49 protein-coding genes and 3 pseudogenes (1 of these 52 running past the window's edge) are annotated in these 57,671 nt (G+C 52.5%); 24 read left to right on the forward strand and 28 right to left on the reverse strand.

Translation table 11 applies throughout. The features are described 5' to 3' along the window. Positions 1-68: 68 nt before the first annotated feature. Positions 69-1,283, reverse strand: a complete 1,215-nt coding sequence (locus C8N30_RS12575; RefSeq protein ID WP_025062434.1) for a SulP family inorganic anion transporter — start codon at positions 1,281-1,283, stop codon at positions 69-71. A 98-nt stretch (positions 1,284-1,381) separates the two neighbouring features. Between C8N30_RS12575 and C8N30_RS12580 the strand changes: the two genes are divergently transcribed. Further along, positions 1,382-1,801: a hypothetical protein gene (locus tag C8N30_RS12580; protein ID WP_025062433.1), complete on the forward strand. Its 420-nt coding sequence runs from the start codon at positions 1,382-1,384 to the stop codon at positions 1,799-1,801. A 502-nt stretch (positions 1,802-2,303) separates the two neighbouring features. Here the strand turns inward: C8N30_RS12580 and C8N30_RS12590 are convergent. After that, entirely contained in the window at positions 2,304-3,266 is a 963-nt protein-coding gene (locus C8N30_RS12590; protein ID WP_025062431.1) for an IS1595 family transposase, read from the reverse strand. Between the two features lie 103 nt (positions 3,267-3,369). On the opposite strand from C8N30_RS12590, the gene C8N30_RS12595 reads away from it, so the two are divergent. Then, positions 3,370-3,579 (forward strand): DUF6471 domain-containing protein, encoded by a 210-nt coding sequence (locus C8N30_RS12595; RefSeq protein WP_025062430.1) that lies wholly within the window; start codon positions 3,370-3,372, stop codon positions 3,577-3,579. Here C8N30_RS12595 and C8N30_RS12600 read toward each other — a convergent pair. Beyond that, the gene (locus C8N30_RS12600) at positions 3,566-4,237 is read right to left on the reverse strand and encodes a hypothetical protein (protein ID WP_025062429.1); all 672 of its coding nucleotides are present in this window, start codon (positions 4,235-4,237) and stop codon (positions 3,566-3,568) included. The genes C8N30_RS12595 and C8N30_RS12600 overlap by 14 nt on opposite strands. 520 nt (positions 4,238-4,757) lie before the next feature. Continuing rightward, complete coding sequence (locus C8N30_RS12605; RefSeq protein ID WP_025062428.1) at positions 4,758-4,979, reverse strand: DUF2061 domain-containing protein; 222 nt, start codon at positions 4,977-4,979, stop codon at positions 4,758-4,760. A 122-nt stretch (positions 4,980-5,101) separates the two neighbouring features. Between C8N30_RS12605 and C8N30_RS12610 the strand changes: the two genes are divergently transcribed. The 4 genes from C8N30_RS12610 to C8N30_RS12625 all read left to right on the forward strand — a co-directional run bounded on the left by C8N30_RS12610 (position 5,102) and on the right by C8N30_RS12625 (position 7,881). Next, on the forward strand, positions 5,102-5,944 hold the full coding sequence (locus C8N30_RS12610; RefSeq protein ID WP_025062427.1) for a helix-turn-helix domain-containing protein: 843 nt from the start codon (positions 5,102-5,104) through the stop codon (positions 5,942-5,944). A 280-nt stretch (positions 5,945-6,224) separates the two neighbouring features. Next, positions 6,225-6,647: a hypothetical protein gene (locus tag C8N30_RS12615; RefSeq protein ID WP_025062426.1), complete on the forward strand. Its 423-nt coding sequence runs from the start codon at positions 6,225-6,227 to the stop codon at positions 6,645-6,647. A gap of 281 nt (positions 6,648-6,928) precedes the next feature. Beyond that, positions 6,929-7,081, forward strand: a complete 153-nt coding sequence (locus C8N30_RS19355) for a hypothetical protein (RefSeq protein ID WP_156949570.1) — start codon at positions 6,929-6,931, stop codon at positions 7,079-7,081. Positions 7,082-7,539: 458 nt separating this feature from the next. After that, positions 7,540-7,881: a hypothetical protein gene (locus C8N30_RS12625; RefSeq protein WP_025062424.1), complete on the forward strand. Its 342-nt coding sequence runs from the start codon at positions 7,540-7,542 to the stop codon at positions 7,879-7,881. A gap of 321 nt (positions 7,882-8,202) precedes the next feature. Here the strand turns inward: C8N30_RS12625 and C8N30_RS12630 are convergent, their stop codons facing one another. After that, positions 8,203-8,865, reverse strand: a complete 663-nt coding sequence (locus C8N30_RS12630) for an FMN-binding negative transcriptional regulator (protein ID WP_025062423.1) — start codon at positions 8,863-8,865, stop codon at positions 8,203-8,205. 1,282 nt (positions 8,866-10,147) lie between these two features. On the opposite strand from C8N30_RS12630, the gene C8N30_RS12635 reads away from it, so the two are divergent. Together C8N30_RS12635 and C8N30_RS12640 are read left to right on the forward strand one after the other, a co-directional pair. Continuing rightward, positions 10,148-10,825 carry an SDR family oxidoreductase gene (locus C8N30_RS12635; RefSeq protein ID WP_025062422.1) on the forward strand — a complete coding sequence of 226 codons (678 nt, stop codon included), beginning with the start codon at positions 10,148-10,150 and terminating at the stop codon, positions 10,823-10,825. A gap of 719 nt (positions 10,826-11,544) precedes the next feature. Continuing rightward, entirely contained in the window at positions 11,545-13,290 is a 1,746-nt protein-coding gene (locus C8N30_RS12640; protein ID WP_084273591.1) for a methyl-accepting chemotaxis protein, read from the forward strand. Positions 13,291-13,711: 421 nt separating this feature from the next. Here C8N30_RS12640 and C8N30_RS19515 read toward each other — a convergent pair. The 4 genes and pseudogenes from C8N30_RS19515 to istA all read right to left on the reverse strand — a co-directional run. After that, a pseudogene (locus C8N30_RS19515) lies at positions 13,712-14,173 on the reverse strand (integrase core domain-containing protein); the annotation flags it as partial. Positions 14,174-14,215: 42 nt separating this feature from the next. After that, the gene (locus C8N30_RS19820; protein ID WP_269667561.1) at positions 14,216-14,341 is read right to left on the reverse strand and encodes a hypothetical protein; all 126 of its coding nucleotides are present in this window, start codon (positions 14,339-14,341) and stop codon (positions 14,216-14,218) included. 36 nt (positions 14,342-14,377) lie between these two features. Then, a complete protein-coding gene (locus C8N30_RS19960) occupies positions 14,378-14,479 on the reverse strand; it encodes a transposase (RefSeq protein WP_084273590.1) in 102 nt (33 codons plus the stop codon). A gap of 55 nt (positions 14,480-14,534) precedes the next feature. Then, positions 14,535-15,512 carry an IS21 family transposase gene (istA, locus tag C8N30_RS12650; RefSeq protein ID WP_170151175.1) on the reverse strand — a complete coding sequence of 326 codons (978 nt, stop codon included), beginning with the start codon at positions 15,510-15,512 and terminating at the stop codon, positions 14,535-14,537. Positions 15,513-15,940: 428 nt separating this feature from the next. On the opposite strand from istA, the gene C8N30_RS19885 reads away from it, so the two are divergent. After that, complete coding sequence (locus C8N30_RS19885) at positions 15,941-17,761, forward strand: methyl-accepting chemotaxis protein (protein ID WP_025062418.1); 1,821 nt, start codon at positions 15,941-15,943, stop codon at positions 17,759-17,761. A 1,471-nt stretch (positions 17,762-19,232) separates the two neighbouring features. On the opposite strand, the gene C8N30_RS19365 is transcribed toward C8N30_RS19885, so the two are convergent. From C8N30_RS19365 to C8N30_RS12705, 12 genes are all read right to left on the reverse strand, one after another. Then, positions 19,233-19,382 (reverse strand): hypothetical protein, encoded by a 150-nt coding sequence (locus C8N30_RS19365; protein WP_156949568.1) that lies wholly within the window; start codon positions 19,380-19,382, stop codon positions 19,233-19,235. A 188-nt stretch (positions 19,383-19,570) separates the two neighbouring features. Then, positions 19,571-19,777, reverse strand: coding sequence for a hypothetical protein (locus C8N30_RS19205; RefSeq protein ID WP_147419701.1), 207 nt, complete (start codon positions 19,775-19,777; stop codon positions 19,571-19,573). Positions 19,778-19,919: 142 nt separating this feature from the next. Beyond that, the gene (locus C8N30_RS12660) at positions 19,920-20,261 is read right to left on the reverse strand and encodes a hypothetical protein (protein WP_025062417.1); all 342 of its coding nucleotides are present in this window, start codon (positions 20,259-20,261) and stop codon (positions 19,920-19,922) included. Further along, a complete protein-coding gene (locus C8N30_RS12665; RefSeq protein WP_025062416.1) occupies positions 20,261-20,647 on the reverse strand; it encodes a response regulator in 387 nt (128 codons plus the stop codon). Before C8N30_RS12665 ends, C8N30_RS12660 begins: the two co-directional genes overlap by 1 nt. Before the next feature lie 38 nt (positions 20,648-20,685). Then, positions 20,686-21,549: a CheR family methyltransferase gene (locus C8N30_RS12670; protein ID WP_025062415.1), complete on the reverse strand. Its 864-nt coding sequence runs from the start codon at positions 21,547-21,549 to the stop codon at positions 20,686-20,688. After that, positions 21,546-22,010, reverse strand: a complete 465-nt coding sequence (locus C8N30_RS12675) for a chemotaxis protein CheW (RefSeq protein WP_025062414.1) — start codon at positions 22,008-22,010, stop codon at positions 21,546-21,548. The genes C8N30_RS12670 and C8N30_RS12675 overlap by 4 nt, the downstream gene beginning before the upstream one ends. Continuing rightward, positions 22,003-24,051 carry a chemotaxis protein CheA gene (locus C8N30_RS12680; RefSeq protein WP_170151177.1) on the reverse strand — a complete coding sequence of 683 codons (2,049 nt, stop codon included), beginning with the start codon at positions 24,049-24,051 and terminating at the stop codon, positions 22,003-22,005. The genes C8N30_RS12675 and C8N30_RS12680 overlap by 8 nt, the downstream gene beginning before the upstream one ends. A 19-nt stretch (positions 24,052-24,070) precedes the next feature. Then, entirely contained in the window at positions 24,071-24,442 is a 372-nt protein-coding gene (locus C8N30_RS12685) for a response regulator (protein WP_025062412.1), read from the reverse strand. Position 24,443: 1 nt separating this feature from the next. Further along, positions 24,444-24,722 (reverse strand): hypothetical protein, encoded by a 279-nt coding sequence (locus C8N30_RS12690; protein ID WP_025062411.1) that lies wholly within the window; start codon positions 24,720-24,722, stop codon positions 24,444-24,446. Between the two features lie 143 nt (positions 24,723-24,865). Next, positions 24,866-25,285, reverse strand: a complete 420-nt coding sequence (locus C8N30_RS12695) for a hypothetical protein (protein WP_232222822.1) — start codon at positions 25,283-25,285, stop codon at positions 24,866-24,868. Between the two features lie 170 nt (positions 25,286-25,455). Beyond that, positions 25,456-26,454, reverse strand: coding sequence for a CheB methylesterase domain-containing protein (locus C8N30_RS12700; protein ID WP_025062410.1), 999 nt, complete (start codon positions 26,452-26,454; stop codon positions 25,456-25,458). Between the two features lie 42 nt (positions 26,455-26,496). Continuing rightward, the gene (locus tag C8N30_RS12705; protein ID WP_025062409.1) at positions 26,497-28,869 is read right to left on the reverse strand and encodes a methyl-accepting chemotaxis protein; all 2,373 of its coding nucleotides are present in this window, start codon (positions 28,867-28,869) and stop codon (positions 26,497-26,499) included. 667 nt (positions 28,870-29,536) lie between these two features. Between C8N30_RS12705 and C8N30_RS12710 the strand changes: the two genes are divergently transcribed. Next, positions 29,537-30,010, forward strand: a complete 474-nt coding sequence (locus tag C8N30_RS12710) for a tRNA (cytidine(34)-2'-O)-methyltransferase (RefSeq protein ID WP_025062408.1) — start codon at positions 29,537-29,539, stop codon at positions 30,008-30,010. A 576-nt stretch (positions 30,011-30,586) separates the two neighbouring features. Here C8N30_RS12710 and C8N30_RS12720 read toward each other — a convergent pair. Beyond that, a complete protein-coding gene (locus C8N30_RS12720) occupies positions 30,587-31,639 on the reverse strand; it encodes a zinc ABC transporter substrate-binding protein (RefSeq protein WP_025062406.1) in 1,053 nt (350 codons plus the stop codon). Between the two features lie 56 nt (positions 31,640-31,695). Between C8N30_RS12720 and C8N30_RS12725 the strand changes: the two genes are divergently transcribed. Genes C8N30_RS12725 through C8N30_RS12735 form a run of 3 tightly spaced genes read left to right on the forward strand, consistent with a single transcriptional unit; the run spans position 31,696 to position 33,763 of the window. Further along, complete coding sequence (locus C8N30_RS12725; protein WP_025062405.1) at positions 31,696-32,211, forward strand: Fur family transcriptional regulator; 516 nt, start codon at positions 31,696-31,698, stop codon at positions 32,209-32,211. Next, positions 32,208-32,969 (forward strand): ATP-binding cassette domain-containing protein, encoded by a 762-nt coding sequence (locus C8N30_RS12730; protein ID WP_025062404.1) that lies wholly within the window; start codon positions 32,208-32,210, stop codon positions 32,967-32,969. The genes C8N30_RS12725 and C8N30_RS12730 overlap by 4 nt, the downstream gene beginning before the upstream one ends. After that, positions 32,969-33,763, forward strand: a complete 795-nt coding sequence (locus C8N30_RS12735; protein ID WP_025062403.1) for a metal ABC transporter permease — start codon at positions 32,969-32,971, stop codon at positions 33,761-33,763. The genes C8N30_RS12730 and C8N30_RS12735 overlap by 1 nt, the downstream gene beginning before the upstream one ends. Before the next feature lie 276 nt (positions 33,764-34,039). On the opposite strand, the gene C8N30_RS12740 is transcribed toward C8N30_RS12735, so the two are convergent. Then, positions 34,040-34,834: an SDR family oxidoreductase gene (locus C8N30_RS12740; RefSeq protein ID WP_025062402.1), complete on the reverse strand. Its 795-nt coding sequence runs from the start codon at positions 34,832-34,834 to the stop codon at positions 34,040-34,042. A gap of 470 nt (positions 34,835-35,304) precedes the next feature. Between C8N30_RS12740 and C8N30_RS12745 the strand changes: the two genes are divergently transcribed. The 7 genes from C8N30_RS12745 (at position 35,305) to C8N30_RS12780 (ending at position 48,704) form a co-directional block, all read left to right on the forward strand. Continuing rightward, positions 35,305-38,190: a hybrid sensor histidine kinase/response regulator gene (locus tag C8N30_RS12745; protein ID WP_025062401.1), complete on the forward strand. Its 2,886-nt coding sequence runs from the start codon at positions 35,305-35,307 to the stop codon at positions 38,188-38,190. Between the two features lie 628 nt (positions 38,191-38,818). After that, entirely contained in the window at positions 38,819-39,070 is a 252-nt protein-coding gene (locus C8N30_RS12750; protein ID WP_147419703.1) for a hypothetical protein, read from the forward strand. A 92-nt stretch (positions 39,071-39,162) separates the two neighbouring features. Continuing rightward, positions 39,163-41,358, forward strand: a complete 2,196-nt coding sequence (locus C8N30_RS12755) for an efflux RND transporter periplasmic adaptor subunit (RefSeq protein WP_025062399.1) — start codon at positions 39,163-39,165, stop codon at positions 41,356-41,358. After that, positions 41,355-44,534: an efflux RND transporter permease subunit gene (locus C8N30_RS12760; RefSeq protein WP_025062398.1), complete on the forward strand. Its 3,180-nt coding sequence runs from the start codon at positions 41,355-41,357 to the stop codon at positions 44,532-44,534. The genes C8N30_RS12755 and C8N30_RS12760 overlap by 4 nt, the downstream gene beginning before the upstream one ends. Positions 44,535-44,560: 26 nt before the next feature. After that, the gene (locus tag C8N30_RS12765; protein WP_025062397.1) at positions 44,561-44,917 is read left to right on the forward strand and encodes a copper-binding protein; all 357 of its coding nucleotides are present in this window, start codon (positions 44,561-44,563) and stop codon (positions 44,915-44,917) included. A 2,192-nt stretch (positions 44,918-47,109) separates the two neighbouring features. Further along, the gene (locus C8N30_RS12775; RefSeq protein ID WP_025062395.1) at positions 47,110-47,928 is read left to right on the forward strand and encodes a sulfotransferase family 2 domain-containing protein; all 819 of its coding nucleotides are present in this window, start codon (positions 47,110-47,112) and stop codon (positions 47,926-47,928) included. Further along, a complete protein-coding gene (locus C8N30_RS12780; RefSeq protein ID WP_025062394.1) occupies positions 47,925-48,704 on the forward strand; it encodes a phytanoyl-CoA dioxygenase family protein in 780 nt (259 codons plus the stop codon). The genes C8N30_RS12775 and C8N30_RS12780 overlap by 4 nt, the downstream gene beginning before the upstream one ends. Before the next feature lie 4 nt (positions 48,705-48,708). On the opposite strand, the gene C8N30_RS12785 is transcribed toward C8N30_RS12780, so the two are convergent. The 5 genes and pseudogenes from C8N30_RS12785 to C8N30_RS12800 form a co-directional block, all read right to left on the reverse strand. Continuing rightward, positions 48,709-51,063, reverse strand: coding sequence for a radical SAM protein (locus tag C8N30_RS12785; RefSeq protein ID WP_269667574.1), 2,355 nt, complete (start codon positions 51,061-51,063; stop codon positions 48,709-48,711). 1,355 nt (positions 51,064-52,418) lie between these two features. Next, positions 52,419-53,578 (reverse strand): IS3 family transposase gene (locus C8N30_RS12790; protein WP_120222877.1). Its coding sequence is split into 2 segments (ribosomal slippage): positions 52,419-53,329 and positions 53,329-53,578, totalling 1,161 coding nucleotides; the frame shifts between segments, so codons are not numbered across the junction. A 366-nt stretch (positions 53,579-53,944) separates the two neighbouring features. Beyond that, positions 53,945-54,167: pseudogene (locus C8N30_RS19665) on the reverse strand (IS3 family transposase); the annotation flags it as partial. Further along, a pseudogene (locus C8N30_RS19825) lies at positions 54,153-54,965 on the reverse strand (MFS transporter); the annotation flags it as partial. The pseudogenes C8N30_RS19825 and C8N30_RS19665, both read right to left, overlap by 15 nt. Beyond that, complete coding sequence (locus C8N30_RS12800; RefSeq protein WP_025062388.1) at positions 54,946-55,254, reverse strand: metal-sensing transcriptional repressor; 309 nt, start codon at positions 55,252-55,254, stop codon at positions 54,946-54,948. The gene C8N30_RS12800 and the pseudogene C8N30_RS19825, both read right to left, overlap by 20 nt. An 85-nt stretch (positions 55,255-55,339) precedes the next feature. Between C8N30_RS12800 and C8N30_RS12805 the strand changes: the two genes are divergently transcribed. The 4 genes from C8N30_RS12805 to C8N30_RS12820 all read left to right on the forward strand — a co-directional run. After that, positions 55,340-55,678 (forward strand): hypothetical protein, encoded by a 339-nt coding sequence (locus tag C8N30_RS12805; protein WP_147419704.1) that lies wholly within the window; start codon positions 55,340-55,342, stop codon positions 55,676-55,678. 138 nt (positions 55,679-55,816) lie between these two features. Next, a complete protein-coding gene (locus tag C8N30_RS12810; protein ID WP_120222897.1) occupies positions 55,817-56,470 on the forward strand; it encodes a HupE/UreJ family protein in 654 nt (217 codons plus the stop codon). Positions 56,471-56,485: 15 nt separating this feature from the next. Next, positions 56,486-57,097, forward strand: coding sequence for a hypothetical protein (locus C8N30_RS12815; protein WP_025062385.1), 612 nt, complete (start codon positions 56,486-56,488; stop codon positions 57,095-57,097). Positions 57,098-57,285: 188 nt separating this feature from the next. Next, a protein-coding gene (locus C8N30_RS12820; protein WP_025062384.1) for a c-type cytochrome crosses the window boundary here: on the forward strand, positions 57,286-57,671 show its 5' portion. It continues 61 nt past the right edge of the window; the window shows 386 of its 447 coding nt (coding positions 1-386); it begins with the start codon at positions 57,286-57,288; its stop codon lies off the right edge, out of view.

The raw sequence follows: 57,671 nt of genomic DNA on the forward strand, positions 1-57,671 counted from the left end.
CCAATTTGTCAAATGCTGCGGAGCAGACCAAAGGAAGGTTTCCCAAGATGGTAAGAGTGCTTCGCAACCTATCGATCCGGTTCGGACCATTCGGACGGTGGGACATCGCGGCGCAGCATCCGCATAGCCAGACCCAATGCTACACCGACACCGATTGCGACGGTCAGATCAGCGAGAACCGTCAGAGTCAGAGTTAACAATAAAAGGAACACGTCGGATTTGCGCTCTGCTGCATAACTTCTCCACTTGTGCGGCTCGCTCATGTTCCAAGCGGTTAAGATCAACAGCCCCGCCAAGGCTGGCATGGCCATATATCCAACAAGCTTTGATGCCAAGAGCATAACGATCATAATTGTCAGCGCGTGGATCAATCCGGCCACCGGGGTCTTGCCACCAGCTCGGATGTTAGTCGCAGTTCGGGCAATCGCCCCCGTCGCGGGCATCCCGCCGAACAGGGACGATCCGATATTTGCCGCACCTTGCGCCAATAGCTCGGCGTTTGGGCGGTGCCTGCCGCTGATCATACGGTCGGCCACCATGGCAGACAGCAAAGATTCGACACCAGCAAGAAACGCGATTATCAGCGCGGAGGGCAGCAATTCAACGATCCTGTCGAAACCTATTTCAGGCATCGCGGGCCAAGGCAGGGTGTTGGGAAGATCGCCGAACCGCGATTGGATCGTATCCACCGGCAAATCGACCAATGAAACGATGGCTGACGTGGCGGCGACCGCAGCAATTAGTCCCGGAAGTTTTGGCGCCGCGCGGCGGAAAAACACGATCAAGATCATGGTCGCAAGTCCGATCAATGCAGAGGCTACCGATAGGGTAGGCCGTGCTGCCCAAAGCACTTCAATCTTTGCAAGAAACTCCGCCGGGACCGCGTCAACCGTCAGTCCAAAAAGGTCCTTGAGCTGACTTGTTGCGATGATGACGGCGATCCCGATTGTGAAGCCATTTATGACCGGTTCCGGTATCAGTCGGATAAGGTTTCCCGCACGGAAATAGCCCGCGACAAGCAGAATGAGACCGGCCATGAAAGTGGCCAGGACCAAGCCGTCGTATCCATGTTCCGCAACCACTCCGAACACGACCACAATGAAGGCTCCCGTCGGACCGCCAATCTGTACGCGACTCCCCCCCAGAAGCGAGATCAGGAAACCCGCAACAATTGCCGTTATCAGACCCTTTGAAGGGTCAGCTCCTGATGCGATGGCAATAGCAAGACTAAGCGGCAAGGCCACCATGGCCACGGTCACGCCCGCTATCGCGTCTTGAGCCAAGAGCGCCCGTGTGTAGCTGGGCAGGGTTGTGAGAATTTTACGGCCTTATGTATCAAACGCACCAAGATTTAACCAACAATATCAGCTAGATTCCTCGCATGGAACACACATTATCTGGACTAATCAAAAAACGCGGCGAGATAGCAGGCCAGCACAAGGTCGCGCAGAAGGCCGCTGACACGCTCAAGGCCGATCTGGACGCCATAGACCGCGCGCTGGTGCTATGCGGCTATGAGGACGACCCGAAGGCCATAGCGCCGCGCGGCAAGTACAAGCAGCTATTTGGGCGCAATGAATTGAAGCTGACCATCATCAAGATGCTGCGGGAAGCCCCTGCGGATGATGATGCGATTGCAGCCCAGATCATTGCGGATAAGGGCTGGGGCGATGATATGCACGCCGATGTGTTAAAGCGGGCGCGTGACGCCTTGCAGCGAGCGCAGAAGGATGGGCATGTGGTGCAGGACTTCGGGCCGGATGGGTGTTTGTGGACATTAGAAGAACATCCCAAATTCTAGCCTGTGTGGCCACACAGAAGCGAACATTGTATTGTTCGGCCTTACCTAGCCAAAAAGCAATGCGAGGCTGTACGGGCCTCTTTGGTGCGGACAATGGGGTATTGACATGGTTTTGGCTTTCCGAATCGCTCATGTAGTGCTACAAAAAGAATGAGCCACAAAACCGGCCAAGGTTTTGTGGCTCTTAACCCGCCGTCTGATGGCGTGATTAGCGTATTAAGCAAGTAAAGTTGTGACACTTTACGTGAATCTAGTCAAGCGATCAGGCGGCACTTTCAGAAGGAAAGTGCAATGCCACTTGATTTTAGACGACCATGCTACCGACTAACTTTTGACGATGCCGTAGAGGTTTGGAGGCGCTATTTGAAGGGCGAGTTTCAGAACCGAATTGCTGCGTTCTTTGATGTAAATCAAGGACGAGTAAACGAAGTTCTAAAAGGCAAGAGGCACGTTGGCAGTGAAGCAATCGCCCGCGCTTCATTCTAAGTAAGTTGGCGGGCGGTTACGCCGCCCGCTGCCAGTAGCCTTTCCAGTTACGCGACACAGGCGCGTCCATCGCACTAGACACAACGATGCGCGCCAGTGTGCCGTTGTCGGTGCGGCGGTTGTCTTCCAGCCATGCAGCGTGGTTCGCGTACTGGTGCAGGTACTTAGTCGATACGCCGTGGTGCTGGCCTTGGATCATGTTGCGCAGACGTGAGAAGAACGACTCCACCATGTTGGTGTGCTTGCCATGGTCGCTGTAAATCTCGGAGTGGTTCACGCGGTCTACGTTGAAGCCCATGTGCAGGATATCCCAGTGTGACGCTTCGTCTGCGGACATGGTTGCCATGCGGGATACGTTCTCGTTTGCCAGCGCTACGCCTTCGCCTTCGGTCATTGCAACGAAGGGCAGTGTACGGCCTGTACGCTCACGCAGGGCCACCACAACGCGACGTGTGCCTGTCTGGTGTTCCTTGAGGCGACGATCAACGCGCTTAGCCTTTTCGTTGTGCGGGCGGATGTGGCCACCAAAATATGCACCATCAATCTCAACATGGCCTTCCAGCACTTCGCCCGTCTGGACCTCACGCGAGATAGCCTCACGCAGTTTGTGTGCCAGCACGAAGGCCGTCTTATACTGACAGTCGATATCGCGGGAAAGCTGCACCATGCTCATACCCTTGGAAGCGTTCACGATCAGGCATATCGCGGCCAACAGATCAACGAAGTCCATCTTGCGCGATGCAAATATCGTGCCAGACGTGACGCTAAACTGGTGGTGGCAGTTCTTGCACTTAAACTTGCGGCGCGTAGTGATCTTGTACGTTTCACCGTGGCTGCACTGTGGGCAAATGGCTTCGCCGTCTGTCTCGGGCCAGCGCATCTTACAGAACGTATCATGCGCTGCCGCTTCGCCAGCTTTGTAGATGCTGCGAAGGCTGAGTGTGCGTGATGCCGCTGATAGAAGAAAGTGCTGTGCCATTGTGTATCTCTTTCATTACCTATGTAATGAATTTAATACGTAGACGTAGCGAATGCAATACCTTATGTAATGATTATGATACTTTTATTTATGTAGGTGACACATGGCAGAACAAAACGAATGGGAAACCAAGGCGGCTAACTTGCTCAAGGCTGAACTGAAGCGCAAAGGTGTGACGTATGCCCAGCTTTCAGAGTTGATTGGAGAAAAAGAGGTAAACATCCGTAACAAGCTTTCGCGAGGGAAGTTTAGCGCTGCGTTCTTGTTGCAAAGCCTGACCGCTATTAACGTTCAGGATGTCAGGTTATTTTAATGTTTGGGACGTGACCGATTTCATCAATGATCTCTCGGTCTAAAGCTTCCTGCAAAAAAGCCCTTAATGTATTGAGCTCAGTTTCGCTTGTCCCCTCTTTGCTCTGCCTGACGGCCTCGGGATTATTTCTATGAAACGCTCTCAATGTCGCTTCAATGTATATCTTAAACTTCCTTGCCGCCTTTCTCTCGGGCGACATGCCCGAGACAGTGTGCTTATGATTCAACGCTGCAAACAGCGCCCCTGTGTCTACGATTGATCGCGTTTCGTAAGTATAAGGCTCTCGCAATTCCCCCCATTCAGACTCCTGAATCTCCCGTATAGCTTCCTCATGTGACACCCACACATCTTCTGACATTTTAGATCTTCCCCAAATTTTCACTTTGTACCGCAGCCGCAAAAATCGCTGCATAGGCCAAGCAATCGCGATTAGACCTATAGCCCCCAATGCGATCCTTACTATTGGCTCATTTATAAGTTGTGCAGCGTCAGCCGCAAACTCAGCCCACTTCTGGATGGTTGGATTTTCTACCACGGCAGCAATCCAAACATACCACTGGTCGATATCGCCGGGGACACCTGAAAATCCAACGATAAGAAGCAAAAAACCAAGCACCCCGTAGAATCGTAAAACCCATTTTTTGCAAAATCCAACCATTGCGCCAATAATGAGTGACCAATTTTAATTTGTGGAGTCTTAATCATCGCTCACACCCGCTTGGTGCGTTTGATACATAAGGCCGGAATTTTAGGTTTCATGCCCCAACGGTAGGGCGATGTTGGTTCGTTGTCATCGCTAAAGCGGACAATCGAATTGGTGACGCGATTGACAGGAAAGTCCGCCACACTGCAGCATCCGATGTGATCGCTGGATGTCTCCTTCTTGCGGAAACCGGACCTTAGCTGCGTCTGCGAAGGTTCTGTGCCAGAATTGCAAAAGCGGCCATTCAAGTCGTAGCAGACCGAAACCCCATGCTGCGCTGCACGCCATGGTCGGCTGTGCGCAGATAGTAAGCCTTGCAAACTTTTGACCCGTTTCCCGACAGCGGACCTTCGTGCAGACTGCGGCGAACGACGGGAGAGAGCCCACCATTACCGCTTTGCTGTATTGCAGCTAACGGCCGCTTATTCTTGGTGGGCTAAACCTTGCTGAACCTGACCGAGGTTGTGGCAGGTGGTCATTTGCCTACAAAATAGACAAGGCCTCTCCCCCAAGAGATCCTCGACCAAAACAACTCGTGCACGAAATATGAAGCGAAGCCTACGACTGCTCCAAAAAAGGCGATGCCCCCGCTTGCTGTAACTGATCCCGTAAAAAGAAACCCAATCAGCATCATTGAGAAGAATCCAGCGACTTGCCAAGTTACAGCCTTGGCAAAGAGTCTGATTTTGCTGTCCATTTGGGGCTCCTCTAAGTGTATTGAACTTCCACTGAGCTATCGCGGATTTAGTTGTATGGACATTATGTGAATTTGCTGCGTTTGCTCCATATTGTAGTATTGGGGCTGCAAAAAGGATTTGAATGGACAAGCGACATCGCGCAAACATTTTCCGAAATCGCTTGGAGGAAGCGATGTTGTGCAAGGGTCTGACCAAAAGTGCCTTGTCCAGAGAAACGAAAGTGGATCGTTCAACCATCGGTCAGCTCCTCAAAAACGATCATCCGCGCCTGCCAAACGCACAATTGGCAGCGGATGCTGCAGATGCGTTGGGCGTGAGCACAGACTGGCTACTTGGTCTGACAAATAGGCCGGAAACCCCCGGCGACATAGTTGCCGCCGCGTTGTCTCTTAGCCCTGCCGAGCGTACGTCAGCAGATGAACAACTTCTTGAATGGCATCGTGAGGCAGCGGGTTACAAAGTTCGCCATGTCCCCGCAACTTTACCAGATATTCTAAAGACAAAAAGCATGTTGGAGTGGGAATATGCATCCGTGCAGGAACGACGTTTGCCCGAGGCATATGATGCGATGCAGGATCAACTCGAATGGCTGTCTTCAGGCGTTTCTGATTATGAAATAGCCCTTCCTATTCACGAAATCGAGGCTTGCGCAGCTGGAACGGCATACTACAGCGGTGTTGATGAGAGCATCAGACATGAACAATTGGACTTTATAGCCGATCAGTGCGATCAGATGTTTCCGAGGTTGCGGATTTTCTTATTCGACGCGCATAGGGTGTTCAGCTCACCTGTCACAGTTTTTGGTCCAAACTTGGCTGTCGTATATATTGGACAATGCTACCTCGCATTTCGTGAAGTTGAGCGCGTTAAGTCTCTCTCAAGTCATTTTGACTGGCTTGTCCGCGAAGCAACCGTGGACGCCCGAAATGTCCCAACCTTCATTCGGTCGCTTACAAAGCGGTGACGCCGCCTTACAATTTTTCCTGAAGCCGCCCTTCGCGCAGCCGCAGCCAAAGCTCACTGAGTCCGCAGACTGTGAATTCGTTATGCATCATATTCCGCAGTGGCAGCGAAAGTCCGCAATGTCGGGCCGCAGTTCGGCATGACCCAGAGAGGGCAACAGCAGCGATGGGTCAGAAGTTGAAGTACTTCGGCGGAAATGCTGCATGTCGTCGTTTTTGTTTCATGATCAGTTATGGCTGATGTAGTGTGTTCGCGACCACCAGATTGGATGAGTAGAAGCCATGCCTGTTGAGTTAATTATTTTACCGGAACGCGGCCTCGTTGTCGTCCGATACTCTGGCAAAGTTACTATCGAAGATACCTTATTCGCCACAAAATCCTATCTTTCGCATCCAGAATATTCTGCAGGGCAAAAGCAACTGGTTGATATGAGTGGGATCACTGGTTTCGAAAAAGACCATGTTCAGTTTATGAAGATGCAGGCCGAAAAAGCGGAACGACTTGCAAATTCTGGTTTGCAATCGCTTGTTGTTTACATTGCCCCGACAGCCATCAGTCAAGACTTGAGTGCTATGTTTGTTCGGTCCTGGATCGATGTTGACGCTGTTGTACCGCTGGTCCAACATTTTGAGGCCGAAGCACTTGGCTTGCTGGGCCAATCAGAAAAAACCATTGATATCCTGCTGGCAACATTTGCGAGATGATCCCGGTTTGGCCAAGACTCAATTCGAGTCCTTTTTCAGTCTAAGACGAATGACGGCGCACCAGATTTCGAGAATGCTGCGGCCGAACTATGAAGTGGTCCGGCAAAACTGGACAGCGTGCTAAGATGTGTCCAACCTTAAAGACAGGATACAGAAATGACGAAGAGGCGCAGTTTTTCAGACAAGTTCAAAGCTACTGTTGCGCTCTAAGCGCTGTGTGGAGACAAGACGGCGCAAGAGTTTGCAGCCAGGCACAAGGTTTATCCAACGCAGGTGACGACGTGGCAGCGGCAGGCGATGATGGGCTGACCTGGGTATTTTCCGATAAGGTCCGGCGGGCTGAGGACAACGAGGCTGAAGTCAACGATCTGCATGCCAAGATCGGGAAGCTGGCGGTCGAGAACGATTTTTTGTCACAAGGGCAGAAGCGATGAGCCCGACGGAACGCAAACAAATGATCAACCGAGACCGTACGGATTTAAGTCTGACCAAAAAGAGCAAGTTACTGAAGATCAGCCGATCGTCGCTGTACTACACGCCAGTTGGCGTGAATGCGGAGACGCAGAAACTGATGCATGAAATCGACCGTATGTTCAAACCCAACATGACCGATGTCGTAAGCACTCAGACAGACGAGAGCAGCCATTCGCTGCGGTTAGTGCCAAGGTTTCCTATGCGGACGAAGCGGGCTTTCGCTGCGGCTGGACCAATGGCCGCTCATAGTAAATTCGGACATGGGTGCTCCTTCCTTTTGTTATGGCTTTAACACCCACCGCCATGGCACATTGCGATGCCCTCGGGAGGGGTATCCGCGCCATCAATAAAGCCTGTTATTGCATAACAAGCACGCCTCATCGCATTATGGGCATGTTAAACAACAAAGGAAATTATAATGAAAACCTATCAGAAATTTATTTTTATCACCTCAACGCTGGGCATTTTGTTAGCTCCAGTAGTGGCCAGCGCAATGGCCTGTCGGAGTTGCAGCAGAGGTGAATGTCAGCAGTTGGCGGATAAGTATAACCTCGGCTATATGACGTTTAATGGCCCTGGAACTTGTACCTATGCACATGGCGGCTCCGGCTCTGACACCGGAGAAGTCGCTATCGATTTTGAGGATGCGCTCAAAAAAAGCGAAGCCATAAATAGGAAAGCTGGAAAAGCCGTTTCCAGCCAAAAGCTCATGAAGAAAGAGCCAAGCAGCGTATCAAAAGCGCTGCCTGTGACGAAATAGATATTGCGATAGATACTCGTTTATGGCCGTTGAAGACCATGCCTTTGATTGCCCCACACCCCAGAATAGAGGTCTAAAATACTATTCTGGGGTGGTTTTGCATATGATCTGAGAGATGCTCCCTAAATATTGGTTTTTGGAGCATACTCACCTCGCCTCATTTCCCGTTGCCTTAAATCTCGATCGAAACAGATAGGTTGTTGAGGGTGTTTGATACGCGCACGATAGCAGTCATCCGTGCGCTATGCAGCATCGGTCAAAATGGTCTCTAAGCCGCCTATCGCTGCAGATACCAACAGGTTTGGGTGCAAGGAGGTAGGCTTAAGGTCTGTTAAGCGGACACATGCGCACTGATTTACGATCATTTTCGCGCATCCTATCCAGGATGGGTTGTTCGTGCGGCACATTGCGTTCGGAAAGCCCCTTAATGACACCCAACCTATCTGTTTCATGAGAATTTTGGTTCATCTTCGCAATCCCTTCGAGCGTCTCGACTTGCATTGTAAGCCCAACGATGTGGGGCACCAATTTCTCTGTGAACCCAGCTGGGGAATCTTCTACCGCCCATGGGTTCGGTTCGTCCGCCTCAAGGAAATCTGTCAGTCGCACAAGATGAGAAACCAGTTCATCTTGTGCAGAGAAGGTGCTCATCACGCCAGCAGCATGAACAGCTTGATAGTTCCAAGTGGGAGCTACCTTGCCGTGCACCTTCTTGGATGGGTAAAAGCCCGCTGCCACATAGGCATCTGCACCATTGAAAATAGCGAGACCCTTCGCATCGTGTGCGGCAGCGCCAAGAGGGTTTGATCGAGCAACATGCCCTTCCAGCACCCAACCATTGTCACTCTCTAACAAAATCAATGGAATATGGGCAGCTAACAAACCTGTTGGTCCATTTATGATCAAGTTAGCAAAGCGGCGCTTATTGATGAAAGCATGCTTTTCCTCTGCTTCTTTCATCTCAAACAGCGAATAATTATGCATGACAGCCATCCTTAAACCTCCTGATTACCCCAGTAAGACACACACCTATACCGTTGTCACTATGGGCGAGCTCGGACTGGAATGGACCGGCCGCCCCAACGAATATCGGGATTTCCGGAAGCCATTTTTGAGAGTTCCTCCAAACCGAACATTCGCTATGGTGCAGAAAAATGTTAAAACGGGCTCTTAGCTGCCGTTCGCCGGCAGGTGCATGAAGGCCCCGTTAATGGCCGTTTTGGAAGACGGCCAAGTTTCTTAAAATTGAGTTTGCTCTGCAATCGCGTGAGCATCGCCAAGCTCGATGCTGAAGTACGCTCTGGAAAAAGGTGCTCGGAAATGGGATATCAAGTCACAAAAGCAGTGCTACCAAAACGCATAGGCAAATTTCTGTCCGACATCGATGAAGGATAGGTTTTTCGGACAAACATGCTCCGCAACAACAAGATGGGTGCCTTACGAGCGAGTAAGCGATGCCGCTATTTCCGTGGTCATAGGGCACTTCGATATTTCAGCTCTAACAAGGCGCTAGTTATTCGATGCTGGGAGCCCGACAGCAGACCTATATAAGACCAAGAAAATTAGCCCGGTGCCCGAAGTCGCAGATGTTTTGGAGCGCGAATGGTGTCCGTCTATTCAGCCGTTTACCAGTGTAAACCTTAGTTTAAACGTGATTCAACTGATGCGCACTGATGCAGTGGAATGAGATATGTTTATAAAAATATGGATTCAACAGTCAAAGGTGACGCACGTGCATGACGTGCAGATAACGCGGGAGTCGCCGAATTATCGGATTGGGTGAGCTCCTATTTATATGACTATATTGCTGCCGGGGTGAGAAATCATCTCGGCACTTTCTTTGGAAGGTTTGCAGAATTTGACGGAATATGCCCAGAAGTGGACATTGCGTCAGCCATCATACACTTCTTCATATTAAAACAAATCAGAAACAATATCTTATAGAGAGAGCGTATTTCTATAGAGCTTCGACAGAACAGGCTTTTAAGTACCAAGCTATCAGACAACTTCAGGTTTCTGAGCGTGTCGCACAGGGGATGGCCGAAGTAGAATTCGTCGATGATTTCGGAGAATGTCGTTCTGTTCCTCGACGCTTCCCGCTTCTGACAGCGGTTTTTTGGGGCGATCCTTAGGACGGGCCGAAATGCTGCTTATCGTGACGGTTGCTCAAGCGGCTCTGTGGTCGCTGAAGCGTGCTTAAGCCTCGTGGGGGTAGACTATCGGGCAAGCGGGCTTAGGTATAAGTTACACTGAAAAGGAGTACGCCATGACAGATCGCAAAACACTTTTTATAACCGGCGCATCAAGCGGTATCGGCGCTGCCACCGCGCGTGCGGCGGTGGCAGCGGGTTGGAATGTCGGATTGATGGCCCGGTCCGAAGACAAGCTCGCCGAGCTTCATGTCGAACTGGGTGACGCAAGCCTCGTTGTGTCAGGAGACGCCACCAACCTTGCTGCGCAGCAGGGCGCCATCGCTGCAACGGTTGAGCATTTTGGTGGGCTACACGGGTCTTTTGCTAACGCGGGCACAGGCCTTGACACGCCGGGGACCGAGAACGGAGATCCGGACGAATGGCGCAAGTTGATTGACCTTAACATCATGGCACTCCTTTATACTGCGAAGGCGAGCCTGCCGGAGCTGCGCAAGACACGCGGCCACCTCGTGCTGACCGGTTCTGTTGCGGGGAAGGTGCATATACCGGGCTCTATCTACGGCGCGTCAAAGTGGTTCGTACATGGCTACGGTGGGAATATGGCGCAGGAAATGCGCGAATGGGGTGGACGTTGTACCGTTATCGCGCCTGGCATGGTTGATACGGGGTTCTTTTCCGAACCTAAGCCGGACAAGCTCAAACCCGAAGATGTAGCAAACGCAGTGATGTTTGCGCTGTGTCAGCCAGAGCGGTCGAACATTCCTGAATTGACTGTCATGCCGACCGGCTAACGAGCCCAATCTTGCTGGGATCTGGTATGTCGGTCGGGGGCGGGACTATGCTTGGGCAGATTTTTGAAATTTGCTGCACCAGAAATATTATTAGATAATTTTAAAGAAACTGCCAATCAATAGCTGGCGGCGTCTCCGCCCATGCCGATCAAGTATGAGGGGCAGTTAGGCGCAGGAAGCAGCCATGGCGAAATTTGTCCCGGTAACCGACAGAGGCCGTTGCTATAGTTTGCGGCCGATGTCGGGTAAAAACCTATCTTTACCTAAATTCTACAATGTAGCGACTGCCTGCTACGACGTTAGAGGCAAATACGTTCAACGAACAAATGGTTTTTAAATGATCTTACGTTTGAGGTCCAATGCCCGAATAAGCTATCCAACGTTAGGCTGCCGTCGTTCAGCACATCTTAATGTTCGCGTCCTAGGTAAACGTGACAAATCCAAGTCAGTGAAAATTTATCCATGCCAATTCGAAACGTTACATTAATTTGTCTAGGATTGCTTGCATCAGCCTGCACACCAGTTTTGATGCTCGTTACTCAATTAGCGCCATCAGTTGGGAATGTCGGTCTGGTTATTTCAAAGCCTTGGGACCGATCTGCAAAAAATGTCGTGGCTACATCGAATCTTCACGAAGTTGGACCAATACAGGGATACTTTGGTGTCTTTGTAATGATTGAGACCGACGACAGCGTACGGATCCTTTACGATAACGGCGCATGGTTCGTTTTGGATGGGCAAATAATTATGGAGCTTTGTGTAAGTTGACCAGCATTACAAATATCAGTGAGCCACATTCAACGACTTTACAGCCAGGTTACGGGCTTCAGCTCTTATTGAGTGTTTTTTTAACAGGCGCGCCCGCCGCATCTGCATATTTTCTCAATGATGCCGTGAACTGGTTGCCGATCGCGGTTATGAGCCTCTTAACTGGCGCCTTAACACTTCTTGCGCCGCGTCTGACTACGCCCACGAGCGAATACTTACTTAGTTTCTGCTTTGTTGCGCATTGCGTTTTGTTGACTGTCGCATTTCAAGGACACCCGTGGCAGATTGATACCCACATGCTGTTCTTCGCGATACTCGCAATTATTTCTACGCTTGGGAGTCCTGGTGCATTATTATTTGGCGCGGCACTGATCGCTGTTCACCATCTCTCATTCAGTTTTCTGCTCCCAAGCTTGATTTATCCAACTGGAGCCGATTTTGGCAATCTTTCCCGTACGGTTTTTCATGCACTTATCGTGATTGTAGAAACTGGTATGTTACTTTTTACAATGAACAAGCGGTTGGCGGCTGATCGTGATGTGCAGTTTCAGAGGGAAACCGCTGAGGCAAACGCGCAGTCTGCTCAGGAAGCCCAACGTATAGCGTCGGAAAGCCAGATTTCGGTCGAAAGTGTTATGCGCGTTCTTGCGAAACATCTTAACGAGCTCGCAAATGGAGACCTTACAGCTGAAATTAACGAAGATCTGCCTGACGGCTATGAAAATATACGAACGGATTTCAATGAAACGCTTGGGAAACTAAGTAAAATTATGTCTGACGTCGTCCAAACGTCGGCAAGCATCCAGAACGGTGCAACCGAAATCAGCCAAGCGTCAGACGATTTGTCCAATCGCACTGAAAATCAGGCTGCTACGTTGGAGCAAACGGCAGCAGCGCTAGATGAGTTGACAGCAAGCGTAAAATCCGCAGCTGAAGGCGCAAAGTCAGTTGAGAAAATTGTACTCGAAGCACAGTCAGAAGCTGAAGCAAGTGGGGAAGTTGTAGGAGATGCCATCGCAGCGATGACGGAAATTGAAAAATCTTCCGAACACATTTCCCAAATTATCCGCGTCATCGAAGATATTGCCTTCCAGACCAATTTGCTCGCGTTGAATGCCGGTGTAGAGGCAGCGCGCGCTGGAGAAGCGGGCAAAGGCTTTGCAGTGGTAGCGTCCGAAGTGAGAGCCTTGGCGCAGCGGTCTTCCGAGTCATCAAAAGAGATCAAAGCGCTTATTGGAAGCAGTGCTAAACAAGTAGAACGTGGTGTAGACCTCGTAAGTGGTGCGGGAAGAGCTCTTGGTAGTATTGCTCAGCGCGTGACACAAATTACCGAACTAGTGCGCAACATAGCGAACGGAACAGCTGAGCAAGCCGTAGGCTTGGGTGAAATTAATATTGGGGTTAACCAACTCGATCAGGTTACGCAGCAAAATGTGGCCATGGTTGAAGAATCTACTGCGGCAAGCCATACATTGAAACATGATGCTTCGAGGCTTCACGATTTGGTGCAAGGGTTCAAGACCGGTTCGACCGCAGATGGTCGGTCGTCAGCTATCCACGCAAGAGACCATGAGAACGTACAACATGTTCAATTCAAGCGGGCTAGCGCTCCTCAGGCTGAGCCGGACTCTTTTCAAAAGCGGGTAAACCAAAAGCCTAGCCATACCTCTATAGACAGTGATTGGCTTGATTTCTGAACTTAAAAAAGTTGATGCTGAAAAATAGAGAAGTTTAAATTTCTTAATATCCAACATAGCATTGGACATCCCGAAAAAGACAGTTTGTTGATAGGTTCGTCAAAGTGGACCTTGGCATACATGAACTAAGGTCCGAAAAGTATGCATTGTGTGGGTTCGTAACTTGAGCGGGGTATGTCAACTATCGAAAATAGACAAAAGGTACAGGAGTCAGCTTTTGACTGAAACCGGACCTCAGGTTAGCTCTGAGGAGGCACTGATGATCGAGATCGAGTGCTGAACTGCGGCAATTCAGCTGTAAGCCTGAATGAGCGATATATTGCAACGTCATGAATATCCGCTACTGCGGGGCAGTAAAAAAACCTGAACAAGCATAACAGTCTTGGAAATCGTTTTTTCAGGGTTAATTGCGATATTTAGACGTATCAAACAACGTTTCGTTGAGGCATTCATCTCTGAGCTTGCTGTTGAAGCTTTCAATGAAGCTGTTCTGTTGGGGCTTTCCGGGCGCGATGTACTGCCAGTTGATGCCTGTATCCTTAACCCATTTGGGGATCGCCATGCTCGTGAGCTCGGTACAATTGTCCGGTACAATCGTCTTTGGCATGCAGCGTTCAGCGATGATCTGATCCAATTCTCGAACAGTACGATGCGCTGACAGCGAAGTGTCGGCCACCAGCACCAAGTTCTCGCGACTGTAGGCATCGACAACTGCCAGAATGCCAAACTGACGTTCATCCGTCAGCGTGTCAGACCCAAAACCCAACGACCAACGCTGGTTCGGGCCATCCACTTCCCTCTCAGGGGTTGCTTGCAAACCCTGAGAGGGAAGCAGCACCATTGGCTCTCCTGTGCCTAACGCACGCTTCCTGCCAACTCTGCGCGTCCCACAGGTTAACCACCGCTTGCTTCTTCCCAGCAGACGTCACCATTTTTTTGAATTGATGTCTCGCAACATAGCGCTGTCCAGCACCTGCTCGGCCAGCAGCTTATTCAGCTTGCCGTTCCAGTCTTCCAAAGCCCGCAACTGCTTCGCGTCAGATGGTTCCATCGCGCCAGACTTCGATTTGTATATGTAAAACTTCGCCTAACTGATCCCGTACCGCCGACATATATCAGCCGTCTTCTCGCTAGCTACCTGTTCCTTGATTATCGCGATGATCTGTTCGTCCGAAAATCGTGCCTTCATTCATCTGTCCTTTTGTCGGGCAGACTCTACACAAATCTGGAAGAGTTTTAGGGGTTCAGGTCACAAGCTCACATATATAGCCGCAGACCAGAACCTCTTGATGGCCGTAGGTGGTGGAAACCGAGTAATTGTTGCCGCGATAGCGCATGAGGGACAACGAGATGGCCCGCACGGATTGCTTGCCGCAGGCGTCATAGGGAACAACTGGCAAGTGTTGAAGTCGGTTCACGTCAACGTCAAACTGCTTCCCAATCGTGTCTTTGTGACCACGTAGCTTATCGTTCATGCGCTTGCAGCGGTGTTCGGCCAAATAGGCATTAAGATCATCAAAGCTGGCCAATTTAGGTTTTGGGACCATGAAGTTCCTGCGGGTGTATATCACCATCCCTTCGACTTTGCCTTTGTCGTTCCCGCTGCCCAAACAGATAACGGGATACCAGCCATGAGAACACGCAGGTACGTTTGCGCTGGCCGTCGCTCGACCGCGGGCAACCGCGATCCGTGTGTTGTCGTAAAGTATCGATTTAGGCACATCGCCGGAGAATGCGAACGCAGCGACATGCGCATCACAAAATGTTTCCGTTGTGTCAGCCAGATAAGCCTTCACAAAACACGCATCCGAATGCGGCAGGTCCATCCCGAAAAAGTGGGTCTTGCGCTCAATCCCGCCAATGATGGCAAGCGCATCATCGCAGTCCGCCTGAGCATGACCCGGCGGATGCGTCAGTGGCACAAACATCTCACGCTGATGCTGCTTGGCCACGTAGATATAATTCTTCACAATAGTGATGCTGCCTTCAAAGCCATGCTCATCACGCTGTCGTTCAAATATCCGCTTTGATGTGTGTCGCTGCTTTTTTGGAACCAGTCTGTCTGCCCCGAGGATTTGATCCATAATCCCCGTATACGCATCCAGCTTAGGTCGACGTAACACTTTATCGCGTCGATATCCTGGCGGGATCGAAAATCTCAGCATCTTCTCAACGGTGCGGCGGTTGATCCCGAAAATACGCGCCGCTTCCCGACGGCTCATGCCATCAACCAGATCAGCGTGACGAACGTTCCCTTGCAAATCCGCTTGCTTCGACCCCACCCTCCGCCAAAACAAAGGGCCGAACAGGACAGGCCAATCAGCCAATCTGCACCAAGACAACATCGCCGCTCAGATGGCGCCCTATTCAAATAGCATTCTTAGGCACACTACAATGCCGGTAGGCGTGGGGCATCCACGCCATCAGCAGAGCCGAGCCGACAGCTCGCTCATGCGCGTTTTACAATTTCTAAATTCTTCAGCCGTAATCTAGTCCCAGAAGTCAAATAAAGATTCTGGAGCTCCATATGCGTCGGTTAACGTCTAAACTATCTCTCCGAGCGAGCCTTGTCGCTAGCTCGATCCTTGTGACTTTTTTGCTTTTCGCGGCCATGACCGTCGTGATGGATATGAGAAGGTCCCAGGCGCAGATGCAAAACGCGCAAGCGCAGCAAGACACTGGGATGCGCATCCTGACAGCAGTATTTTCCGACCAGTTCGACGATATGGTTGTGTCGTATGATCGCTCTGGCAACGTCCCATCCGTATCTTGGGACAATATCCCTGCCTTCGAGAGCCACGAGCTGATTGACCGGGTGGGCGAAATATCGGGAGAGACTGCAACATTGTTTGTCTGGGACCCTGTGCAGGCCGACTTCATTCGAAGAAGCACCAATATCGTTAAACCTGATGGTGAGCGCGCGATCGGTACCCCGCTGGGGCAGACAAGTCCAGTGCGGACGGTAATGCTCAATAAACAGACATTCAGGGGAGAGGCGACGATCTTGGGCAAGCCCTACTTGACGATATATCAGCCGATTCTGAACAGCGGTGGAGATGTGGTCGGGATACTATATGTCGGGGTCGATAAAACGATGATACGTGAAAATATCGCAACAGATCTGCAACTCAACGTCATATTAGGCATAGCAATCATCTTAGTCGGTTCGCTCTTGTTGGCTTATCTGATTCCATTTTTGCTCAAACCATTGTCTGTGATCGCTAAACGGATCGAAGATGTCGCTAACGGAGACTTCACCGAAACAATACCCTACGTACAGCGAAGCGACCAGATTGGCACAATCGCACAAAAACTTGATATTTTTCAGAATTCATTGCAACAAAAGGCCGACTTGGAAATTGCGCAGAAGCAGCGCGATCTTGAACAGCAAGAAGTTGTCGAAACCATCAGCGACCACTTGTCCCGTCTGTCTCAAGGCGATTTGACTGCGACCATCGATGCGCAGTTTCCTTCAATGTATGAAAATCTGCGTAACGATTTCAATCAAACTGTAATTGGGCTGCATGCAGCCATGCAGGACGTTGTGACCGCGGCGGGAAATATCCGCAATGGGGCAGAGGATATCGGATCGGGGTCCGACGAACTCTCTAACCGGACGGAAAATCAAGCGGCCACACTTGAGCAAACAGCGGCAGCTTTGGACGAATTAACAGCAAGCGTAAAGTCAGCGGCTGAGGGTGCAAAATCAATTGAGGACATCGTACTCGAAGCGCAGTCCGAAGCAGAGGCGAGCTCAGAAGTTGTCGGTGACGCAATCGCAGCCATGACAGAAATTGAAAAGTCATCAGATCAGATCTCTCAAATTATTGGAGTAATCGATGATATTGCCTTCCAGACAAATTTACTGGCCTTGAATGCAGGGGTAGAGGCGGCGCGCGCCGGAGAAGCGGGTAAGGGCTTTGCTGTAGTCGCATCCGAGGTACGGGCATTGGCGCAACGCTCGACCGACGCAGCGAAAGAGATAAAAACCCTGATTAGCGGAAGCACAAAGCAGGTAGAGCGGGGGGTGAGTCTTGTGGGTGGGGCAGGGACAGCTCTGGACAGTATAGCCAAGCGTGTGACCCATATCACAGAGCTGGTTCGCAGCATGGCGGCGGGAACGTCCGAGCAGGCTACGGGACTCGGTGAGATCAACATCGGGGTAAATCAGCTTGATCAGGTAACCCAGCAGAATGCTGCAATGGTCGAGGAGTCGACTGCGGCGAGCCACGCACTTAAACTTGACGCTTCTCGGCTGCAGGAGCTCGTGCGCAGGTTCAAAACGTCATCGAACCCACAGGGCACTTCTGCGACCGAACCATCCGGCCGTTCGGCCAATGTTGCGCATGTCCAATTCAAGCGGACGGCCAGCACTAAGGTCGTGCCAAAACCTGAGCAAGAACGTATGAAACAGTCCGTTAACGGTGTACGTCACGCGGGTGCGGCAGCAAGCGATTGGTTGGACTTTTAGATAAGCTCATCCTCCTACGGTAGATTTCAGAGCTAAATCAATAGCTGATCGGACCGTAAACCAACCGATCAGCTTTCGGGCTTGTTGCCTTCGGAAGGGGAGATCTTCCGCCTATGAACGCCGCCGAAGGGACGAAACACGTAACATTGGACATCAATATCATCTTATGGTTTTGCGGCACATGGGCCCGGATCAGGAGTGGTCTACCGCGCAGTGCTTTGAAATGAGTGACATTAAATTCCGACCGCTCGCCTCTTAGAATTGAAAGATCTTTATTGGTCGGATTGGAGTTAAGTCCAATGATTCCAAGGTACCGGGCATGCCGGTCGGTTTGGCGAAGGTAGCGTAGGCAGCGCTTTGCGTATCAAATTCATCGTTCTGGGCCTGAAACCTTCGATCCAGGTTTTCTGGGGTGTGACCTCTAAAGCATCCACACCAGCGTCCTAATATATCTCAAGTGACCGGCTCCATAGCCGAAGGTGCATTCTACGCCAATCCGCTGCAAGTCTCCGAAGGACCGCATCCAAGTTAAGATCAGTCTGTAGCCTTGCCGCGCTGTGGCGAAGTTTTGCGTTCCGAGCACTTAGTTGTTGTCGTCAACAGTAGGTGCGTCATGAAGGTCTGAATACGTATCGACTCCGCCAAAGACTTGGGTGGTCTGTATGGATTTGGCCGTGAGATCATCCTATCCGTAAGTGTCAAACCTACTTCGTCTAAAAAAATCCACTGACAGGCCAGCCATAAGACCAAATGGTCAGGCCTTTGTTGGGTCACGCGGCATCTTCGAGACAAGGCCTCACCGCAAGGTGTTCCCGCGCGGTCGCAAGTCCAAGGAAACACACATGTCTGATCAGTCGGTGTTTGGGTGAGACCAAACCGAAAAGCCAAGCGGTATCAACTGAGCTAACGGTCGATCAGTGTTTGAGGCAATCCACCCGAGAACTGATGAACATCATATGACTGTCCATACTCATGGTATCCAGTCGGCCGAACTGGTGGATGGCTTGACTCAATGAATCGACACAGAATTCTGCTTCCAGCTGTTAGAGATGTGCCACGTCAAAACTTTGCGCGTGTGCCAGTCCACCCCTCGCGGGATCACGCTGCGCATAACCCTGTCGATCAAAAGACGGCCACCAGATAAAGAATTCTGCGCCGCATTGTCAGATGGGTGCAGATAGGTAACCTTGGCGCTCCAGACCTGATTGGGCCGATAGACCCGCAGCCCGCGCAAAAGGCAGGGGTGAATCCTTTGCCCCTTGGCGGCCTTAATGGTGTTGGGTTTCTAATAAATCGGTATAAGGCCCATCATTCCCATCAGACCGGGGTTCATCGCCGTCTCCAACTTCGGTCATAGTAAAACAACAGGTGGATCCACAGTAACGTAAATTGCTTGCTGCCAGACATGCTCGGTAAGTTCGGCTCGATCATCTTCCGCTTCACTTACCGGTCCATGGTTTGAGCTTTCTTGCTAAAAGTCGTTTGCGACGACCAACATCCCCGATTTGACATAAAGGTCTTTAATCTGCTCTTCATTGACTTCAGGCGCTTTCCAGCCGCCACGCTCGAACACGCCCTCAAGTAGCGTCCATTTATAGTGGTGGATCGTCGTCGGACGCACGCCAAACCGGCTTGCCAGCTAACTCAGTGTTTCGCCGCACTTTCAGGGCCTCCAACGTGAACGTGGCCTTGCTTTAGGGGTAATGTTGCTTCCGTTTCGACATCTCTGATCTCCTTCGTGTCGAAGATAGGCAAAGTACAAAATACAGCTTATGTCAGTGTCCAAATTTGGAGGGGTAGCTCAAATTATTAGCTACCGCCTTCAGCCATGTGGTTGGCTTTTTCGCGAATTCGTTGTTCTGGTTTGTTTAACTCCGGCTCGACCGTGCCCCCTTTCTGATACGTCTTGATGGCGTCGTGTGAAATGCCGGTTCGTTGCGCGATCTCATGGATCGGCGCCTTCTCTTGCAAAGCCGCTGTTGAAGATTCGGGGAGTATCTCTTCGGGTCTTACCAATGCCGCACCAATTTATAGGCGCATGCTCGTTCTTAGAATATGCGTATCTTAGCCGGCCTGCTGCAGCTTTCTCTTTTCGTGAAGGTCAGAGTCCGGAAACCCCGATGAATTTGTTCTTAGGTGCAGTACAGGGCGATAAAATTCAGATCTGGTTCCCCAAGCGGTTGCGCAGATCGGCAAGGTGTACAACCGTCAGCGCAGTCTGGATTGATGTCTTGCCCAAGCAAGGCTGACAAGCAACCGATCCTACGAACCGGCTCAGTGCTTCAAGGGATTGCTGTATAGGATCGATTGATTGCAGCAACTTTCGCCCACCGGTGTCCCGCATCACTGTCGGCGAAGTTATTAGCCAATCTTCTAATTGCCCGACCGCATCACGAATAGCGCCTATTTCATGAGATGTCCGTGCAAGCACTTCGTTCAGGGACATCTCTTTCGCCAATTCAACTGTATCATCAGGCATGCCTTCAGGGCCAATATACATCATAGCACACCCACAACCCGCTGAATTGCATCCTTCATTTGTGTCGAGCTGAACGGCTTTCTAAGCAGGTTGTTCATGCCGTATTTTTGACCGATCGAAACGACATCCCCAGTGGCATTGCCTGTGATCAATATAAATCCGATGCGCTGTGTAATGCGGTGCTCGCGCAGACCCTTGAGCAATCCGAGCCCATCGAGGTTCGGCATGTTGTAGTCTGAGATGACCAGATGGCAGGGCTGGGCCACAAGTTTAGCCAAAGCACTCTGACCGTCATTCTCTACCCGGTAGTTCAGTATTCCAATTTCCTCCAGAGCGTTGGTAATCAATGCCCTGCTCACCGACATATCGTCGACAACCATGACCTGTAGAGATTGTTTTATACCCATTTTGCTTTTATTCTCCGTTTGAACTTGTTGATCGTATTTCAGAGTTTTTTATAAACTGTGACGCCGCACGGTTCTAATTTTGGTTGATCCGCTCGCATGATCCGCTCGGAGTGGCCGATAAATAACTTACCGCCAGATGGTAACAACGATGAAAATCGGCTCCATACGCTCTGCTGTGTTTCACGGTTGAAGTAGATTGCGACGTTACGGCAGAAGATCACGTTAAACGCGCCGTTAAACGGCAGTTCTTCGATGAGGTTCAAAACGCCAAAGGTGACAAGGCTGCGCACATCTTTTGATACGGTAAAGCAGCCCTCTTTCACCTGCACGGACCGGACAATATCGGACACGCGAAAAATTTTTTTGTCCACTGCAGCAATCTCATCATCCCGGTAAGTTGCTTCGCGCGCCTTAACTATTATTGATGGATCGATATCTGTGGCGAGAATTTTGAAGTTTTTCGTTGCAATGTCAGGGTGGCATTTCAATGCGGTCAATGCGATCGAATAGGGCTCTTGCCCAGATGAACATCCTGCGCTCCATATGCGGACACGCTCTCCTTGGCACGCACGGGCGACAAGTTGAGGCATCACATCTCTCAAAAGATCCTCGAAATGATGGATCTCGCGGAAAAATTTGGTCACATTCGTGGTGAGTGACGATAATAATTCGTTCCGCTCTGCCTGACCGTTTGGCCCCTCAAGCAAACTCCGATATGCGGCAAAGTTGGGGAGATTGAGCGCTCGCAAACGACGCGCCAACCGCGATTTGACGAGCTGTGTTTTTGAAGCTGGCAAACTGAGCCCGAATTCGCGAAGGGCAAAATTTGCAATTGCTTCGAAATCTGCGGTACTCAGCTCTGGTGGCGTCTCGGATGCTCCAGCATGCGCTCGTATGTTCATAGATTCATGTCCGAGCCAGATAGCAGGTTTTTAAGATCGACGAGCTGCGCCATGTCATCGCCAACAGATATCAGCCCTTCGATCAGCGAGCCTTGCACCCCTTTGGCCCCGGCAGGTGTGGCTTGCACATCATTGCGCGAAACGGCCATGATCTCGGATACGGATTCGACCAACAACCCGAAAGTCTGGCCACTTACATCGGCGATGATCACCACATTGCGCTGGTTGGTTTGGGTTTTTCCAAGGCCGAAGTGGGCAGATAGATCGTACACTGGCACCACATTGCCGCGCAGATTCATCACACCCAGGACGTGGCTGTCCGCATGGGGCAGGGTGGTCACCTTCGCCCATCTTCGGATCTCGCGTATATTCATAATGTCAAAGCAGTAGAGTTGTCCCGATACCGAAAATGCTACACATTCCAGGATGTCGGCCTGTATAGTTGGACTAAGATCATTCATTTGACATGCTCGCTGTTTGAGATGGGGGGGGAGGCATGCTCGCCACGACATTCTCTTTGTTGGACAAGTGATCCACATCAAGAATTAAGGCAATTTGTCCGTTGCCCATTATTGTTGCGGCCGACACACCGGGAATGGTTCCGTAATCGCCGCTGACGGATTTGATAACCACTTGCCTTTGATCGTGAATGGAATCGACCTCTAACGCAAAACGGCTGTGATCCATATTTTCGACCAACACCAGAACAGCGGTCTGCGGATCCGCCATACCAGCCTCGAAGCCTAAGCATCCTGCTACGGAAACGATGGGGACATATTCCCCTCTGATCGACAGGACCCGCCCCCCTGATGCCAGTCGGAAAATCTCGCTCTTCTTGGGGCGAAAGGTTTCCAGCACTGCTGTGATCGGCACGATCATCGTTTCTCCTGCAACCGAGATGACGATGCCTTCGACTACTGCCAACGTCAGTGGCAGGACGATTGCAAATGTAGTGCCTTTACCTAGCGCCGAGCTGATCGCAATGCGCCCGCCTAGCGCTTGAACGGCAGTTTTAACAACATCCATCCCGACGCCACGTCCCGATAGCTCAGACACTTCTTTGTTGGTTGAAAACCCTGGCAGGAACAAAAGTTTGTCAATTTCGCCGTCTTGTAATTCAGCATTGCGCGGCACTAAGCCCTTGCTGATAGCGATGTCCAATATCCGATCACGGTTTAGGCCGCCGCCGTCATCAGCAACTTCAATCATCAGATTTCCGGACATATGACGGGCGGACAATGTGATTGTTCCCACTTCGGCCTTGCCCGCTGCCTTACGACCTTCACCATTTTCAAGTCCGTGATCAACGGCATTTCGTATCATGTGGGTTAGGGGATCAGCGAGCCGCTCAATCACTGTTTTATCGACTTCTGTGTTCTCGCCAACTTGCACGAGCCGAACCGACTTTTTACTAGTATCAGCAGCTTCGCGCGTTATGCGGGCCATACGTTGGAACAGAGGCTTCACAGGCTGGGCACGGATAGACATCACACCTTCTTGCAAGTCGCGTGCAAGCACTTTGTAGTCTGCCATATCGCTCCAAAGATCACTGTCATTGGCTAGATTCAGCTGCTCAATACGCTGGTTCACCATGGCTTGGTTTATTATCAGCTCGCCGACTGTATTTATCAGCCGATCTACCTTCTCCAATTCCACACGCAAGGTGGCATTTGCAGGTTCTCCGCGGCCCGAAAATCCGGACGTTTTCGGAGACGTATCCAGGGCTTTTGTGGGAGAAGGCTCAACAACCAAAGGGTCAGGTTGCGATTGGGCTGCAGCTGTTTCTACAACTGCTATTTCTGGCGTGAATTCAGTTATGGTAAGATCACAAATACCGTCAACAAACTCAAAGTTCTCTTTGATCAATCGCTTCGCTTCGGAAGCTAAAAAAGTCAATTTGAATTTAAGAGTTGGCGCGTCTGGATCATAATTTTCAAACCGGGTAATCGCATCCAGATCAATTGCCACAGAAAGTGCGCCTTGTTTGTGCAATGCGTCGATCAGCAGCAGCGGGTCATGCCCGTTGTGATATAGTTTAGCGTGGGGGCGAAATTCGATTTCTAGCGTTTCATTGGGTGTCGGCGGCATGAACATCGTGTCAAAGTCCATTGCCATCGGCGTAAATTCAGCTTCGGGCAAAACACTTGCATCAACGTAGGCATTAAGCTCGGCCAACAGTTCAGTGCCGCGTGAATGATTGATCTCACTCTCCGATTGGGCGACTTCCACCAGATGGGTCAAGTGATCTGCAGCGCGAAGCATCGTCGGGATCAGCTTATCGTCTTGTTCAAGCCGACCGCTGCGCAGTTCGTCCAGAACTGTCTCGAACTTATGCGCAAATAATACCAGATCGGCTAATTTGAAGGCACCAGCACCACCCTTTATCGAGTGTACCGCGCGGAATACGGCGTTCACCGTGTCTTCTTCAGGCACCCCTTCTTCGAGCCGGGTAAGACCCTCAAACAGTGATTCCATAAGATCGCTGCATTCGTCAAAAAACATCGCGCGGATGTCATCACTGTTAGACATGGCCGGTCACCCTGCGCAATACCTGCACAAGCGCTACGTCGTCAAAGGGCTTTACAATCCAACCCGTCGCACCCAAATCGCGCGCGCGGTTCTTTAATTCGGCCGAGCTTTCGGTGGTCAAAACAAGGATTGGCACTGTCGTCTTGTGCACAGAACCGCGCAGTTGAGAAATTACACCAAAGCCGTCAAGGTTCGGCATATTAATATCTGTAATGACGACATCCGGTTTGATTTCATCAAACTTTTTAATTCCATCGATACCGTCCTCCGCGACGTGCACCTCGAACCCATCCTGTTCCAAAGCTTGACGCAGCAGCGTTCTGATCGTCCGCGAGTCGTCGATTGCAAGCACACTGGTTTTCAAATTAGTTTCCTTCCGAGAAGAGGTTGGCAGGCATGCCAAAGGCGCATAGCCGCTCAATTAACGTCTTGTCCGCGCGCACCAGCACAAGCGGCAGCCCGGCTGCACGCCAGCTTTGTGAAGCCGACAACAACAGCTCAATATGACGACCAGACAGTGCTTTTACGCCACTCAAGTCGATCTCGACGCTGTGGTCTTTGTTGTCGTTCAAGAATGTAAATAGATCTTCTGGAAGGTCTTTTCTCGGCTCATGCTCGAGTACAAATGTCTGGGGTTTTGTCATAAAACGGTTTGCTTTCCATTAGCAAAATTTGCGCGTGGTCGGTCGAAGTTAGTCCAGAGTTTAGCAGCGGTTTCGTTAATATTTACTTTAGCGCAGTGGGCTAGATCGATAGGATTGCGCAATGTCTGACCAATAATCCCGCATTAGCGTCCGTGGGTAGGGGGACTTGTGCTGAGCATACCTACCGTTAAAACATTGTTATGTCGGGTGTGGCAGTTGCGCGAGGCGGTGTCGCCGGTGCGACGTCTACAGGCTGTACAAAAAGCATTTGCACTTTCCCGGTGGTCGGGCTGAATCTGATGCGGCGCGGCTGATCCCCCCCCGAGGCTTTCCGCAACGCAGGCGATCTCTTCATCAGCGAGAAATTTGCGTGCGAATGCTGCGTTTGCGCGACCAATTTCATTGCCAAAACCTGACAAAGTCGCCCCGCCGAAAACTTTGCATTGAAATGCGCTGCGTTGCGCGCCTGCACGCAACAGGCGGTTGATCAACATTTCCATGGCATAAGCACCATATTTGACGTCATTTCGTGCGCCTCCTTGGGCCAGCAGGAAATGGTTCATTCCACCGACTCCCGCGCGCTGATCCCACAAACAGACGGCCACGCAAGACCCCAAAATTGTTGACAGTATGACTTTCGGGTCGTTGGATATCTCGATCTCGCCCTGGATAACAGTTACAGTCTTTGCTTGGCCCGCTGAACCTGTTGGGGCAGGTCGCCCTGTTGCAAAACTCATAGGGTCGCCTCTCTCAGGATGGTTTCGCCCATCGCCGTTAACGGTACTTGTTGCATTGACGCCCCCGTCGACCATGCCGCACTCGGCATGCCGTAAACCACGGAGCTTTCGCGGTCTTGTGACAACGTTCGGGCGCCTGCTTTGCGCAACTCAAGCAAACCTCGCGCGCCGTCTTTGCCCATCCCCGTCAGGATGCAGCCAACAATGCGGTTGGCAAATGGGACGCAAGATAAAAAAAGTTTGTCAATTGATGGCATGTGACCATCCATCGGTGGATCCGAGCAAGTCTGCAAATAGGGGCGATTGCTTGGGTTCAGAACGATGTGCTGAGGTAGGCCGGCAATAACGTATACCGTGCCGCTTCGCAGTAGCGCGTTGGGTTCAAACGGCTTTATCCGCGCACCACTTGCGCGGCCTAAGACACGGGTCAGCCCGCCACCAAAACCTTGGCTGGTATGTTGTACAACGACGGTTGGTGGACAGTCTGCATCGAATTTCGAGAGGACATTCTTCAACGCGTCGACACCGCCCGTAGACGACCCAATGAGAACGATGCGTTTGAACCGCCTAGATGTCGCCGAGGCCATACGTTCAACGGGAGGTTCTGCACGTTGTCTGGAATACGCGGTCGACAGCACTTGACCGATCAATAAACGGTCATCTTGGGTAAGCGATATCGAAAATAGGCCGCCGTTTTTGAAAAGTTGTGAGGCATTGTCTCGCCCGTCATTTAGTTTGTCACCGTGCGTGAATTTCAACCATCGGACGTCTAGCGCGTCAAAAAGAGTCACGATTAATTCGAACTCATCCGTGGCGCAGAGACCGGACTCGATCAGGACGACATTTGGTGGACCATGTTCGACCTTGTCAAACAGCTCCATTAAGCTGGGTGCGTGCGCCTTGATGTGTACTTCTGGTGTGTCAGACAAAATGTTTTGCCACCTGTTTAGATCTGCTGAATAGGGGGTCGCGACGATGATGCTCTTGCTGCTCATACATACCTTCGTGATTAACGCGTTTAAGCTGGATCGATCTGATCAGAAGTCGGTCCAGTTATTTTGAGATGCAGCGGCATTTTTCATACCTGTTGCTTGGCGCGCGATTGGCATTTCGCTCCGTACTGCGGTGAACGTAACCTCGGCTGCGGGTTGGAATTGCACACGCTCGACATTGGTGCATGCCAAAGCTGTTTTGAAGATAGGGGTCTCAGCCTGGTTGGTCTTAAACCGCTGCACCATCTCTTGCAGACGCACAGCATCAGCTTTCAATGTATGACTAGCAGCAGTTGCTTGTTCTACCATTGCGGCGTTTTGCTGAGTTACCTGATCCAATTGGTTCACACCGATATTGATTTCAACCAATCCGACGGCTTGCTCGGACGTGCCGGTGGCCATGGTCCGCACCAGATCCGAGATGTGTGTGACGCGCTGAACGATACTTGTCAGGGCTTTACCCGCCCCTTCGACCAGTTGGACGCCACGTTCGACTTCCGTGACGCTGCCTTTGATGAGCGTCTTGATCTCTTTGGCAGCATCGGAGGAGCGTTGCGCCAGAGCCCGCACTTCGGACGCTACCACTGCAAAACCCTTGCCAGCATCGCCTGCGCGAGCCGCTTCGACGCCGGCATTCAGCGCAAGCAAGTTGGTTTGGAAAGCAATATCGTCGATGACGCCAATGATCTGGGAAATATGTTTGGATGATTGCTCAATTTGGTTCATCGCTGAAATCGCATCCGAGACGACCTGCCCACTTGCCTCGGCCTCTGATTGGGCTTCGACTACAATGGTCTCAACGGATTTGGCACTATCCGCTGCGGACTTCACGCTTGCTGTAAGTTGATCAAGTGCGGCGGCGGTCTGTTCCAGTGTCGCGGCTTGGTTTTCGGTGCGGTTCGATAGATCGTCAGAGGCTTGGCTGATCTCTTGCGCGCCGTGCTGGACGCTGCCCGAAGCCTCCATCACGCTTGTTATCGCCTCACTCAATGTGGTCAACGCGGTGTTGAAATCGGCGCGAAGGCTTTCATACTCTGCGTTAAATTTCTGGTTGATGGGTTTAGAAAGGTCACCCTCTGCAAGCTGCACCAAGCCTGCACGCAAGACCTCAAGGGTCTTTGTCTGCTCTTGGCGGGCCAGAACGCGTTCTTTGCTCTGCTCGGCTGCGGTGTGCAGCTTGGTTCGGAAATCAACCAATACTGCGCCAATCTCGCCGATTTCGTCTTTGCGTCTGGTGGCCAAGACGTCGACGTCGTAATTGCCATCGGCCACATCGCTCATGTCTTCGCCCAATTTTTTGAGCGCAGATGTCACGCGATTGATATAAAACCAGGCTAAAAGGCTCAGCAGTCCGGCAGAGAGGAGTGAAATTAAGATTAGATTGTTGCGCTGCACGTTGAGATCTTGAAAGATTTCCGCATTTGACAGCTCGGCGACCAAAGCATAGTTCGCACTGTCGAGGACTAGAGGAACAACTTTGGTGCTCACATCTTGATCTATTAAGCCACTTGCCGCCATCGAGGAAAAAGTCTGGCCTTTTAGACCGGCAGCAATTTGGGGTGATAAATCTACGATTTGCATTGCTTTTGGACCATCCCCAAAACGGCTATCGACCAACAACTGCCCAGATGGGTTGACGATATAGGTCTGTCCCGTTTCGCCTAAGCCCTGTGGATTGTTGATCAGTGCCGTAAAGCCGGAATGATTGATCTGCAGGATCAAGACACCCTTCAGCCCGCCATCGGCATCGAGCACAGGCGTTGAAGCAAAGGCCGCGATTGCACTTGCGCTGATTGAGTAGACCTGAAAATCGGAAAGGTGTGTTTGAGCGGCGCCATTCGAAATAGACTGGGCAAATGACTGACCTATACCCGATTGCGCAAGTTCGCCTGTAGTCACATTTTGGCCAAAATCCCCCTCTTTCGCGACAGAGTAAATAATATCGCCTTCCGGGTTTACTAAAAATAGATCGTAGAATGCGTTGGTAGTGCTGAAATATTTGAAAAACTCGTGATAGCGTTTGTGCAGGTGGTCGTATCCGCGGTTTTCGTCTGCGACGACCAGCTCGCTACGTTTTGCTAAATCAAACGGATTGAGTGTCGTAAAGGATGCTTGCAACTCGCGGCGGTCAGCTTCGTCCATGATCGACCAGATTGCGTTAATATTGGTTGCGGCTTCAACGGTGGACGGGTTGCGCGCAAGCGATGTAGCAAGCGCATTGAGTGAAAAGTACCATTTCTGAATCGCTTCTTGGCGGTTTGTGAGAATGAGCTGCAGCTTTGTGTCTGCCTGCTCTAGCGCAATGGCCCTTCCGGACACAAAGGTAAAAGTAGAAAGAATACCCGCAACCACGGCAATAATGATCGCAACGAAAGCCGGTAATTTAAACGACAGTTTGTTTCTTCGGGAAAGTTGCATTTTTGGACCTTTGCAGAGTGTTGGTGCCACGCCATTTTCACAAAGATAGGTTCCGAGTATTAATATAATCTTTTGCACAATAGGCCGAAGGTCTTTCCACAGATACAATTTTATTAAAATTGACTTTGGCTTTGATGCATTTCCAGAATTTCGCGGTCGCGACTCCAGTGGCGCCGGTCAGGTAAACTTCGGGTCTCCAATAATAGCGGGCAGCGATGCAGGACGAAACCTTCCGGGGGACCATGGTAATCTTGATCCGATTACAATTCTGACAGAGGCAGTTGGTCTCTTTGACAGTTTGTCATTCATTTTTAACGGTGGTCTCTCCGTGCTTTTGGTTTTGAATGCAGGGCATCAACACGATCCTAAAACTGCACCAATTGCCGGAGAGATTTGTCCACCTCAAGCGATGGCAAAGTCAGATAGGTGCAAATCGTTAAACCTCAACGTCCGATAAGCCGAGCTTTTTACCCAAATCAGACGATTTTCGAACAGCTTTCCTGAAGCGGCCACCTCCTCAATTGATAATCGATGCGGTTTCGCCGGCTCTGGCCATGAGCAGAATAGGTAGTCAAAGTTGACGGTGTTCAGGGGCGCCCAATTAGGTTACCCGCGTACTAACGAGGGGTTGCGACTGCGCCCTTAAAATTGAAAGCGCGTGCATCCTATGTCTGAACCCTGTCTGAAAATGGTACTGGTGACACCTGAAATTCCCTACAATACCGGTGCGATCGGGCGGACCTGTGTGGCCCTCAACTTGGAGTTGATCCTGATCAAACCTTACGGATTTTCCCTTGATGAAAAGGCCGTTCGGCGGGCTGGAACGGATTATTGGAAGCATGTTCATTTAACCGAATTTGACAGCTGGCAGCACTTTGTAAATGATCGAAAGCCACCGCGCGACAGCCTGTATTTTTTTGAGGAACACGGTGCGCAGAGCGTCTACGAACCAGAGTATCAAGAGAATGCTTATCTGGTTTTCGGGTGTGAATCCGCAGGTTTGCCTGCTGCGATTTTAGATGGCATGGACGACCGTGTATTTCATCTGCCCATGCGAAATCCACTTGTTCGGTCTCTCAACTTGGCAAATGTCGCTACGGCGGTGGTTTATCAGGCCATGCGCAATCAGCTCGGTGCTTGAAAGTTGCATGACAGGACCTTTGATGCGCGGTCAACATGCTTTAGGTCAAGTTTGGCACTAACAGGCGAACGCTGATGGCATGGTAAAGATGCCTCCAACCTTTGTTCTTCCCGCGTCCAGAACCCAGCCAACCGCCGTGCGGCGACTTTGGATTCCGCAACCTTCAAATTGAACTCGGCGGTCCCAAGCCCTATCGGGATCTCGGCGAGGCAACGGATGTCAAAAGCTTCCCAGCGGGTCGCGATAATAAATGCCAATAATGCACCAGCCATGGCCCCATCGCGGCGCTGGTGGTAAATGCGATCACGGCGCAGGTCGATGGGAGTATTCTTTCATCGTTAACACCAGGGCCATGCGCGTGGCCGCAACAGAGACACGGCGCTTCAAGCGACGGCGCCATTTACCGCGATGGACAGAGCGATGGCAATCAATCAAGACGCCCCTCATCGCCGAAGCTGATGTGCCTTGGCGCGCTCACCAAGGCACATCAGACCGAACGAAGGGCACTGAAATTATGTGCCACGGGCCCGTAATCACGCCAAATTTTGATCTGGCGGTTTTACAGGGCAAAGGCTTTCACATACAGCCCGCGAGTGCAGTAGACAGATTCCGGATCAGTTGAGGGTAGAGGGCCGGACCCGGTTCCAGATCAGAGCCAAGTGGATCTAGAATACCTGTCTTTGCTTCGGTCCCGTCCAGAACAGTTGCAACTAGGCTTGCATTGAATTGCGGCTCGGCGAGAACGCAATCGATGCCTTGCTCGGCGATCCTGTTCTGGATTTCCGCGATCCTTGCCGGGCTGGGATCAGAGGCATCACTAATCGAAATTGCCCCCGAGGCCGGAAAATCAAAATCTAACTCAAAGTACTGATAGGCATCATGGAAAACGATGAATTGCCCATCACGCACAGGATCAAGGGTTGCGGTGATCTCACCGATCAAGGCTTCGATCTCAGTTCGGCCTGCTGTTGCATTCGCAAAATAGGCACCCGCATTTTCCGGATCGGCGGCAGAGAGTTGACCTGCAATCACGTTCAACCATGTCATCGCATTTTTTGGTGATAGCCATGCGTGTGGATCATGCGCGCCATGGTCATGACCTTCGTGGCTGGCTTCATCTTCACGATGTTCATCATGCCCGGCCTCTTTCTTGGCGTGATCTTCATGCCCGTCCTTGGTATGGTTATCGTGATCTTCTGCTTTATGGCCTTCCTCGGCATGATCTTCTTGGTCATCTTCCGTACCATGATCATTGTGGTCATGGGCTCCGAACAATGCACCTTCGCGGAACTCCAGTTCAATCGTCCCATCTGTCTCAAGCAACGCAGTCACTGCGGCATCCGGTGCCAGTGTTTCAATCGTCTGGGTCAGCCAAGGTGTCAAATCTTGCCCAATCCAAAACACAAGATCCGCATTCTGCAAAGCCGCAGCTTCGGACGGGCGCAGGCTGTATTCATGGGGGCTTGCACCAGGTTGGACGATCAAATCGGGTTTGCCGACGCCGTCCATGACCCTTGCCACCAAAGAATGTACTGGGGCAATATCGACGGCGACCTGCGGCGTGTCCGCGTGCGCGGTTCCCCCCATCAAAGTTGTAGCCAACGATAGGGTGAGAAGCTTTCTGGACATCGGGGTCTCCATGTGATTATATAACATCACACACTGACTAGACGAAATGTAATAACATGACAAGTGACTTGAAAAGATCGGATGCTGCAGGCGGCCCCTTGGGGTTTGCGCAGCATGATCACCGGACCTGTATGAGCGAGGCTCTTGCCGCAGCCGAGGCCCATTGTGCTGGTGGAGGCCTCCGTTTTACTCCGGTAAGGCGAAAAGTGCTTGAGATATTATTGCAAGATCACCGTGCACTTGGCGCTTACGCCATACTGGACCGGCTACGCGAAGAAGGGTTTGGATCGCAACCTCCTGTCGCATATCGTGCGTTGGATTTCCTTGTAGCAAATGGTTTGGCCCATAAGATCGAGCGTCTGAATGCATTCATTGCCTGCGTTCACCCCAGTCACTCCCATACACCGGCCTTCATGATCTGCCGCTTGTGCGATGCGGTCGCGGAAGCGCAATCTTCCCCCGCGCGGGGTGCGTTGGGCGACGCTGCACGTGCCACCGGATTTAGGATAGAGCGTACTGTAGTGGAAGCCGAAGGTGTTTGCCCCGCGTGCGCAGAAAAGGCCGACGTATGAGCCTTATACAGGTTGAAGACCTCAGCGTCTGTTATGGCACAAGGATGGTGCTGTCGGGTGTATCATTGAGTGTGGAGCCGGGTGAGATTGTCACAATTGTCGGCCCGAACGGTTCCGGAAAAACCAGCCTGCTGCGCGCGATTATTGGTGCGGTGAAACCGGTAAAAGGGCGCGTCATTCAAGGGAGCGGCGTGAAAATCGGCTATGTTCCGCAAAGGCTGCAGATCGACGAAACACTTCCTATTACGGTTTCAAGATTTTTGAAATTGCCCGGCGGCGTCGCAGTTGCGGACATAGACCAGTCTCTAAAACACGCAGGCGTGCCGGACTTGGCAAACGCGCAATTATCAAAACTGTCGGGCGGTCAGTTCCAACGGGTTTTGCTTGCCCGTGCATTGATCGGAAAGCCGGATCTACTGCTTTTGGACGAAGCCACCCAAGGCCTTGACCAGCGGGGCTCGGCCTCGTTTTATCAACAGATCGAAACTGTGCGACGCGATACAGGCTGCGCTGTTCTGATGATCAGTCACGAATTGCACGTCGTGATGAGCGCGTCTGACCGTGTCATATGCCTGAACGGTCATGTCTGCTGTGAAGGAACGCCAGCGGTGGTGGCATCTGCACCGGAATACCGCGCCTTGTTCGGGACAGGAACGGGTGGCGCATTGGCGCTGTACCGGCATGAGCACGATCACGACCACGGTCATGACCACGGCGATCACCCCCATGACCACGACCATACAGAGGCTGCAGAATAATGTTTGACGATTTTATGGTGCGTGCCGCCCTCGCTGGAATTGGCGTGGCTTTTGCGGCTGCACCTTTGGGATGTTTTGTGGTCTGGCGACGCATGGCCTATTTCGGGGATGCGACGGCGCATGCCGCCATCCTCGGCGTTGCCCTGTCGCTAGCGTTCTCGATGTCGATTTTCGTAGGCACCATGACGGTGGCGTTGCTTATGGCGCTGGTCGTCAACGTATTGTCTGGCAGGGGCTATGCGATGGACACATTGCTCGGTGTCCTTGCGCATTCCGCGCTAGCCTTCGGGCTGGTCGCAGTGTCCTTCATCTCGGGCGTGCGGATCGACCTGATGGCCTATCTCTTTGGCGATATTCTGGCAGTCTCGCGCGTAGACCTTTCGGTGATCTGGGGCGGGGCCGCACTTGTTGTCGCGCTGATCGGATGGCGTTGGTCTGCGCTGCTGACTTCAACACTGAACGAGGATCTCGCCTACGCCAGCGGGATCAATCCAAAACGCGAGCAACTGGTGTTGACGATTGCGCTGGCCATTACGGTTGCGGTTGCGATCAAAGTCGTTGGCGTGCTGCTAATTGCGGCCATGTTAATAATACCGGCCGCAGCCGCACGCCCGTTGTCGCGAACGCCCGAAGGCATGGCCGTCGCCGCCGGTCTGATCGGGATGCTGTCCGCCATTGTCGGTCTGCGCGCGGCCTATGTGCTTGATACACCCGCAGGCCCCTCGATTGTGTGCGTCGCAGCGATTACGTTTCTGGCAACCAGCATTATCCGGGGTTTTAGACACGAGCGTTAAATCGCGCGGTTCTTTCCGGAGAATTGATTTGTTGTTTCGAGTTCTTGAGAAAATTTGGTTTCGCCTTCAAAGCAAACAATTCAGCCCACATGGACATCCGCGCTGCATGTTAACGCAGCGCGGAGTCCGGACTTTCAAGTTTGGCGCAGCGCTAAACTCCGCTTTGCGGACATCAACGCCCAAGATTTCCAGTAGGGTGGTGTGAGTGTTCCGGCTGACTCTTGCACCGCTATTTAGCAGTATTGCTTGCACTTGTTCTTCAATTTCTATCATTCATCACCTACCGGGCGTTGCGGCTGACCCAGCGAGAATACCTCCATCAATCGTCAGCTCAGATCCTGTCATGTAGGCGGCCTCATCAGAGGCGAGCATGACGGCAAGGGCTGCGACCTCTTTAGCTGTGCCGAAACGCTGCAGGGGTGTGTCGGCCACCATTGCCGCCTCGCGGTCCGCCCTATCGGGGCCGTTGCCAAGCATCGGTTCCCACATTGTCGTCATGATCGCTGCCGGATGGATTGAGTTACAGCGGATGGCGAGGTTTTGACTGGCACAGTAAAGTGCGACCGATTTTGTGTGGTTGCGGATTGCAGCTTTCGATGCGGCGTAAGCAGCGGCCATTGGAATGCCGACAAGACCAGAGCGGGACGAGATATTGATAATGCTTCCTAGCCCCTTTTTTCGCATGGCGCGGATGGCATACCGACAACCCAGGAAGGTGCCGTCGTTATTCACGGCATGAACGGCTCTCCAGTCAGCCAAGGAGGCGTTTTCAGGGTCGTGAGCGGGCGGCGAGCCATCAAACGGACCTTCAAGACCGGTGATGCCAGCGTTGTTGACCAGCACGTCGAGGTCGGGAAAGCGCTCTGCTATTGCATCCCAATCAGCCTCGGATGCCACATCGAGGTTTGCAAAGGTTGCACCGATCTTGTCGGCCATGAGTTGCCCGGTCTTGGCGTCAATATCGGTCAGTATGACCTCAGCCCCTTCATCGCAGAAGGCGCTTGCGATGGCGGCACCAATACCTCGCGCACCCCCTGTTACGAGGGCGGTTTTGTTCTGTAATCTGGGCATAAAAGCTCCGTGAGATTTATGTACGATGGATTCCTAGCGTCAATTGCTCAGAGCATATTGCCGCCCGAAAGGCGGATAGCCGAATTACCGGAGGCGTTTATCCATTGCCATTCACTCCTCTACGTGTGGTTTCAAAATAGAAAACGATGTCTTGCCGGTCAAGCGCGCATAAACTGCCATTCGTGGACCGTGCAGTATCTGGCAAAACCGGCTGATGCTGCCGTTCGCCGCGCGACAAAACAACGGTCGCTATGGCCCGTTCACGGTTTTGAAAAAAGGCTTCGGAAAGGGCAGGGAACGTGTCTTGTCGCAGCTGCTTTATCGACGGCTTATAAATAGGCAAGCGGCTGTTCAGGAACGGGATTGCGGCTTGCTGTTTCTTATGTGATATTTTCCGTCGATCAGTCGGTTAAATTGCGTACCAAGTATTATCATAGTTTTAAATTGAATAAGCTCAGTGGATCCACCCGATGAATATTGATCTGGACGCAATCTTTGCAAATGCACCGTCACCCTATATTTTGCTGGATCCTGACCTCAGAATGGTTTGGGCTAATAACGCCTATCTGGAACTGACGGGAAGGAGCCGCGAGTCGATAATCGGCCGTATCCTAACCGAAGAATTCCCGGCTCCGTCCGATTCCGTTTCCGACAAGATGCTGCGTGGATCTTTCCGACGTGTGTTAGCGAATAGAAAAGCTGATCATCTTCCGCTGATTTCCTACCCAATCGAAGCCGCGGATGGTAATTTTGAAGAACGGTTTTGGAGCGCGACGCATACCCCCATTCTGGATGACGAAGGGCGCGTCGAATTCATTTTGCAGAATACTTTTGATGTGACTGATCTCTACCGTGATGCACAGGTCGCCGTCACTGGAGAGAACACACGCAGCGCCGGGCTTATGCAACGCGCGGAAGCCGTTGCATCCGAAAACCTGATTCTTGGCAAGGCAACAGAGTTTTTTCAGTCCGCCTTCGATCAAGCCCCCGGTTTCATGGCAGTGTTAGACGGACCACAACATGTCTTTCGTTTTGTAAATCAGGCCTACAACGACTTGATAGGTGCCCGAGATGTTGTGGGGTTGCCAGTGCGCGAGGCCTTGCCAGACATCGAGGGACAAGGTTTCTACGAATTACTCGATCAGGTGTTTGAGTCGGGTGAGTCATTTTCAGTTAAATCAATGTTGGCTAAACTCCGATCTTCGCCTGACGCACCCCTTGAGGAGCATTTTGTTGATTTTATATTCTACCCGCTGAAGGACGAAACTGGTGCGCCGATGGGCATCTTTGTCCAAGGGCACGATATAACCGACCAGAAAAATGCCGAGGCCGCGTTAACCGCTACGCGGGAAAAATTCCGAACGATGGCACAGACCATGCCAGTTCATGTCTGGACGGCTGATAGGGATGGCAGCCTGAACTGGTTGAACGTCAGGATCTATGAATTCACCGGCTACTCCGAGGGCGAGCTTTATGGAGCGGATTGGGTACGGGTTCTTCATCCTGACGATCTGGGAACAGCCGTGGAAGAGTGGACTGCCGCCATCGAGAAAGGCGAAGGTTATGAAACCGAATTTCGCATTCGCAAAGCCGATGGCAGTTTTCGCTGGCATATCGTGCGGGCAACTCCATTGCGGTCCGACGATGGGACGTTAACAGGTTGGGTTGGCACAAACACCGATATTGAAGAGCGAAAAAATGCTGAAGCTCAAATTTCCAAGCTTAATTCCACGCTTGAAGAGCGGGTTGAAAAGAGAAATCGTGAACTTGAGGAATTGAACGCAGAACTGCGTCAGAGTCAGAAGCTTGAAGCTATTGGCAGCTTGGCGGGGGGGATTGCACATGATTTCAACAACCTTCTTCAGGTTGTGATGGGCAATTTGCAGATCGCAATGCGGAGTATGCCAGAAAACTCAACTGTTCAAAAGCGGCTGGATCAGGCCGTGACAAGTGTGAAGCGTGGGGCGACACTTGCCTCACAACTTTTGTCCTTTGCTCGCAAACAGCCTCTTGCCCCTGTGGTTATCAGGCTAAATCGCCTCGTCGAAGATACCAAGGAAATCTTGCACAGCGCGGTCGGTGAGGGAGTCGACCTTGAAACCCATTTTGAAGATGATCTATGGAATACCAGCGTTGATCCCAATAGCATGGAAAACGCTTTGCTCAACCTCGCGATTAATGCCCGCGACGCAATGGAGGGGCAGGGGAAGCTGACAATACATGCATCCAACGTTTTGCTGGACAAAGCCTTTATGCAACTCCATCCGGACGTCAAAGTTGGCGAGTATATCAGGTTGGCCGTAACCGATACGGGATGCGGCATGTCGAATGAAACCGCTGAGCGCATATTCGAGCCTTTTTTCACGACTAAGGCAAACGGCCATGGGACAGGTCTTGGACTGTCGATGGTTTATGGTTTCGCAAAGCAATCTGGCGGTCATATGGCGCTCGACAGTAAGATCGGCGAGGGCACCACCATGTACATTTACTTGCCCCGCACCCTTGAGTCTGAGCAGGTCCTACAGCCCACGATAGATCATGGGCTGGTAGGTGGGTCCGAAACGATCCTGTTGGTCGAAGACGACGACGAGGTGCGCGAAACTGCTTTCAACTTGTTGACTGACCTTGGGTACACTGTTTTTCAATCATGTGACGCGGAGCAGGCGTTGAATGTGTTGGATGATCGCGACGACATCGACCTCTTGTTTACCGACGTGGTAATGCCTGGTAAAATGAATGGGCACGAACTGGCGCAACAGGTACAAATTTTGCGCTCTGATATTCCGGTGCTGTTCACGTCCGGATTTGTACAAGATGCAGTCGTGCGTGAAGGCCGTTTGGTTGAAGGGATTCAATTGATCGGCAAGCCCTATACGCAGGTTGAATTGGCCCAAAAGGTGCGTAACGTCCTTGGAACTGAAGGAACCACGCTTTCGAAGCTTTCGAACGAAATGGCGGCGTTACCCGTGCAGTCCAGATCAGAAAGCACGACAAAGAGCGACGGTTTGAGCATTCTGATTTGTGAAGATGATGCTTTGATCCGGATGGATATTTCTGAGATTCTGCGTGATGCTGGACATAGCATATTTGAGGCGGCAAATGCGGAAAGTGCTCTCAATCTTTTGAAAGAAGAAGCTGTCGACTTGCTGATCAGCGATATAGGATTGCCTGATCGGTCAGGTGAGGAACTTGCTCAGGACGCCAGAGGTTTGAATCAGTACCTGCCAGTGATCTTTGCGACCGGCGGCGTCGATGTCCCCTCCGCTGCAGCACTTGGAAACTGCAAAGTTTTAACCAAACCTTTCGGAGAAACCGTCTTGCTGGCTGCAATCGAAACAGTGATGCTGAAAGCTTAGCTACCTTCCGCTCGGCACCCTTTAGCGCCAGACCTAAGGCTTCGTCCATCATTACAATCCCCCTCTCGGGATCAGGGTGCACACAACCCTGCCGAGCAGTGAAAAACGCCGCTTTTGAGATCAAAATATGTAGCACAAACGGTCACACAAACGAGCCAAGGCCTCCAACTCTCAATCTGCTCTGAGGTCCAACTCTATGTGACGTCGGACAAATCGGAAAAAGCGCTGGCACTCGCTGCGGATCGTCCGGATGGCGACTAGGCGAAATTTTCTTACGTTGCTTAGCCAAAATTGCCCGTAACTTTGATTTTCATGCCGATGCTTGCGCGTTCGCAAAGTCTGCTCAGAAGGCGGAGCAGCAGTGCATTGCCATCATCCGCACTGCGCGCGGGTGGGTCCAGTTGTAGCGATTGCAAACTGGCGCCTTTACCCGGACCTCACGAATTTCTTACTTGAAATAGTGAATGATCGGTTGCATGTCATCGAGATGCAGCACGTAAACCAAACTTCGCACACCAAGACGGCTCTTAGGCCATTGGGCGTTTTGGTTTTGATTTGTGTTATGGTGTTTCAGTTTGTTTCTCCTGCGGTTGCATCACCCCTTGCGGCTTCGACGGCTGAGCACCACATGACGATGGACCACAGCGAGATGGCGCATGTCGGCGCTGCCGAGATGGATCACGATATGCCTGCAATGGATGCGCACCACCAAGGATCTGCGGATTGCATGGCTTTCATGTGCTGCTTTCATGAGAATTCAGCGCCATTCAAGTTGCTGACATCGGACGTTTTGCTGCCCAGTAACAAGGGTATTGAACAGGCGATGATCATGCCTTCGTATCTGCGCATTTCAAAAGACCGCCCTCCACAAGCCATCTGATCAGTTCTCTGTGTGCGCGCCTCATTGGGGCTGCGTGATTGTTAGTGATTAGAAACGGCTGCGCTTTTTGCTCAGTTGGGGTCGAGGTGACCATGCGTGGACGATATTCAGCCCTGAGTGTGCTTGCACTCTGCGCGGGCGTTGGTGGCGGTGTTTTTCTGGAGCGGTTGTATTTGAACCCTTCGGATATGGCGGGTGATGGCGGACCTGAAATTCTCTATTGGGTGGCTCCGATGGATGCGAATTTCCGCCAGCCCGGTCCGGGGAAATCTCCCATGGGGATGGACCTGATACCTGTTATGGCGGGGCAGGAGCCCTCTAGCGACCCCTCTGAGGTAATGCTGTCGGCTGCAGAGATCAACGCCATTGGCGTGCGTACGGCGATTGCACAAATCTCTGATATATCGGGTCGGATCGAGACGGTAGGTTTTGTCGGCTATGACGAACATCTCACAAGCCATGTTCATACCCGCGTCGATGGCTGGATCGAGGCACTGAATGTGCGTGCGGTTGGTGATCCCGTGCGCAAAGGGGATGTCCTGTTCGAGATGTTCAGCCAAGTTATAGGCTCATCTTCGTTTGATCTGCTGCGTGCCATTGAGGCAGGGGATAAACGCATCATAGATGCCGCACGGGGTAAGCTACGCAGCCACGGTATGTCTGACGCACAGATCGCCCGCATCGAAAAAAGTGGCGAGATCGCCCGTAATATTGAAGTGATTGCCACACAAAACGGTGTTGTCACTGGCCTTGAAGCCGCCGATGGCATGTTTCTCCAACCGGGTGTGCGGGCCGTCTCGCTGACTGATCTGAGCGCTGTCTGGCTTATCGTTGATGTATTCGAGCGTGATATTGCACGGATGACCGATGACATGCGTGCTGTAGCAACGTTCGAGCATCTGAATGGCCGCACTTTTGAAGGGGTCATCGACTACGTCTATCCCGCGCTTGATGCACAGACCCGAACACTGCCCGTGCGATTGCGGTTCGACAACAGCGAGGGGCTGCTGCGCCCCAATATGTTTGGCAATGTGAGCCTAATCCCGAACGAGACACGTGTTGCGCTGACCGTGCCGACCGAGGCGATCATTCGCAACGGCGCGGCTGAGCGGGTTATTCTCAAGACGGGCGAGGGTACTTTCAAACCGCGCCTGATTACCACAGGCCTGCGCGACAGCTTTGGCGGTGGTGGGCGCACGGAAGTGGTACAGGGTCTGGCACCGGGCGAGGAAGTTGTGGCCTCTGCGCAATTCCTGATCGACAGCGAAAGCGCGCTGAGCGCTGGTTTGATGCGAATGGCGCCGACTGATGAGGTGCCGGCACGCGGGGCAGGTGAGCTGGTGGCGCTCGATCCCGAAACGCGTATCGCGACGATCCGTCATGCAGCGCTTGAGACGCTGGACTGGCCAGCGATGACGTCCCGTTTTGCGCTGCGCAGCGATATCGCGCTGGATCGGTTGCAAGTTGGCCAGCAGGTTGCATTCCGTGCAGCTCGTGGCGCGGACGGTCTTCTGAGCCTGATTGAGCTGGGGTCTGACGACGGGATTGCGGCAACGGGCAGGGGTAAGGTTCTGGCGGTCACGGCAGATGGCAAGCTCACGATGGAGCATGATCCGATCCCCGAACTCGGCTGGCCTGCGATGCAGATGGACATGGATGTAGCAGGTATCGACGTGGGCGATGTGACATTGGATCAGCCTGTCGAGTTTGATCTGACCAAAGGGGATGATGGTCTGTTCACGATTGTCGCTTTGCGCGGTGATGCGATGGGGGGGGAGGCAGAGACGCCTATGGCTGTGAAACCAGACGCCATGATCCCGCCGATCATCGTGTCTGGCACGATTGATGCGATAGACCCTGCGACAGGCATGGCCACGATCACCCATGGTCCGATGTTGGAAATCGGTATGCCCGGAATGACGATGGGTTTCGCACTGGATGAAACTCTCGACGCCGAGACGCTTGTCATGGGTACAGAGCTGACGCTAACCTTTGCTCGCCCAGACGGGATGACGATGCTGCTTGCTGCGGCCGAGCCTGTGGTGCCTCCGATGGAGGTGTCGGGCACGATCAACGCAATCGACTCTGATACTGGTATGGCCAACATCACCCACGGCCCCATGATGGAGATAGGGATGCCGGGAATGACTATGGATTTCGCGGTTGATCCCGCTGTTGATCCAGCATCGCTGCCTGTCGGTGAGGAGGTTGTGCTCCAACTCCTCCGCAACCCTGACTTCTCAATGACGCTCAAAGGTATCGCACCAGCGGCGCAGGTTGGGCAATGATCGCCGCCATCATTCGCGGCTCGATTGCAAACCGGATCATCATCCTTGCGCTGGCGATGATGATGGCCGTGACAGGCATCTGGGCGATCCGTACCACGCCCGTGGACGCGATCCCTGATCTGTCGGATGTGCAGGTGATCGTGCGCACGCCCTATGCAGGTCAGGCCCCGCAGGTCGTCGAGGATCAGGTTACCTATCCCATCGCCACCGCAATGCTGGCCGTGCCGGGGGCCAGCGACGTGCGCGGCTTCTCGTTCTTCGGCGATAGCTATGTTTACGTGGTTTTCGAGGACGGCACCGATCTGTATTGGGCGCGCACGCGTGTGCTGGAATACCTCGGCCAGATCACGGCGAACTTGCCTGAAGGTGTCTCGCCACAGCTGGGGCCGGATGCCACGGGCGTAGGTTGGATTTACCAATATGCTCTGATCGACCGCACGGGCGGGCATGATTTGGCACAGTTGCGCACGATCCAAGACTGGTTTCTGAAATACGAATTGCAGACCGTCGATGGTGTTTCCGAGGTCGCCACGATTGGTGGCATGGTCAAACAGTATCAGGTCGTGGTCGATCCCAACAAACTGCGTGCTTATGATATAACGCTGACGCAAATTCAGGCCGCCATTCAAGGGGCCAACCGCGAGACGGGTGGGAGCGTGATCGAGATGGGCGAGGCCGAATTTATGGTCCGCTCAACGGGGTACGTCGACGAGATCGCCGATCTGGCGAAAGCGCCGCTGATGGTAAACGAACGCGGTGCAGCGCTTACACTGGGCGATGTGGCTGACATCCGGCTTGGACCAGAAATGCGCCGCGGTGTGGGCGAGCTTGATGGCGAAGGCGATGCAGTCGGAGGCGTCGTGATACTGCGCTGGGGTGGTAATGCGCTGTCGACAATCAAGGCAGTAGAGGTGCGGATCGACGAGCTGCGCCAGAGCCTGCCGGAAGGCGTCGAGATCGTCACGACCTACAACCGTGCGGGCGTTATCGAGCGGGCCATCGAAAACTTGCAATCAAAGCTCACCGAGGAATTCATAGTCGTCATTCTGGTCTGCGCTGCGTTTCTGCTGCACGTCCGCTCCTCGCTGGTGATCCTGCTGTCGCTGCCGCTGGGGATCTTTGCCGCCTTTATTATCATGAAACTGCAAGGGGTGAACGCCAATATCATGTCGCTGGGGGGCATCGCCATTGCTATTGGCGCGATGGTAGACGCGGCGATTGTGATGATCGAGGCGATGCATCGGCGGCTGGAGAAGGAAGTTTTGACCAATAAAAACCGGTGGCGCATCGTCACTGAATGCTGTGAGGAGGTGGGGCCTGCGCTGTTCTTCTCCCTCGCTATTATCGCAGTGAGTTTTCTGCCCGTGTTTGTGCTGGAAAGTCAGGAGGGTCGGCTGTTCAAACCGCTCGCCTTTACAAAGACATACGCCATGGCCGCCGCTGCGATCCTGTCGATCACGCTGGTCCCTGTGCTTATGGGCTATTTCGTGCGCGGCTGCATCGTGCCTGAGCATCGCAACCCGCTCAACCGTTTGGTGATCTTTATCTACCGCCCGTTCCTTGATGCCGCTGTGGCTTGGCCTTGGGCCACGACAATGCTCGCGGGTCTGCTGGTCGCCTCCATGTGGTGGCCGCTGCAACGTATCGGGAGCGAGTTCATGCCGGAACTGAACGAGGGCGATTTCCTTTACATGCCGTCGCTCTATCCCGGTGTGTCCATCGGCAAAGCGCGTGAGGTGCTGCAACAGACCGATCGCCTCATCGCCACAGTGCCCGAAGTGCTGACAGTGCATGGCAAGCTGGGGCGTGCCGATACGGCGACGGACCCCGCACCGCTGACGATGATCGAGACGACGATCCAGCTCAAACCCGAGGCTGACTGGCGTGAGGGGATGACCATGGATGGCATCCGCGCAGAGTTGGACCGTGTCGTGCAAATCCCCGGTGTCACGAATGTCTGGATACAGCCGATCAAGAACCGGATCGACATGCTTGCTACGGGCATCAAAACGCCTGTGGGGGTTAAAATATCCGGCGCTGATCTGCGTGTGATCGAGCAGATCGGGATCGAGGTTGAGCGGATTGCAGGTGGTATAGAGGGCACAACCTCGGCCTATGCCGAACGGCCCATTGGCGGGCGGTTTATCGAGATCAACCCCGACCGCGAGGCGGCTGCGCGGTATATGATGAGTGTGCGCGACATTCAGGATGTGGTGCAGACAGCCATTGGCGGGATGCAAGTGTCGGAATCTGTCGAAGGGCTGGAGCGGTTTCCAATCAATCTGCGCTATCCGCAGGATTGGCGTGACAGCCCCGAGCGTCTGCGCGATCTGCCTGTCGTCACGCCGTCGGGCGCGCATATCCCGCTGGGCACACTGGCCGAGATCAAAGTCGTCGATGGACCGGGCATGATCCGCTCCGAGAATGCGCGCCGCACTGGGTTTGTCTTCATCGACATCGCGGGCCGTGATTTGGGCGGCTATGTCGAGGAGGCGCGTGCTGCTGTAGCGGAACAGGTGGTTTTGCCTGCGGGTTATTCGATCACTTGGTCAGGCCAGTATGAGTATATCCAGCGGATGCAGGAAAGGCTCAAACTGGTGGCCCCGGCGACGCTGCTGATCATCACGCTGATGCTGTTCATGGCGTTTAACCGCGTGATCGAGGTGGGCATCATTCTTGCCGCCCTGCCTGTGGCCCTCGCGGGGGGCGTCTGGTTCCTGTGGTATCTCAGCTTCGATATCTCCGTTGCTGTGCTGGTGGGGTTCATTGCCCTTGCGGGTGTGGCGGTTGAGACGGCGATTGTGATGCTGCTCTACCTTAACCTTGCATGGGAAAAGCGCCGTAAACAGGCGGCTGCCGAGCGGCGGGAGATGACCCCGTTGGATGTGGAAGAGGTCGTCTTTGAGGGCGCTCTGCTGCGCGTGCGGCCCAAGGTGATGACTGTCGCAACCATCTTCGCGGGCCTCATCCCTATCATGTACGGCACCGGCACAGGCTCCGAGATCATGCAGCGCATTGCCGCCCCGATGATCGGCGGTATGGCCACGGCCACCGTTCTCACCCTTTTTGTCATTCCGTCGATCTTTGTGATCTGGAAGCGGTTGGCCCTGAGCCGCGTCAACCGCACCTTGCTGCTGGCTGAGGGTCCGCCCGACGCAGCACTTCCCGCCGAATAATCAACCCAACCTGAAAGGCCTATCTCATGAAAATTCTCTCGCTTACCCTCTTCGCTCTGATGCTAAGCACACCCTTGGCGATGGCACAGACCAACCACTCCACGATGGACCACTCAAATATGGACCACTCCGCTATGAGCGCCGAAAACATGGATGGTGCTGTGCATACCAAAGCCGTGGTGAACGCCCTGGGCGATGGTACCGCCAATATCAGCCACGAGCCGATCCCCGAAATCGGTTGGCCCGCCATGACGATGGACCTCGCCTTGCTGCCGGATGCGCAGATGTTGGGCGATGTGGTGGCCGGCGATACAGTCACGCTGATGCTGATCAAGGGTGACGACGGGATGTATTCCATCGCTGGCATGATGGCTGCTGAATGATTGCTGTGCTGGCCGGTTGTGATGCACCGGCCAGCGCTTCCTTTCAACATGGCATAGTGGCAAGGACTTGCTTACATTTATAATAGCGCTCATGATTGGCGTTGTGGTCACAGGTGGACGGTGGGTGTTTCTGCGCCCGTCCGATAGCAACAGCACCACAGCAGGCGCGCCGATGGTGGCGGTTAGCCTGCCGGACAGGCTCAATCCACTGTAGCAGTCAGGCGCGGCGGCCTTCACTGAAAATTGTGCCGGCTTTCATGGTGCAACGGTGCTGGACGCGAAGGAATTGGGCCACCGTTGATTTACAAGAACTATGACCCCAGCCAACAACGGACATGTCGTTTCAGCTCACCGTACCGTAAGGCGTGCGGGCACTCCATTGGTCGTTTGGCGATACGCCCGCGGTGACCCGCCTCACCTCCGAAGCAGTAGAGCCGATCATCTCCCTTATGCGCGCGGTCCAACTCGCCAACGGAATTTGCACCAACAGGAAAATACAATATCACGGTCTTCAAGCCATCTGAAACCAGTCATTCGTGCAGCCGCAGCGAAAGCTTACTTTGTACGCTGACCGACGTTTGAGCCAACACAATGCTGCAAGATGGACGAACGGCTGCAATCACGGGTCGGACCGCAGCGATCGGTCCCAGTGGAGAAGGTCCGCAATGTGCCGCTCTTGTCGATCGAGATGTCGGGAGGATTGCCGACATTCGCTGCATTTCCAAGTAAGCAATACCATGTCAGCAGAAGCTGACATTTATCCAAAATTTGAAAAGGGTACGGCATCACCTTCGCAAGTCAGCTACCCCTATTTTGAGTTGCCAGTGGCTGCGTTCTAATGCCATCAGCCGATGACCGGACCGTTCGAAAAGTGCCGCGATAGCTTCCACCGCTTCAAGCAATACTGCCGCCGGCGGGTTCTGAACGGGAATGTTTAGGACCGACCCGTCTTCGGCAAGTAGCGCTTCGTCTGCGCCAATGACTTCAACGAATAGATCACGATCGTTGTCACACGTTTGAAGACTTGCGTCGTAGATGAACAAATTGAGTGAGCCGATTGACGGGTTGGAGAACTTAGCCGCGTATAGCGTGTAGGTGTCTCGGCGGGGCAGGCCCCGTAGGTGGAAAACCCGAAATTTTTCGGTATAAATTCTTTAGCTGCGATCTTTCTTCTGCATCAAACAGTGTTTGAGAAATAGTATTATACCAAGATCTTCTATAATAAATTTGTTGATTGATATCTTCCGGCATGCCTTATTTATGACGTTAAGAACCTGTCGCGGATTTCTTACCTCACTCATCGCCCGTAGCAGGCATTCAGTATAAAATGGGCGCTGGGGAGAAGCGCACCAAATCGATGGCTCACGCAAAACTTCGATAAAATTGCTGTTTGCGGCGTCGCTGTGTAAGCCGTCACGCAGCGTGTGCAAAGCCTGCACTAAGAAACCGAACCATAGGCGGTTGCCTCTGCTGAGTGGCAAGGGCAAAGAATTGAATAGCGAACTTACTGCAAATGTTAGCTCTAACGGCAAGGATTACTACAGTAACCGCCATTGAAATCCCCCGCTGATCCTGTGCAGGAATTCTAAAGGAAAAATGTGCCTTAAACTTGCAGTCGTTAAACGAACGCGCGTTCTGCCAGTGGATTTTGATGCGAGGGCTGCTATCTGCGTCCAGCCCCAACCGGACCTTGGTCGCGGTACCTTTTATGACGCTATAGCATTCGCATTGCAGGGTGCGCAGATACTATGCTCCTGTAATATAAAAATTTAATTAAAGCAGTTGTGCCCCGGCAACGATACCTCAGCCGAGGCTTCCTCGGAGCATTCCTGCTCTCCGAACACTCGGAGCGGCAAGTTGCCACTCACTTGAGCCCACAGGTCGACTTTTCCGACGAAAACCTCGATCTTCCCAGTGGGGATTTAGGGGGCCACCAAATTAGCGGCGTGCTAAGTCAGATATACAGGTTCGTTGCCCTTACCGCGAAGGGGACCTAAGTAAGGTTGGTCGGAATGCATGCCACGAGCAATCGCGTCTGATTAACATACCGGCGGTTCTGCGTATTTGCTGCGGACAGACTGCGGCGATAGTGATAACAAACATGCACGAAAGCGACTTGTTAGGCTTGTAGCGTTGCACGCATCCCGTATGCAATGCGACAGGATGTTTGCTCGGAAGTATAGTTTATTTAAATGAAAAGCCTTTTTAAACTTGGCAGTAAACCCAGCAATAAAAAACTGGTTTTTCTTCATGTGCCAAAGACAGGCGGGCAGTCGGTGCGCCAGATGTTGCACGATGCCTTTGGTGAAGCGGCTATTTGTCCTGCACGCTCAACCGAGGAACTATGCACCTATTCAATGGCGCAGCTTAACGAATATCGCGTGCATGCGCCGCACGGCGACTGGTCAACACTTGATGCCGTGTCAGGTCCAAAGATGGTATTCACCGTCTTGCGTGATCCGCTGGACCGCATTTTGTCCTATTATTTTTATGTCGCGGACAAGGCCGAGAAGATGAGCAAACAAGATCTGAGCCTTTCCCACCATCAGGGCCTCAATGCCGTTCATTCAATGAGCCCTGATGAATATTTCTTTGAAGGCCCCCCGCATCTGCGTGCGTTTATCGCCGATACTTACGATAACTTTTACACCTACTATTTTGGCACAAGACGGATGGATGGCCGTCGCAAGCTTAACAATCTAATGCAACGCGGCATGCATGACATTCATCATCTGGTCGATGCGGCCCTATCCAATATTGACGCTTTGGATAGGGTGTATACGTTGGACGAATTGCACTTAATCCAGCAAGATATAGCTGACATTTCAAAAACGCCGCTGAAAGGCGCGTATTACGCCAATAAAAACATCTCTAGCTTGCCAGCCGACCGGTTGGATAGGTTGCGCGCGCGAGGTGCGTCAGAAGCGGTTATAAACCTACTGTATTCGTACTCAGAGCATGACTACAAAATCTGGAACGCTGTGTGCGCAAAACGAAAGCAAATGCCATGAGAAATGCGGCTCAACTCGACGCTGGACAACGCGAGGCGTTTCGCAAAGATGGCGTTTTACTGCTCAAAGATTTTGCACCGAAACGGGCGGTCATTGCAGTTTTACGGCAATATAACATCTGGCGGAACACGGTTATTATGCAGGGCGCTGATGACAAAACACGCGGTGATATTGCGCGGGCACGTCAGGCTATGGACGTCACAGAAGGGGAAGAGATTGCGCCATTGCGGAAACTCGCTCACGATCTGGGAGGCGCGCTTTTAGGGCCAGACAACGTACACGAAGTTGAGGCCCAACTGATCGGATGGGCACCGTCAGGACCTGCGTGGAAGCCCACCTGGCACATTGATTGGGTAAACAAGCACCTCAGACTGAAGACAGAGGACCAGTTTCCGGGGTTCCAACTGTTGGTCGGCTTTCCCTTAACTCCCGCTCTGCGAGAAGACCGTGGCAATCTATTTGTTTCACCAGGCTGGCATACCGAGATTTGCAACACGTTTCGTCAATCGCCCACCCTGCGCGACCCGCTGGAAGCAATCAGCAAGGGCATAGCTTCTCAGGTGCCGTGGGGAACGCCTCAACAGTTGCTCGTCGCGCCTGGGGATGTCATTTTAACACATTCCTTGATTCCGCACGGCGTGGCGGAGAACAAGGGCGCGGGTTTCGCCGACAAGCTGTATTTCCGTCTGGCACATAAGACAGCTATTCATCGTGGCGGTCGTGATGCTTTGGATACGCCCTGGCGCAACTGGCAAGGGATGCAGGACGGCGGCTGACTATCTATCGTGCTCCGGGCTTGCGGGCTGCTGACACGTCTCTGACCTCGTTGTCCAATTCGTCGCGAAAATCCCATGACCGCAGATCATAGGAAGATTCTGCGGTGTCCATCTCATAGGCCTGCTGCTCACTTCGCGAGTCCCGTTGACCAGCATATCGTGATTCACGGTACCAACACTCCTTACACTGCGACCATTCGTTATCTGTGCCGAAATCGCCGCGGCACTGTACCATGTCTTTGGAGTTCCACACCTGCGCAAAGCTCTGACCCTCGCCGACACGGCCCACCGTAGCCGCATAGGGCCGCGCGCAGGTGACGACGCTTTGATCGGCCATCAACACGCCTGTTCTATGAAAATAAATACAGCGATCAGGGGGGAGGGCATCCGGCTGCGGTTGGTCAGGCTTGATATCGATTGTCGCAGCAAGCTGGCTGAGATTCAGCGGCGCGCGCGTCATCAGCGCCGATTGCATCAAAGCATCGCCGATAGGATCTGATACCCCATCCGACAGGCATGGCACCAGAGAATCCTGCTGCTCCTCCCAAATCGGTGCGCTTTGAGCGCGCTGGGAAGTGAAGGCGTAATTCATCGCCTTGATCACATCGGGGTCAGGGACCCTATCTGCGGCTTCGGCGACGATCGGGGGGCAGTCTCCGGGGATATTATGTTTGGCCATCGCTCTATAGGCCTGCGCCAGATAATGGTTGGCTATTTCAGGACTGGTTAAAAGGGTCTCGGTCGCTTGTTTTTCAAAAAAGATCAACAGATGGCGGGAGTAAACCAGATCAGGTTTGAACTGTGCAACGGCTTCGATAAATGATGCAAATTCGGCAATGTTGTTGCGCTTCAGGGTGAAGGATACCGAAAGCTTTGGGCGGCGTGCAAGTTCGGTAGAGCGGCGCAGTCTGTCGTAATGGCGCAACGCCTCGACCACGGTAACCAACGATACATTCCCGCGGTTGGCGGCCATTGTTTCCGACAGATAGCCGTCAATCGAAAACATTATCGTATCGACCCACGGCATATGTTCGGCCCGCAATCTTTTTGTCAGTAAAAGACCATTCGTGACAATTGATACAAGGACATTGTATTGTTTCGCTTTCTCAAAAACGCACTCCCAAAGTTGGTGAGATACGAATGTCGGCTCTCCCCGTCCAACAAGGCAGATAGAGGTGAGATACGGAAACACCTCATCCGCCATCAAGGCGAAACCTTCGGGGGTAAACCGTTGAAGACGGTTGTGGAAGTCGTGGACTTCCGCTGTTCCGTGCGAACTGCAGTGGCTACACGTCAAATTGCAGCCAGCTGTCAGCTCGATGGACAGGGATTCGGGATAGTGGGACAAAGCTGCTTTTTGCCCTCCCTCGCTTTGTATTACCATCGCGCGGGTCTGCTCTTTTGCAGCGTTGTAATCGGCCAGTATAGTTGGCCCAGTATCTGCTTGTTGCGGTGCCACGTCGAACCGGTTCACGAAAATTGTCCCGACGCCGTGCGCTGATGCGTCAATGCGGAAAAATACAGTGGCATCAGGCGGAAATTCAGGCAGTGCAAGCCTCAGTGTCTCAATGTGATTGCGTCGCTTGGGCTTGAAGCAAACCGTCCGGTCCTCACTGAATTCTTGATGCGCCATCCGGTAGTAGAGCTTGCTATAGGCATAACTTTGGCTGCCCGCCCACGTTAAACTGAACAAAATATCGAGATCGGCATAGACCTTTGTTGCGGACAGATTGAATGGGCCGCGCTCGACGCTGGACGTGGAAATTTTCGGCACGGTAGGATCAACAGTTTTTGTTGAAAGGTTTCGGCCAATTTTCGTCTTGGATACAAGCACCCGGAGGCCGTGCCTCCTTGTTTGAAACTTGGCCAGAGTATCGACGAAAGTCGTGTGGATAGAGTTCGTGACATCGCCTTTAGGCGGATCCTCTCCAATCAAGGCTACCTCGCCAGATCTCGCAAAATAGGCCCAGTTGATCGCGCTGTTCTCCAAGTCACTCCGACCCAGACATATTGTGGGTACAGATACGTCCCCTAACGCATTCTTCGCACCTTCGTGCCATGGCAGATCCGTCAACGTCATCATCAGTAGACCTTTAAACGGATACGTCTCTGACGCTGATAAAAAACTACTGATATCCGTTTGGTTTATTCTGTGGGCCGGATCGTGTAGCCGACATTGCACAGCGACAAAGCCTTCATTATTCCGAAGCGTCGCGACAAGCTGGACATCTTGGATTGACAAAGCACAGCTGTTTTCCATTGCCCAATCCTCAAATAGCTGAACGCGTTCATAGCTTGCTAATTGGACGGGGTCATTGCGCAGATAGGCCAGCGAAAGGCTTGTGAAGCGGGCATCCATATTCAACAGTGGTACAAATGTGCCGCGCGTAAACTTTGCAATGGAAGAAAGAACTGTCAAAGCAGCATATCCTTAAATGGGGTATTTAAATATCTGAACTGAAAAATCGGTGAGTAGAGCGGGGTGTATTTGGTGCAGCATCGCAAACACTATACCTATGCTGCATTAAAAAGATACTGAACAGTCTGATGTTTAACTGAGGCTTTTCTGTTTCGCTTACGCCGCTACGCCCGATTTTTAAGGACTTCATCCAAGTTTGACTTGGCTTCAGTTGACGGAATATTCCTCATGGGCTCCGCCACGCAGCGATTGTTGAACCAATCGGCAGATTCGAAAATGGTGTATCCACCGCTTCAAAACTACGCAATGGCCTGTATCTGTGGATTACTTCACGTTTTGACGGACATATACCAGACCGATCCAACGCCGCCCAACAGTCAAGAGCGTTGCAATCTACCGTGGGTGCAGAGCGAAGTCTGATGGTGGCATTCGGCTGCTCTGCCGGTCGACGATCAGGCAAGCGAAGTTCACATTCTTTGTTTGGAAAGATCGGTTGCGATGCGCAGTGTTCTGACCTCAATGGATGGTAAGGGGCTGTTCCTTAAAAACTTTTTCTTTGAAAAGTTAAGGTGCGCCCTGAAATACTAAGCGTCTATCCCTGACTGATTTGGGCGTCCGCTTTATTCTCCCAAGGATAGTGATCTGGCATACGCAGCGAATGACCGCCCTCCACCTTTGGTGTCGTGAGTTGCTCACAGCCTATAGCTACAATATGCAGAAAGCCGCGATTCTGCAGCGATCTGTACCCCACAAGGTGAGTTGCAATGACAAAGAAATTGACAAGCCTGCGGGATGTATCCCTTGGTTTCAAACTTCTAAATAATTTTTCACCGAAGGACTGACCATCAAAAATATGATAAGAAGTACTAAAATATCACTTTTAACCACAGAGTTTTGGCACGTTCTATTACATATATATGTAATTTATTTGACTGAGTTCTACTCTTGCAGGAATTCGCAGACACCACCGCATTCGCTAGCCAGTCAAAATTTAGCCTATCAACAACTAGCGATACAATGTGAGACTTTGAGCGCCAATTTCGCTATGAACTCGACGACCGTTTAGATATGGCTTCTCTACAACTTGACGAGACTTATTAACCCATCTTATCCATGCCATGTGCAATAGTTATGATGTAAAGAGTGGGTTTATTCTACTGATTTTTCGGGGCGACGGCCACACCGACTGGCAGCGCGCTAATCGTGTTTGGCTAGCGATACAACACATCCGAAAAAGCAAAGAGCGCTACCGACAGTTTTTAGGCGAACTGACCTGCCCCCCGAGGCTCCCTCATTCATAACGAGAGTTTGCGGGCTTGAGTCTCATATTCTTCGTCGTCAGTTTGGGCAAGCGCGTCGTGCGCGGAGCCCTCAAATTGCTCAAGCGCTCGACGCGCTTCTGCCGGTGTTTGGTTCCCAAGCGATGAGTGCGGCCTGACGTTGTTGTAATCGTATCGCCAGAGTGCCAGCTTACGACGGGCGTCATCCAACGTATCGAAGATTTCCTCATTCAACAGCTCGTCGCGCAGACTGCCATTGAAGCTTTCTATGAAGCCATTCTGCTGGGGTTTGCCGGGGTCGATGTAATGCCAATCAACGTCGTTATCACCGGCCCATTTTAGGATCGCACGACTGGTAAACTCCGTGCCGTTATCACTGACAATGCAGGCACGCTTTCCACAAATACGGACAAGCGCGTCAAGTTCCCGCGCGACTCGAGCGCCCGAGATGCTGGTGTCAGCCACCAAGCAGAGGTTCTCGCGGCAACAATCGTCGTTTACAGCAAGCATGCGGAACTTGCGTGACGCACCAAATGTATCAGACACAAAATCCAGCGACCAACGTTCACCTGGCCGCAAGGGCACCGGTATGGGCGTTCGTGACCCACGTGCGCGCTTGCGACCCCTTCGCCGCCTGACGCCCAGCTTTTCGTCAGTATAAAGCCGATACAGCTTTTTGTGGTTCATGATCATTCCTTTGCGTTCCAGAAGCACGCCGATCCGGCGATAACCGAACCGACGCCGCTTGCTGGCAATCGCTTTCATCTCTTCGCGAACTTCTGGATTATCCGGCGGCCGATCACGCCGGACAGTCTTGGGATCGACACCGACAAGCCTACACGCCCGACGTTGCGAGATGTCGTGATCCCGCATTGCCTTGCGTGCTGCAGCCTGTCGCACATTCGGTGTCGTCAACTCTTTCCCAGCAAATCTTTCAACACAACATTATCGAGCATCGTGTCGGCCAGCAGGCGCTTCAGCTTAGCGTTCTCATCTTCCAGCGATTTAAGGCGGTGGGTATCAGAAACGTTCATGCCGCCATACTTGGCTTTGAACTTGTAGAACGACGCAGGGCTGAGGCCATGCCTGCGGCACACCTCAGCTGTCGGCATCCCAGCTTCTTGTTCTTTGATCATTCCGATAATTTGGGCTTCAGTAAAACGGCTCTGTCGCATTTGTTTGCTCCTTCAAAGGTTGAGCAAATTCTACATTAAACTGAGGGAAGTTTCGGGGGGCAGTTCAGAACCCCAGATGTTATCGCCGAGGTTCTGCTTCAAGTAAATGGAATCTGAGAATGGTGCCACGAAATAGCATCCTTTAAACTAAGATCGACGGCACGGCCTATCTTGAAATTTATCGTAAATTATTGCTTTAGACTGGTAGCCCGAATACTGTTGAAACTACGGCGGTGCTTTGCCCAACTTACTATCGCCGCTAACATATCTCATTTGCCATTTGGACCTAGTGTTGACCGTTGTCATATAAAATGGGACATCAGAGCGGTTTGAGCATTAGAGGCTCTGGATCGTATGTGTGATTGATTATGCTGCTTGTTTTTGATGTTGCAAGCGGCGTTGTTGGATTGTATGTTTTTTTGATCTTTTACCTTTCTCTGAGAATGGCTTTGTCGCGCCCGACGTAGAAGTCGGCGGGTGTGCCGTTGTTCAGGCTCTCGTGGTAACGCTGGTTGTTGTCATACTCGACGAATGCGCCGATCTGACGCTCAAGGTCGCCGGGCAGATAGTAGTTGTCCAGAAGTCGGCGGAGCAAAAGGGCGGCCAGCATTGACCCGCCACCGAAAGCACCAAGGGCGATGGCCACATGCGCATCGCCAAGGCCCAGATCGGAGCGCACCAGAAAGACTGTGTTAACCGACACCATCGCACCCGCTGCAGCTGCGGCGAGGTTGAGCGACAAAAGCCCTCGCAGACGCGGTGTGGCGAGGTATATCCATATCCCGCGCATGGTGCGATCATAGATGCCCCGATGCGCGGTTGGTGGCGGGCTAGACAGCAGGACCGCTATGACGAGAAAAGCCGAGCCAACGAATCCGATCACGGTTCCGAAGAACACGCATGATAGCTCAAGAAGGTCAGCAGGATTGCGGCCAGCACTGGCTAGTGATTTTCTCAAGGTCGTAGGCCAGCCGTGAGAGCGACAGAGCCCGAGTATACCGGTCTTCCTGGGGTAGGATGTCGGGGATAGTTGCCTGAAACGTTGGCGTGAATGCGGCAGAGTCAGACTGAAGCACAAAGATCAGGACGTCGGCCAGTCAAACCACGGCTGCAAATGGTAGGCATAGTGCCATGGTGGCGCGGACAAAATCGAGGCTGACCAGCATCGCGCGGCGCGGCCACCGGTTGGCGAAGGCCCCAGCGATGGGCGCAATTCCGACATACGCCACCATTTAGATCGTGAAAATCGTGCCCAGCACCAGCCCGGCGCGTTCGCCTGATAGGCGAAAAGCCCAAGCGCGATTGTTGGAAGACCTGTCCCAAGCAGGGCTACGATCTGTGCAAGGAACAGGTGCCGGTAGCGGCGATCAGCAAGGACAGAGAGCATGGGCTTTCCTCATGGGATACTTGGTGATTGCCTTGAACTCTGCGGTTGCAGTCGCTCCATCGCTGCCCGCACCGGCCATGGCTGCATTAAGGTAATGGTCGATATGATCCTGAAACAGGGTGTGTTTGGCCTGCGTGATGGCCTTCTCGACAGCATGGAGTTGCTGCGCGATGTCGATGTATGGGCGCTCCGCCTCGATCATCTCGATCACGCTGAGAGGGTGGCCATTGGCACGTTTCAGCCGCATGATGATATCGGGCTGGGTTGCATGAGGCGCGTGGTTTGTCATAAACAAGGCGTCTCCCCCAATAGGGGGATAGAGCAAGCGGGCCGAGACCAGCAGAAACGGGCACATGAAACGACAGGTGAACTCATTGCTGCGCTTTGCATTGACCATCGCTTTGGCGGTGGGAATCATTCTGTCGTCCAATGCACAGAACGAGTTGCATGAATTTGCCGAGATCGCAGAACTCCTGGCCGAGCATCAGGCCAAGATCGAAGACCATGGCCATTCCCATGATGATATCGCGGATATCCTGCACATCTTCCAAGGTCATGCACACGAGATGACCGACCACGATCACAGCACCGCCTATCTATCCCCCAGACGCGGCTTGGGGTTCGCGGCACCTTCAAGAACCAATTGGTCTCTGATTGAAATTGCAGCGTCCGACCGCAGCGCTCACGATTTAGATCGACCGCCACGAGTGTGATGTCGCGCCTATCCGGCGCTGTCCTCCATTAAACTCAATAAACGGAACATCCACATGATACCCAACCGATCACATCGGTCAGGGGACCCGTCGCATGGTTTGCGACAGTCCTTGATCCTTTTTACAACACTCTTGCTGATGCTGACAGCCTTTGCCACCTCAGCCTATGCTCATGCCGTGACGCCCGGCGATGCCGGATATATTCAGGAGATTTTCGGGGTTCATATAATCTCGTTCATCTATCTGGGCGCAAAGCACATGATCACCGGATACGACCATATCCTGTTCCTGCTCGGCGTTGTTTTCTTCCTCTACCACATGAAAGACGTGGCAATTTATGTCAGCATCTTTGCCGTCGGACACTCCGTCACCATGATTGCGGGTGTCTGGTTTGGCTGGGGCATCAACGCCTACATCATTGACGCCATCATCGGCCTGTCGGTTGTTTATAAGGCGTTCGACAACCTTGGCATGTTTCAGAAATGGCTCGGGTTCCAGCCGAACACCAAGGCCGCAACCCTGCTCTTCGGCCTGTTCCATGGCACTGGCCTCGCATCAAAAATCCTCGATTACCGCCTGTCCGAGGACGGTCTTCTGGCCAATCTTCTGGCCTTCAACGTAGGTGTTGAGGTGGGGCAACTTCTGGCGCTTTTCGTGATCCTCATCGTCATGGGATACTGGCGCCGCAACCCGAATTTCATGCGCCAAGCCTTAATCGCCAACATCATTATGGTGTTTCTTGGTGTCTTGCTGACCTACCAGCAGATCGCCGGATATATCGCCAGCACATAAAGATTGGATAATTCAATGTACAACGCACCCAAACCCAACCTCGATGATCTTCCCACACCCGTAACATTGCGCCGGTATTCGTTCATTGCTGCCATCGGTGCTGTGGCAATCGGCGTCATGGTTTACTTGCCTGCCGAGTACGGCACCGACCCAACAGGCGTGGGCAGCATCCTTGGCCTGACGGAAATGGGCGAGATCAAGCAACAGCTTGCGGCAGAGGCTGCAGCAGATGAGGCGCTGCATGGCGGCGGTGAGTCATCGTCATTGATCAACGATCTCTTTGGCCTGTTCGTCAGCTCGGCCCATGCTCAAGAAGCATGGCGCGACGAGATCACATTCACGCTCGCTCCCGGGGAATCCACCGAGATAAAGGCAACAATGGAGGAAGACGCATCGCTTACCTACGCTTGGGTTGCGACAGGCGGAAGGGTCAACTTCGACCTTCACGCTCATGCGGAGGGCAATGAAGTCAGCTATGAGGTGGGACGTGGTCAGACAGACGGACAAGGCACCATCACAGCGCCCTTCACCGGCGATCACGGCTGGTTCTGGCGCAACCGTGACAAGACCGACCTGAAGGTCGTGCTGCAACTGAGCGGTGATTACACCGAAATCGTGCGCCCGTGACGAAATGTTGGCCTCTGGCACAAGTCTGGGGCCAACATGCCCTAAACTGAAACATAACTGATTCCGAGAACGCGTAGATCAGTCGGTATTGTTTCGTCTCTCCGCAAAACTCTCGCGAATTTCTGCTTGACCTTCCCCCTGCTGGAACGGTTACCGCAGTTAAAAATAAACAGAAAACTGAGGTGTTGATGCGTCGAGCAATTATTCTATTGGCTGTCATAGTCATAGTCATAGTCATCGGCGGATTCGCGTATGCTATGTGGCCGGCCAAGGTTCAAAATGGTCAGAGTACTGCCGATACGCCAGTTCCCGGTGGTGCGATAGCCAATGTTATCCTGCCGGATACCTTCACGCAGAATGCGCAGATCGGAAAACGCGCTTTCGAGATGAACTGTGCGTCTTGTCACGGGATAAATGCGGCAGGGCAGGAGGGTATCGCACCGCCGCTTGTTCACATCATTTACGAGCCAAGCCACCACGCCGACGAGAGTTTCCAACGCGCTGTGGCACTTGGAGTGCGCGCGCACCACTGGCCGTTTGGAGACATGCCAGCAGTTGAGGGGCTGACACGCGG

It is taken from the genome of Sulfitobacter guttiformis, from assembly GCF_003610455.1.
GTDB classification, from domain to species: Bacteria; Pseudomonadota; Alphaproteobacteria; order Rhodobacterales; family Rhodobacteraceae; genus Sulfitobacter; species Sulfitobacter guttiformis.

Bases quoted from the DNA above. Each gene is read 5' to 3' on its own strand.
- C8N30_RS12580 (WP_025062433.1), top strand. From the start codon at position 1,382: ATGGAACACACATTATCTGGACTAATCAAAAAACGCGGCGAGATAGCA.
- C8N30_RS12590 (WP_025062431.1), bottom strand. From the start codon at position 3,266: ATGGCACAGCACTTTCTTCTATCAGCGGCATCACGCACACTCAGCCTT.
- C8N30_RS12595 (WP_025062430.1), top strand. From the start codon at position 3,370: ATGGCAGAACAAAACGAATGGGAAACCAAGGCGGCTAACTTGCTCAAG.
- C8N30_RS12600 (WP_025062429.1), bottom strand. From the start codon at position 4,237: ATGGTTGGATTTTGCAAAAAATGGGTTTTACGATTCTACGGGGTGCTT.
- C8N30_RS12605 (WP_025062428.1), bottom strand. From the start codon at position 4,979: ATGGACAGCAAAATCAGACTCTTTGCCAAGGCTGTAACTTGGCAAGTC.
- C8N30_RS12610 (WP_025062427.1), top strand. From the start codon at position 5,102: ATGGACAAGCGACATCGCGCAAACATTTTCCGAAATCGCTTGGAGGAA.
- C8N30_RS12615 (WP_025062426.1), top strand. From the start codon at position 6,225: ATGCCTGTTGAGTTAATTATTTTACCGGAACGCGGCCTCGTTGTCGTC.
- C8N30_RS12625 (WP_025062424.1), top strand. From the start codon at position 7,540: ATGAAAACCTATCAGAAATTTATTTTTATCACCTCAACGCTGGGCATT.
- C8N30_RS12630 (WP_025062423.1), bottom strand. From the start codon at position 8,865: ATGCATAATTATTCGCTGTTTGAGATGAAAGAAGCAGAGGAAAAGCAT.
- C8N30_RS12635 (WP_025062422.1), top strand. From the start codon at position 10,148: ATGACAGATCGCAAAACACTTTTTATAACCGGCGCATCAAGCGGTATC.
- C8N30_RS12640 (WP_084273591.1), top strand. From the start codon at position 11,545: ATGGTTCGTTTTGGATGGGCAAATAATTATGGAGCTTTGTGTAAGTTG.
- C8N30_RS19820 (WP_269667561.1), bottom strand. From the start codon at position 14,341: ATGGAACCATCTGACGCGAAGCAGTTGCGGGCTTTGGAAGACTGGAAC.
- C8N30_RS19960 (WP_084273590.1), bottom strand. From the start codon at position 14,479: ATGAAGGCACGATTTTCGGACGAACAGATCATCGCGATAATCAAGGAA.
- istA (WP_170151175.1), bottom strand. From the start codon at position 15,512: ATGAGCCGTCGGGAAGCGGCGCGTATTTTCGGGATCAACCGCCGCACC.
- C8N30_RS19885 (WP_025062418.1), top strand. From the start codon at position 15,941: ATGCAAAACGCGCAAGCGCAGCAAGACACTGGGATGCGCATCCTGACA.
- C8N30_RS12660 (WP_025062417.1), bottom strand. From the start codon at position 20,261: ATGTATATTGGCCCTGAAGGCATGCCTGATGATACAGTTGAATTGGCG.
- C8N30_RS12665 (WP_025062416.1), bottom strand. From the start codon at position 20,647: ATGGGTATAAAACAATCTCTACAGGTCATGGTTGTCGACGATATGTCG.
- C8N30_RS12670 (WP_025062415.1), bottom strand. From the start codon at position 21,549: ATGAACATACGAGCGCATGCTGGAGCATCCGAGACGCCACCAGAGCTG.
- C8N30_RS12675 (WP_025062414.1), bottom strand. From the start codon at position 22,010: ATGAATGATCTTAGTCCAACTATACAGGCCGACATCCTGGAATGTGTA.
- C8N30_RS12680 (WP_170151177.1), bottom strand. From the start codon at position 24,051: ATGTTTTTTGACGAATGCAGCGATCTTATGGAATCACTGTTTGAGGGT.
- C8N30_RS12690 (WP_025062411.1), bottom strand. From the start codon at position 24,722: ATGACAAAACCCCAGACATTTGTACTCGAGCATGAGCCGAGAAAAGAC.
- C8N30_RS12695 (WP_232222822.1), bottom strand. From the start codon at position 25,285: ATGAACCATTTCCTGCTGGCCCAAGGAGGCGCACGAAATGACGTCAAA.
- C8N30_RS12700 (WP_025062410.1), bottom strand. From the start codon at position 26,454: ATGAGCAGCAAGAGCATCATCGTCGCGACCCCCTATTCAGCAGATCTA.
- C8N30_RS12705 (WP_025062409.1), bottom strand. From the start codon at position 28,869: ATGCAACTTTCCCGAAGAAACAAACTGTCGTTTAAATTACCGGCTTTC.
- C8N30_RS12710 (WP_025062408.1), top strand. From the start codon at position 29,537: ATGTCTGAACCCTGTCTGAAAATGGTACTGGTGACACCTGAAATTCCC.
- C8N30_RS12720 (WP_025062406.1), bottom strand. From the start codon at position 31,639: ATGTCCAGAAAGCTTCTCACCCTATCGTTGGCTACAACTTTGATGGGG.
- C8N30_RS12725 (WP_025062405.1), top strand. From the start codon at position 31,696: ATGACAAGTGACTTGAAAAGATCGGATGCTGCAGGCGGCCCCTTGGGG.
- C8N30_RS12730 (WP_025062404.1), top strand. From the start codon at position 32,208: ATGAGCCTTATACAGGTTGAAGACCTCAGCGTCTGTTATGGCACAAGG.
- C8N30_RS12735 (WP_025062403.1), top strand. From the start codon at position 32,969: ATGTTTGACGATTTTATGGTGCGTGCCGCCCTCGCTGGAATTGGCGTG.
- C8N30_RS12740 (WP_025062402.1), bottom strand. From the start codon at position 34,834: ATGCCCAGATTACAGAACAAAACCGCCCTCGTAACAGGGGGTGCGCGA.
- C8N30_RS12745 (WP_025062401.1), top strand. From the start codon at position 35,305: ATGAATATTGATCTGGACGCAATCTTTGCAAATGCACCGTCACCCTAT.
- C8N30_RS12750 (WP_147419703.1), top strand. From the start codon at position 38,819: ATGACGATGGACCACAGCGAGATGGCGCATGTCGGCGCTGCCGAGATG.
- C8N30_RS12755 (WP_025062399.1), top strand. From the start codon at position 39,163: ATGCGTGGACGATATTCAGCCCTGAGTGTGCTTGCACTCTGCGCGGGC.
- C8N30_RS12760 (WP_025062398.1), top strand. From the start codon at position 41,355: ATGATCGCCGCCATCATTCGCGGCTCGATTGCAAACCGGATCATCATC.
- C8N30_RS12765 (WP_025062397.1), top strand. From the start codon at position 44,561: ATGAAAATTCTCTCGCTTACCCTCTTCGCTCTGATGCTAAGCACACCC.
- C8N30_RS12775 (WP_025062395.1), top strand. From the start codon at position 47,110: ATGAAAAGCCTTTTTAAACTTGGCAGTAAACCCAGCAATAAAAAACTG.
- C8N30_RS12780 (WP_025062394.1), top strand. From the start codon at position 47,925: ATGAGAAATGCGGCTCAACTCGACGCTGGACAACGCGAGGCGTTTCGC.
- C8N30_RS12785 (WP_269667574.1), bottom strand. From the start codon at position 51,063: ATGGATGCCCGCTTCACAAGCCTTTCGCTGGCCTATCTGCGCAATGAC.
- C8N30_RS12800 (WP_025062388.1), bottom strand. From the start codon at position 55,254: ATGACAAACCACGCGCCTCATGCAACCCAGCCCGATATCATCATGCGG.
- C8N30_RS12810 (WP_120222897.1), top strand. From the start codon at position 55,817: ATGCTGACAGCCTTTGCCACCTCAGCCTATGCTCATGCCGTGACGCCC.
- C8N30_RS12815 (WP_025062385.1), top strand. From the start codon at position 56,486: ATGTACAACGCACCCAAACCCAACCTCGATGATCTTCCCACACCCGTA.